General features: G+C 70.9%; 54 protein-coding genes and 2 riboswitches. Of the genes, 36 read left to right on the top strand and 18 right to left on the bottom strand.

Going from position 1 to position 55,941, the window contains the following annotated elements; genetic code table 11:
- The first annotated feature begins 42 nt into the window (after window positions 1-42).
- The 4 genes from QSK36_RS40320 (at window position 43) to QSK36_RS40305 (ending at window position 3,426) form a co-directional block, all read left to right on the top strand.
- The gene (locus QSK36_RS40320; RefSeq protein ID WP_285786043.1) at window positions 43-1,596 is read left to right on the top strand and encodes a CLIPPER-2 domain-containing protein; all 1,554 of its coding nucleotides are present in this window, start codon (window positions 43-45) and stop codon (window positions 1,594-1,596) included.
- Between the two features lie 71 nt (window positions 1,597-1,667).
- Complete coding sequence (locus tag QSK36_RS40315) at window positions 1,668-2,051, top strand: nuclear transport factor 2 family protein (RefSeq protein ID WP_285786042.1); 384 nt, start codon at window positions 1,668-1,670, stop codon at window positions 2,049-2,051.
- Between the two features lie 111 nt (window positions 2,052-2,162).
- Window positions 2,163-2,690: a sigma-70 family RNA polymerase sigma factor gene (locus QSK36_RS40310; protein ID WP_183543273.1), complete on the top strand. Its 528-nt coding sequence runs from the start codon at window positions 2,163-2,165 to the stop codon at window positions 2,688-2,690.
- Window positions 2,691-2,781: 91 nt separating this feature from the next.
- Window positions 2,782-3,426 carry a permease-like cell division protein FtsX gene (locus QSK36_RS40305; RefSeq protein WP_285786041.1) on the top strand — a complete coding sequence of 215 codons (645 nt, stop codon included), beginning with the start codon at window positions 2,782-2,784 and terminating at the stop codon, window positions 3,424-3,426.
- 85 nt (window positions 3,427-3,511) lie between these two features.
- On the opposite strand, the gene QSK36_RS40300 is transcribed toward QSK36_RS40305, so the two are convergent.
- The 3 genes from QSK36_RS40300 to QSK36_RS40290 form a co-directional block, all read right to left on the bottom strand.
- Window positions 3,512-4,594 carry a hypothetical protein gene (locus QSK36_RS40300; RefSeq protein WP_183543277.1) on the bottom strand — a complete coding sequence of 361 codons (1,083 nt, stop codon included), beginning with the start codon at window positions 4,592-4,594 and terminating at the stop codon, window positions 3,512-3,514.
- 256 nt (window positions 4,595-4,850) lie between these two features.
- Window positions 4,851-5,507, bottom strand: coding sequence for a class I SAM-dependent methyltransferase (locus QSK36_RS40295; RefSeq protein WP_285786040.1), 657 nt, complete (start codon window positions 5,505-5,507; stop codon window positions 4,851-4,853).
- A gap of 668 nt (window positions 5,508-6,175) precedes the next feature.
- The gene (locus QSK36_RS40290; protein ID WP_285786039.1) at window positions 6,176-6,592 is read right to left on the bottom strand and encodes a VOC family protein; all 417 of its coding nucleotides are present in this window, start codon (window positions 6,590-6,592) and stop codon (window positions 6,176-6,178) included.
- Between the two features lie 281 nt (window positions 6,593-6,873).
- Between QSK36_RS40290 and QSK36_RS40285 the strand changes: the two genes are divergently transcribed.
- Window positions 6,874-7,596 carry a GNAT family N-acetyltransferase gene (locus tag QSK36_RS40285; protein ID WP_221264454.1) on the top strand — a complete coding sequence of 241 codons (723 nt, stop codon included), beginning with the start codon at window positions 6,874-6,876 and terminating at the stop codon, window positions 7,594-7,596.
- Here QSK36_RS40285 and QSK36_RS40280 read toward each other — a convergent pair.
- From QSK36_RS40280 to QSK36_RS40255, 6 genes are all read right to left on the bottom strand, one after another.
- On the bottom strand, window positions 7,583-8,707 hold the full coding sequence (locus QSK36_RS40280) for an alpha/beta hydrolase family protein (RefSeq protein WP_285786038.1): 1,125 nt from the start codon (window positions 8,705-8,707) through the stop codon (window positions 7,583-7,585). The two genes, QSK36_RS40285 and QSK36_RS40280, sit on opposite strands and share 14 nt — an antisense overlap.
- A 32-nt stretch (window positions 8,708-8,739) precedes the next feature.
- Window positions 8,740-10,110, bottom strand: a complete 1,371-nt coding sequence (locus QSK36_RS40275) for an aldehyde dehydrogenase family protein (RefSeq protein WP_183543281.1) — start codon at window positions 10,108-10,110, stop codon at window positions 8,740-8,742.
- Window positions 10,110-11,204 (bottom strand): phenylacetate--CoA ligase family protein, encoded by a 1,095-nt coding sequence (locus QSK36_RS40270; RefSeq protein WP_285786037.1) that lies wholly within the window; start codon window positions 11,202-11,204, stop codon window positions 10,110-10,112. Before QSK36_RS40270 ends, QSK36_RS40275 begins: the two co-directional genes overlap by 1 nt.
- Window positions 11,205-11,354: 150 nt before the next feature.
- A complete protein-coding gene (locus tag QSK36_RS40265; RefSeq protein ID WP_285786036.1) occupies window positions 11,355-12,533 on the bottom strand; it encodes a CU044_5270 family protein in 1,179 nt (392 codons plus the stop codon).
- A complete protein-coding gene (locus QSK36_RS40260) occupies window positions 12,526-13,101 on the bottom strand; it encodes an RNA polymerase sigma factor (protein WP_183543287.1) in 576 nt (191 codons plus the stop codon). Before QSK36_RS40260 ends, QSK36_RS40265 begins: the two co-directional genes overlap by 8 nt.
- A 478-nt stretch (window positions 13,102-13,579) precedes the next feature.
- Window positions 13,580-14,845: a Fic family protein gene (locus tag QSK36_RS40255; protein ID WP_285786035.1), complete on the bottom strand. Its 1,266-nt coding sequence runs from the start codon at window positions 14,843-14,845 to the stop codon at window positions 13,580-13,582.
- 332 nt (window positions 14,846-15,177) lie between these two features.
- Between QSK36_RS40255 and QSK36_RS40250 the strand changes: the two genes are divergently transcribed.
- The 5 genes from QSK36_RS40250 to QSK36_RS40230 all read left to right on the top strand — a co-directional run bounded on the left by QSK36_RS40250 (window position 15,178) and on the right by QSK36_RS40230 (window position 22,218).
- Window positions 15,178-16,788 carry an ABC-F family ATP-binding cassette domain-containing protein gene (locus QSK36_RS40250; RefSeq protein ID WP_285786034.1) on the top strand — a complete coding sequence of 537 codons (1,611 nt, stop codon included), beginning with the start codon at window positions 15,178-15,180 and terminating at the stop codon, window positions 16,786-16,788.
- 92 nt (window positions 16,789-16,880) lie between these two features.
- On the top strand, window positions 16,881-17,654 hold the full coding sequence (locus QSK36_RS40245; protein ID WP_285786033.1) for a hypothetical protein: 774 nt from the start codon (window positions 16,881-16,883) through the stop codon (window positions 17,652-17,654).
- 47 nt (window positions 17,655-17,701) lie between these two features.
- On the top strand, window positions 17,702-18,799 hold the full coding sequence (locus QSK36_RS40240) for a saccharopine dehydrogenase family protein (protein WP_285786032.1): 1,098 nt from the start codon (window positions 17,702-17,704) through the stop codon (window positions 18,797-18,799).
- 187 nt (window positions 18,800-18,986) lie between these two features.
- Entirely contained in the window at window positions 18,987-20,960 is a 1,974-nt protein-coding gene (locus QSK36_RS40235; RefSeq protein WP_285786031.1) for an RNA polymerase sigma factor, read from the top strand.
- Window positions 20,961-21,063: 103 nt separating this feature from the next.
- Window positions 21,064-22,218, top strand: coding sequence for a C40 family peptidase (locus tag QSK36_RS40230; protein WP_285786030.1), 1,155 nt, complete (start codon window positions 21,064-21,066; stop codon window positions 22,216-22,218).
- An 83-nt stretch (window positions 22,219-22,301) separates the two neighbouring features.
- Here QSK36_RS40230 and QSK36_RS40225 read toward each other — a convergent pair whose 3' ends face one another.
- On the bottom strand, window positions 22,302-22,805 hold the full coding sequence (locus QSK36_RS40225; RefSeq protein ID WP_139580300.1) for an inorganic diphosphatase: 504 nt from the start codon (window positions 22,803-22,805) through the stop codon (window positions 22,302-22,304).
- An 86-nt stretch (window positions 22,806-22,891) separates the two neighbouring features.
- Here QSK36_RS40225 and dacB point away from each other — a divergent pair, with 86 nt between their 5' ends.
- The 11 genes from dacB to QSK36_RS40170 all read left to right on the top strand — a co-directional run bounded on the left by dacB (window position 22,892) and on the right by QSK36_RS40170 (window position 32,676).
- Entirely contained in the window at window positions 22,892-24,277 is a 1,386-nt protein-coding gene (dacB, locus tag QSK36_RS40220) for a D-alanyl-D-alanine carboxypeptidase/D-alanyl-D-alanine endopeptidase (protein ID WP_285786029.1), read from the top strand.
- Window positions 24,278-24,334: 57 nt separating this feature from the next.
- Window positions 24,335-25,384 (top strand): Rv3626c family coenzyme F420 biosynthesis-associated protein, encoded by a 1,050-nt coding sequence (locus tag QSK36_RS40215; protein ID WP_182903588.1) that lies wholly within the window; start codon window positions 24,335-24,337, stop codon window positions 25,382-25,384.
- A gap of 98 nt (window positions 25,385-25,482) precedes the next feature.
- On the top strand, window positions 25,483-26,493 hold the full coding sequence (gene tilS / locus QSK36_RS40210; protein WP_183543297.1) for a tRNA lysidine(34) synthetase TilS: 1,011 nt from the start codon (window positions 25,483-25,485) through the stop codon (window positions 26,491-26,493).
- Window positions 26,494-26,505: 12 nt separating this feature from the next.
- The gene (hpt, locus tag QSK36_RS40205; RefSeq protein ID WP_285786028.1) at window positions 26,506-27,063 is read left to right on the top strand and encodes a hypoxanthine phosphoribosyltransferase; all 558 of its coding nucleotides are present in this window, start codon (window positions 26,506-26,508) and stop codon (window positions 27,061-27,063) included.
- Between the two features lie 267 nt (window positions 27,064-27,330).
- Window positions 27,331-29,337 (top strand): ATP-dependent zinc metalloprotease FtsH, encoded by a 2,007-nt coding sequence (gene ftsH, locus QSK36_RS40200; protein ID WP_183543299.1) that lies wholly within the window; start codon window positions 27,331-27,333, stop codon window positions 29,335-29,337.
- Between the two features lie 2 nt (window positions 29,338-29,339).
- Window positions 29,340-29,936, top strand: coding sequence for a GTP cyclohydrolase I FolE (folE, locus tag QSK36_RS40195; RefSeq protein ID WP_079319614.1), 597 nt, complete (start codon window positions 29,340-29,342; stop codon window positions 29,934-29,936).
- A gap of 74 nt (window positions 29,937-30,010) precedes the next feature.
- A complete protein-coding gene (folP, locus tag QSK36_RS40190) occupies window positions 30,011-30,883 on the top strand; it encodes a dihydropteroate synthase (RefSeq protein WP_183543301.1) in 873 nt (290 codons plus the stop codon).
- 22 nt (window positions 30,884-30,905) lie between these two features.
- Complete coding sequence (locus tag QSK36_RS40185) at window positions 30,906-31,331, top strand: nuclear transport factor 2 family protein (RefSeq protein WP_182903623.1); 426 nt, start codon at window positions 30,906-30,908, stop codon at window positions 31,329-31,331.
- The gene (gene folB / locus QSK36_RS40180) at window positions 31,328-31,711 is read left to right on the top strand and encodes a dihydroneopterin aldolase (protein ID WP_285786027.1); all 384 of its coding nucleotides are present in this window, start codon (window positions 31,328-31,330) and stop codon (window positions 31,709-31,711) included. The genes QSK36_RS40185 and folB overlap by 4 nt, the downstream gene beginning before the upstream one ends.
- Window positions 31,708-32,208: a 2-amino-4-hydroxy-6-hydroxymethyldihydropteridine diphosphokinase gene (folK, locus tag QSK36_RS40175; RefSeq protein ID WP_139580294.1), complete on the top strand. Its 501-nt coding sequence runs from the start codon at window positions 31,708-31,710 to the stop codon at window positions 32,206-32,208. The genes folB and folK overlap by 4 nt, the downstream gene beginning before the upstream one ends.
- An 18-nt stretch (window positions 32,209-32,226) precedes the next feature.
- Window positions 32,227-32,676 (top strand): DUF3180 domain-containing protein, encoded by a 450-nt coding sequence (locus QSK36_RS40170; protein ID WP_139580293.1) that lies wholly within the window; start codon window positions 32,227-32,229, stop codon window positions 32,674-32,676.
- 3 nt (window positions 32,677-32,679) lie between these two features.
- Here QSK36_RS40170 and QSK36_RS40165 read toward each other — a convergent pair whose 3' ends face one another.
- A complete protein-coding gene (locus QSK36_RS40165) occupies window positions 32,680-33,873 on the bottom strand; it encodes an NADH-quinone oxidoreductase subunit D (RefSeq protein WP_502883446.1) in 1,194 nt (397 codons plus the stop codon).
- 139 nt (window positions 33,874-34,012) lie between these two features.
- On the opposite strand from QSK36_RS40165, the gene QSK36_RS40160 reads away from it, so the two are divergent.
- Both QSK36_RS40160 and QSK36_RS40155 read left to right on the top strand, forming a co-directional pair.
- A complete protein-coding gene (locus QSK36_RS40160) occupies window positions 34,013-34,363 on the top strand; it encodes a type II toxin-antitoxin system RelE/ParE family toxin (RefSeq protein ID WP_285786026.1) in 351 nt (116 codons plus the stop codon).
- Between the two features lie 2 nt (window positions 34,364-34,365).
- Window positions 34,366-34,713, top strand: a complete 348-nt coding sequence (locus tag QSK36_RS40155) for a helix-turn-helix domain-containing protein (protein ID WP_139580291.1) — start codon at window positions 34,366-34,368, stop codon at window positions 34,711-34,713.
- Between the two features lie 42 nt (window positions 34,714-34,755).
- On the opposite strand, the gene QSK36_RS40150 is transcribed toward QSK36_RS40155, so the two are convergent.
- Both QSK36_RS40150 and QSK36_RS40145 read right to left on the bottom strand, forming a co-directional pair.
- Complete coding sequence (locus QSK36_RS40150; protein ID WP_502883447.1) at window positions 34,756-36,027, bottom strand: aminotransferase class V-fold PLP-dependent enzyme; 1,272 nt, start codon at window positions 36,025-36,027, stop codon at window positions 34,756-34,758.
- Window positions 36,028-36,077: 50 nt separating this feature from the next.
- Window positions 36,078-36,193: riboswitch (SAM riboswitch) on the bottom strand.
- A 60-nt stretch (window positions 36,194-36,253) separates the two neighbouring features.
- On the bottom strand, window positions 36,254-36,931 hold the full coding sequence (locus tag QSK36_RS40145) for a pentapeptide repeat-containing protein (protein ID WP_183543309.1): 678 nt from the start codon (window positions 36,929-36,931) through the stop codon (window positions 36,254-36,256).
- Between the two features lie 76 nt (window positions 36,932-37,007).
- Here QSK36_RS40145 and QSK36_RS40140 point away from each other — a divergent pair, with 76 nt between their 5' ends.
- Window positions 37,008-38,207, top strand: a complete 1,200-nt coding sequence (locus QSK36_RS40140; RefSeq protein ID WP_285786024.1) for a cytochrome P450 — start codon at window positions 37,008-37,010, stop codon at window positions 38,205-38,207.
- On the opposite strand, the gene QSK36_RS40135 is transcribed toward QSK36_RS40140, so the two are convergent.
- Window positions 38,187-38,537, bottom strand: coding sequence for an antibiotic biosynthesis monooxygenase family protein (locus QSK36_RS40135; protein WP_183543313.1), 351 nt, complete (start codon window positions 38,535-38,537; stop codon window positions 38,187-38,189). The genes QSK36_RS40140 and QSK36_RS40135 overlap by 21 nt on opposite strands.
- Window positions 38,534-39,514 (bottom strand): SAM-dependent methyltransferase, encoded by a 981-nt coding sequence (locus tag QSK36_RS40130; protein ID WP_285786023.1) that lies wholly within the window; start codon window positions 39,512-39,514, stop codon window positions 38,534-38,536. Before QSK36_RS40130 ends, QSK36_RS40135 begins: the two co-directional genes overlap by 4 nt.
- A gap of 161 nt (window positions 39,515-39,675) precedes the next feature.
- Between QSK36_RS40130 and QSK36_RS40125 the strand changes: the two genes are divergently transcribed.
- The gene (locus QSK36_RS40125) at window positions 39,676-40,566 is read left to right on the top strand and encodes a Rossmann-like and DUF2520 domain-containing protein (RefSeq protein ID WP_139580285.1); all 891 of its coding nucleotides are present in this window, start codon (window positions 39,676-39,678) and stop codon (window positions 40,564-40,566) included.
- Window positions 40,557-41,411, top strand: a complete 855-nt coding sequence (gene panC, locus QSK36_RS40120) for a pantoate--beta-alanine ligase (protein WP_285786022.1) — start codon at window positions 40,557-40,559, stop codon at window positions 41,409-41,411. The genes QSK36_RS40125 and panC overlap by 10 nt, the downstream gene beginning before the upstream one ends.
- Window positions 41,412-41,424: 13 nt before the next feature.
- On the opposite strand, the gene QSK36_RS40115 is transcribed toward panC, so the two are convergent.
- On the bottom strand, window positions 41,425-42,069 hold the full coding sequence (locus tag QSK36_RS40115; RefSeq protein WP_285786021.1) for a class I SAM-dependent methyltransferase: 645 nt from the start codon (window positions 42,067-42,069) through the stop codon (window positions 41,425-41,427).
- A gap of 60 nt (window positions 42,070-42,129) precedes the next feature.
- Between QSK36_RS40115 and QSK36_RS40110 the strand changes: the two genes are divergently transcribed.
- From QSK36_RS40110 to lysS, 4 genes are read left to right on the top strand one after another with little or no spacing between them, the layout of a single operon-like run.
- Entirely contained in the window at window positions 42,130-42,780 is a 651-nt protein-coding gene (locus tag QSK36_RS40110; RefSeq protein WP_285786020.1) for a TetR/AcrR family transcriptional regulator, read from the top strand.
- A gap of 45 nt (window positions 42,781-42,825) precedes the next feature.
- A complete protein-coding gene (locus QSK36_RS40105; RefSeq protein WP_285786019.1) occupies window positions 42,826-45,363 on the top strand; it encodes an L-aspartate oxidase in 2,538 nt (845 codons plus the stop codon).
- A 7-nt stretch (window positions 45,364-45,370) separates the two neighbouring features.
- Window positions 45,371-46,153: a type III pantothenate kinase gene (locus QSK36_RS40100; RefSeq protein WP_079319601.1), complete on the top strand. Its 783-nt coding sequence runs from the start codon at window positions 45,371-45,373 to the stop codon at window positions 46,151-46,153.
- Between the two features lie 59 nt (window positions 46,154-46,212).
- Complete coding sequence (gene lysS, locus QSK36_RS40095) at window positions 46,213-47,898, top strand: lysine--tRNA ligase (protein WP_285786018.1); 1,686 nt, start codon at window positions 46,213-46,215, stop codon at window positions 47,896-47,898.
- 108 nt (window positions 47,899-48,006) lie between these two features.
- Here the strand turns inward: lysS and QSK36_RS40090 are convergent, their stop codons facing one another.
- Window positions 48,007-48,930, bottom strand: a complete 924-nt coding sequence (locus tag QSK36_RS40090; protein ID WP_285786017.1) for an NADP-dependent oxidoreductase — start codon at window positions 48,928-48,930, stop codon at window positions 48,007-48,009.
- Window positions 48,931-49,027: 97 nt separating this feature from the next.
- Here QSK36_RS40090 and QSK36_RS40085 point away from each other — a divergent pair, with 97 nt between their 5' ends.
- Window positions 49,028-49,438, top strand: a complete 411-nt coding sequence (locus tag QSK36_RS40085) for a winged helix-turn-helix transcriptional regulator (protein WP_139580278.1) — start codon at window positions 49,028-49,030, stop codon at window positions 49,436-49,438.
- 73 nt (window positions 49,439-49,511) lie between these two features.
- The gene (locus QSK36_RS40080) at window positions 49,512-49,760 is read left to right on the top strand and encodes a helix-turn-helix domain-containing protein (RefSeq protein WP_139580277.1); all 249 of its coding nucleotides are present in this window, start codon (window positions 49,512-49,514) and stop codon (window positions 49,758-49,760) included.
- A gap of 51 nt (window positions 49,761-49,811) precedes the next feature.
- Here the strand turns inward: QSK36_RS40080 and QSK36_RS40075 are convergent, their stop codons facing one another.
- A complete protein-coding gene (locus QSK36_RS40075; protein WP_259405803.1) occupies window positions 49,812-50,861 on the bottom strand; it encodes a C40 family peptidase in 1,050 nt (349 codons plus the stop codon).
- 60 nt (window positions 50,862-50,921) lie between these two features.
- A riboswitch (cyclic di-AMP (ydaO/yuaA leader) is annotated at window positions 50,922-51,075 on the bottom strand.
- 406 nt (window positions 51,076-51,481) lie between these two features.
- Here QSK36_RS40075 and QSK36_RS40070 point away from each other — a divergent pair.
- From QSK36_RS40070 to QSK36_RS40055, 4 genes are all read left to right on the top strand, one after another.
- Complete coding sequence (locus QSK36_RS40070) at window positions 51,482-52,033, top strand: amino-acid N-acetyltransferase (protein ID WP_139580276.1); 552 nt, start codon at window positions 51,482-51,484, stop codon at window positions 52,031-52,033.
- A 147-nt stretch (window positions 52,034-52,180) separates the two neighbouring features.
- Complete coding sequence (locus QSK36_RS40065; protein WP_285786016.1) at window positions 52,181-53,584, top strand: RDD family protein; 1,404 nt, start codon at window positions 52,181-52,183, stop codon at window positions 53,582-53,584.
- A 1,297-nt stretch (window positions 53,585-54,881) separates the two neighbouring features.
- Window positions 54,882-55,229, top strand: coding sequence for a histone-like nucleoid-structuring protein Lsr2 (locus tag QSK36_RS40060; RefSeq protein ID WP_139580912.1), 348 nt, complete (start codon window positions 54,882-54,884; stop codon window positions 55,227-55,229).
- A 477-nt stretch (window positions 55,230-55,706) separates the two neighbouring features.
- Window positions 55,707-55,941: Clp protease N-terminal domain-containing protein (locus QSK36_RS40055; RefSeq protein WP_285781838.1), on the top strand; the 235-nt coding region annotated here is incomplete at its 3' end.

The following is a 55,941-nucleotide window of genomic DNA, read 5'->3' as shown; positions in this document are numbered from 1 at the left end:
CGCTCGTACGGCCTGGTGAATCGCCACGACGAGAGGACGTTCATGATGAGGCACATCCGCAGGATGTGTTACCCCGTCGCCGCCCTGGTGGCGGCGGCTGTCCCCCTGACGCTGTGCGGAGCGGTCCCTGCCGACGCCGCGCCCGCCCGTGTCGAGGCCGCGGCCACGGCGGCGCAGCGGGCCGCGGCGCCGGACCCCACGTCGTGTCCTGAGCAGGTGGCGCTGGTCAACGGCGGTTTCGAGAAGCCCGTCGTCGCCGGGACGTGGGCTTCGCTCCCCGACGCCTCGCAGAACAACCCGAACGCGGTGCCGGGCTGGCGGACGACCGCCACCGATCACATGATCGAGGTCTGGAGCCCCCGGATGAACGTTCCGGCGGTCGAGGGCGCGCAGTTCGCGGAGCTGAACGCCAACCAGGTCTCGACCCTCTATCAGGACCGTCCGACCACTCCGGGCCAGAAGCTGTACTGGCGGCTTTCCCACCGCGGGCGTCTCGGCACCGACCAGATGGCGCTGGACATCGGCGCTCCCTCGGGCCCCGCCCAGCAGGGGACCATGTCAGACGGCACCGGTAAGTGGGGCACCTACCACGGCGCCTACACCGTGCCCGCCGGGCAGACGACCACCAGGTTCGCCTTCCGTTCCATCTCCGCCGCCGGAGGCAACGCGTCGGTCGGCAACTTCCTCGACGACGTCTTCTTCGGCACCCCGCCGTGCGTCGTCGTCACCAAGTCCGCGAGCCCGCAGGGGCCGGTGAACGTCGGCGACGAGATCACCTACCGGCTGACCGCCGTCAACAAGGGTGGCGACGTCGCGCAGAACGTCCGGCTCACCGACAAGGTCCCGGCCGGGACCACCTACGTGCCCGGCTCGCTCCGCGTCGTGGGCGGCCCGGGCAGCGGCGCCATGACCGACGAGGCCGGCGACGACCAGGCCGAGTTCGACGCCGCCACCGGTGCTGTCTCCTTCAGGCTGGGAGACGGCGCCACGGGTACGACGGGGGGCCGGCTGGCCAACGACACCACCCTGCCGGACGGTACCACCGTGGAGTTCCGGGTCAAGGTCGGCAGGTCGGTCGCGGGCAAGCAGGTCGTCAACAGCGGCGCGGTCGCCTACGAGAACCGGCTCGGCCCCGAGCCCGAGCCGCTTACCTCCACCAGCGGTGACGCCGTCACCGAGGTCAACTCGGCCGTCGACCTGAGCGTGGTCAAGTCCGCGGACAAGACCGAGGTCACCGTGGGGGAGACCGTCACCTACCGCGTCACGGTCGCCAACGCCGGGCCCAACGACGCCACGGGCGTCGCCGTCAAGGACGTCCTGCCGGCCAACCTCGCCTTCCTGTCGTCCACGCGCTCGACCGGTACGTACGCCGGTGGAACGTGGACCGTGGGAACGCTGGCCAATGGCGCGACGGCCACGCTGGTCGTCCGCGCGAAGGCCACCGCGGTCGGGGAGACGGTCAACACCGCCACCGTCGGCGGCAAGGAGCTCGACCTCGATCCGGCCAACGACAGCGACACGGTCAAGGTCTGCGTCCAGCGCGAGCCGTTCTGCCCGTACTGCACGCCCGGGAGCAAGCAGGACACCGGGAAGTGACCTGCTGAAACCGGAAGCCGCCGGGACTACCGTTGTGTCGCCGAAGACGCGTCACGACGGAGAGGACCGACATGGCAGGCACGCTTCTGGACGAGCTGTACGAGGCCGAGCGGCGACTGCAGAAGGCGCAGCTCGGCGGTGACGTGGAGGAGCTCGACCGGCTGCTCGACGAGCGGCTCGTCTTCACGGGACCGCCGGACGGCCGGCTGCACACGGAGGCCAAGCAACTCGATCTCCACAACCATCGCTCGCGTACGCAGGTGATGACGAAGGTGGCCGAGGAGGACCTCACCGTCGTCGTCTCGGGGACGACCGGAGTCACGTGCTTCCTCGGCACGCTCGAAGGCACCTTCGACGGCGAGCCGTTCGCCGGCCGGCTGCGCTACACGCGCACATGGGTGCACACCGGCGAGTACGGCTGGCGCGTCCTGGCGGCCCACGCCAGTGAGACGTGACGCGAGGTTCCGAAGTCGCGAGGCCCTTCCGGACCATCCGGAGGGGCCTTCGCACGTACCGGGCCGGAAACACGCGAGCAGCGGATCGGCGGGGCTGCGCGTTCACACTGCATGGATCGTGAATCCCTGCGGCTGACGGCGCTCGCGCCGCCCGCGCCGCCCCCCGAGTCCGATCTGGCGGGGCTGTACCGCGAGCACCGGGTCGGCCTGGTGCGGCTCGCGGTGCTGCTCGTCGGCGACCTGGAATCGGCGGAGGACGTGGTGCAGGACGTCTTCGCCCGGCTGCACGGCCGGCGGCGGCCCCCGGATCTGACGCTCGCCTATCTGCGGACCTGTGTGCTCAACGGGTCGCGGTCGGTGCTGCGCCGCCGCGCGGTCATGCTGCGCCGCACGCAGCGGGTCACCGACCTCGCCGACTCGGCGGAGACCGCCGTCCTCATCGGCGAGTCCCGCAGGCAGGTGCTGCAGGCACTGGCCCGGCTGCCCCGGCGCCAGCGGGAGGCGCTGGTGCTGCGTTACTACCTCGACCTGGCGGACTCCGAGATCGCCCTGGTCATGGGGGTGGGGCAGAGCACCGTCAGATCCACGACCGCACGAGCCCTGGCCAAACTCCTGCGCGAACTGGGAGAGGACGAATGAGCGAGCGAATCAGGGAACACGGCGCCTGGCGAGGTGCTGAGTCGCGCGCCTCCGGCACGACCCGACTCCGAGCCGAAGGCGAGGAGGCGGCATGAGCACCATCGAGGATCGGCTCCGTGACGCCATGGAGGCCCGCGCGCGTACGGTGCCGGACGACGGCCTCGACCACGCGCTGCCCGCGCCACGCCGCACCCGGCCGCGCGGCCTCACGATCGCCGCCGCGGCCCTCGCGGTGGCCGGCACGATCGTGGGCGTGGCACGGCTCGCGGAGCCGTCTCAGAACCCCCGGGAGGTCGGCGTCGCCGCGACGTCGCCGAGCGGCGGCGCAACCTCGTCCGACGGGGTGGACATCTCGGTCTACCTCTGTACGGATCACTCCCCCTTTGAGGGCTGCAGGGGCGGCGCGGTCACCGCCTGGGAGCGGGAGAACATCAGCCGAGCTCTCCGGGCCCGCCGCGACGTGAAGATCGTGACGTTCGAGGACCGGCGGACGGCGTTCGAGAACTTCCGCAGATCCGAGACGAATGCGAGGCTGCTGAAGGTGACCAGGGCCGAGGACATGCCGGAGTCCTTCCGCCTGAAACTCGCCCCCGGCGCCGACCACCTGGCCGTGGCCAGGGCGGCGAGCGACCTGCTCGGGGTGTCCAATGTCGTCGACGAAGGGTGCCTGAGGGACAACCTGACCCGGCCGGCGGAAGAGGATAGACAATGCAGCTTCCGGGGCGGGGAACGCTGAGCCGCCTGGACACGTGGAAGGGGCACGGGCGGGAACGCCCGTGCCCCTCATGGCCCTACTGGATGTCAGGACCTCGCTTCCCGGCTCACGGGTCGCAGTCCTCGGCGGAGGAGCGCATCATGGGCCGGCTGTAGCTGGTGACCTGCCGTGACTCGGTGACGTACCGCGTCTCGGTGACCGGACGCCGGTAGGTCATCATGCGCGTGTAGCTGACCGGACGGCTCTCGCTGACGAAGTGCGTGGACTGCACCTCGCGAGTCTCCGGCACCATCCGGGTGTAGCTGACCGGACGGCTTTCCGTGACGAAGCGCGTCTCGGTGACCGGGCGCCGGAAGGTGACCTGGTGGGTGACCGGACGGCTCTCGGTGACGTACCGCGTCTCGGTGATGGGCCGCTGGTAGGTGACCTGGTGGGTGACCGGACGGCTCTCGGTGACGTAGCTCACCACGGGACGCTGGTAGGTGACGTATCGCGTCACCGGACGCGACTCGGTGACGTACCGCGTCTGGGTGACCGGGCGCTGGTAGGTCACCTGGCGGGTGACCGGCCGGCTTTCCATGACCATGCGTGTGTAGGTCACGGGGCGCTGATAGGACACCTGGCGCGTTTCGGTGACCGGACGCATCCGGGTGACCATCCGCGTCTCGGTGACCGGGCGCCGGAAGGTGACCTGCCGGGTGAACGTGACCGGACGGCTCTCGGTCACCATGCGCGTCTGCGTGACCGGGCGCCGGTAGGTGATCGTCCGCGTGTAGCTGATCGGACGGCTGTACGACGACTGCTCGCGGAGCGCCGGACTGCTACTCCGCAGCAATGACGAGCGCAGCGACGACTGGCGCAGTGACGACTCGCGCAGCGAGGCCCGCGAGCGGTGGTAGGCGATGTTGCTCTGGGACTGGCTGCCGCTCGACTCCTCGCTCGATGAACCTTCCTGGGCGCTCTCCCGCCCGTACCCGCTCTCCTCCTCGTACGCGCGTCCGCTCTGCTGGGCCGCCTCCTCCGACTGTTCGCCGAGGCTGGTGCCCGGCTCCTCGGCCCGCGGCGCGCTGAGCGCGGCGGCGAGGCCGGAGGGGTGGGCGGCGGTGGAGGCCGATGCGATGGCCGGCCAGAGCGTAACCGCGGACAGGACTGCCGGACCCAGCAGTAATGAGAATCGAGTGCCGTGCATAGAGATACTCCTCTCCGATCAGCGATCGGGTCGTATCTCAATCGTTGGCACACGCCGCCGGAGCCCGTCCAGGCGAGTTGACCCCTCCCGGGCCGTTCGCTGTGGCATTCCATGTGTGCCAATGGGAGTGGCTGTCGACGACGACGTCGTTGACCGGCCTCCGCTTTGCCTCCGTATTTCGCCGACAATGCGCTTCGACTAATTGCCGAGACGTTTACGGATTCGGCATTGCGTGTTTTCCGGAAAAAGCGCAGGCTCAGCGGTGGGCGATGACGGCGTACCGTTCGTCGTGGATGGGCTTGCCCCACAGCACGGGGTCGGTCAGCGGCTCCACCCCCACGCTCGCGGCGTACGGCCGCAGCACCTCGACCAGGGGTTCGGCGCTCACCCCGCCGAGCCAGGGCAGGGAGCCGGCGCCCGGCACGTACGGCGGGCCGTCCCCGGAGGCCTGCCAGTTGCCCTCGATGAGGATCAGCCGGCCGTGCGGGCGCAGCAGACTCATCCAGGTGCGCAACGCGCGCTCCGGTGCGGGCAGGGTCCACAGCAGATGCCGGGCCAGGACGACGTCGAAGGAGGTTCCGGCGGCGGCCGGCGGGTCGCTCGCGTCGCCGGTGAGGACGGGCGCGGTGAAGCCCGCCGCGGCGAGCTTGCCCCGGGCCGCCTCGGCCATCCTGGGGGACAGGTCCACGCCCACCGGCCGGTGTCCCTGCTCGGCCAGCAGCAGCGTCAGCGACCCGGTGCCGCAGCCCAGGTCGAGGACGTCGGTGGGAGGCCGCGGCATCCAGGACCGCAGCCGTCCCGCCCAGGCCGCGCGGACCCGGAGGTCGCGAAGCCCGTGGTCGGCTTCGTCGTCGAAGGTGTCTGCCTCCGCGTCCCAGTAGGAGGCGATCGACTGGGGATCCAGATCCGGCACGGACGCATCTTGTCACCCGCAGCCGACAAAAGTGGATGCAAAGGGTAAGACGGGTGATATCCGCAGGGGTCAGACGGTCTGTGGGGGTGAACGGTTCACCTCCCAAGAGGCTCCGGAGACGCCAGGACCCCGGCAGGAGGATCTCCTGCCGGGGTCCTGCACGTGTGGTGCCGGTGCCGGGTCGCCTCTCGGCGAAAGGCACAACGCGGCTCCAGCCGAACGGTAGTCCGCGAAGGCAAATTAGGTGAGGCCCGGGGACACCTGCACACCGGCCACGCTTCATCCAACCACGTGTCCGCACTCGTTGTTCCCGGGCCACGCCATCTTTTTCCAAGCCGATCTCCGGCGCCCGCTACGCAAGTCCCGCTCAATCCCGGAGGAAGACGGTCTTTCCGGACGTGCCGGGGAAGACGAGGACCAGGTGCTCCTCGACGGGCCGTCGGACTCGTACGTCATGGCCTCCTCCTGTTTCCGCACGTAGACGCGGACGCGACAGCGGCCGGGCCGGCGGAGGCGAGGTTCGGCAGAGGGCGCTTTCCTCGGTTCACCTCCGAGGCCAAGTGGCTCCGCCACGCCCGCGCTCACCTGCGGCATCTGCTGACCACCGCCATCTGGCACAACGGCCAGAGCGGACAGCCCGTCCTGCGCTCACTGACCGCCTACGACCACTAACCCTCCGGACCGATCACGTACCTGGACGGTGCCAGGGTGCGCAGGACATCGAACTCGTTGCCCTCGGGGTCGGCCATGACCACCCAGCTCCGGCCGGAGCCCTGCCCCACGTCCACCTTGGCGGCGCCGAGGCCGAGCAGCCTGGCCACCTCGTCGTCGGTACTGCCGTCGATCGGGCTGACGTCGAGGTGGAGCCGGTTCTTCACGGTCTTGCCCTCGGGCACCCGGATGAACACCAGAGTGGGCGGCATCTGGCGGGCCCGGACCTCCTCGACGGTCGGCTCCCAGGAGCCGATCTCGACCTTGCCCTCGCTCCGGTCGATCACCTTGAAGTCCAGGACCGCGCACCAGAAGGCCGCGAGCCGCTCCGGATCGTGGCAGTCGACAACCAACTCGGTGAACCTACTGGTCATGACTCCCCCAGACAGTGCGGACGGGGGGCTTAGCCTATGGGCCGCGCCACCCGTCCGGCACAACGGCTCCCACTCCCTCCAGCACCCGGAGCCGGCCGTAGTCAGGTCGTACGCGACGAGCGCCGGGTGCACGAGCGCCAGGAGCAGCCCGTGGCAGGCGACGACGCGACCCGTCACCCGGCTCGGAAAAGGGCCGCGGCCGCCGTTTCCTCCGGTTGATTCTGTGCTCGCGGGGCGAAAAGGTGTTGCCCGCCCTTGCGGGCTGCGGAAGCCTCCCTCCTGTGGAACGAGTGATTCTGGCCGGGGCGGACGGCGTCCCGGCCTTCAGTTATGTCGAGGACGAGCGGTACGGGCTGCCGTGCGCCGACCTGGTCGAGGTCATGGGCCCGGGGGCGGTCGACGCGATCATGGCGAAGCTGCCGGGCTGGGCGGTGGCGGGGCCGGTCGATCTGGGCGAGGCGCTGGTCGCACGCGGCGCGCGCGTGATGCGGCACGCCCACGAGATGACCTGTGAGCTGCGTACGGCGCCACCCGCCGAGACCGGGGCGCCCGAGGGCTTCCGGTTCGTGCCCTGCGACCGGTCTCCAGAGGAGGTGTTCGCGGCGTGGCGGGCGGCCTATCCGCCGGGTCACCCCGACCACCGGAACGTGGACGACGCCGCCGCGCTGCGCGACATCCTCACCCCGTTGCTGGAGGGGAAGGTGACCGGCGAGATCCTGCCCTGCAGCGTGCTCGCCGTGGACCGGGACGACGTGGTGGCCGGCGGCGCGGTGGTCACCCTCTTCCACGACCGGCCCTGGGTGGTCGAGGTCTTCCGCCACCCCGCCCGCACACCCTCCGGCCTCGGCGCGCGCATGCTGGCCGCCGCACGGGACAGGGCGGCGGCAGGCGGATGGGAGCGGCTGGGCCTGGTCGTGTCCGAGGGCAACCCGGCCAGACGCGTCTACGAACGGCTCGGCTTCACCCTGGTCGGCACCTCGATGACCGTCGTCATCCCGAGCTGATCGACGCGACGAACTCCTTCACCTCCCGCTCGTAGCGTGCGGGGTCGGCGTTCCAGGAGCCCGTGTGCCCGCCTCCGCTCGTCCGCACGAGCCTGACGATGTCGGGGCGGGCCTCGGCGAACCGCAGCGCCGGGCCGATCGGCACGGTCGCGTCGTCGTCGTCCACGAAGACCAGGGCGGGGATCCTGAACTCGCGGGCGTGCCGCAGGTGGTCGATGTCGTCGAAGGACACGCCGGTGCGCCGCTCGATGACCCATTCGCCCACCGACACGAGGAAGCCGGGCACGCCCATCTGCTCGGCCCCGAGGGCGATCGGCGCCCGCCAGTCGATGACCGGGCTGTCGAGGATCATGGCCTTGATCGGCTCGCCGGGCAGGTTGCGTACGGCCATCGGCACGATGCCCCCGCCCATCGACCAGCCGTACAGGACGATCCCGGTCGCGCCCTGGCTCTTGGCGTACGTGATGGCCGCCGCCACGTCCTGCCACTCGGTGGCGCCGAGGTGGAACTTGCCGTCGGAGCTCGCCGGGGCGTCCTCGTCGTTGCGGTAGGTGATGCCCAGCACCGGCATCCCCAGGCTGTGGAAAACCGGCAGCACGCGCAGGGCCTCCGCCGGGCCGCCGTTGCGGCCGTGTACGGCGATCACCCAGGTCGTCGAGGTGCCCTCGGTCCGCCAGCCGGGGAAGTCGCCGAGCGGCGAGGGGATCCTCACGTCCGTGTACGGCACGCCGGCGGCGGCCGGGGTCGCGTGGCCCCACAGCCAGCGGTCGAGGTAGGCGTGCACTCCGGGCCGCAGCTCGCCGTGGACGACCTCGGTGACCTTCCTGGTCACCGTGCCGGCCCCGGTCGTGATCACCTGTCCCACCAGCGCGTTGCCGTCCGCCCAGGTCAGGCCGTACGTGCCGGGGGCGGCCGTGTCGGCGCCGCCCTTGATCGTGACCTGGTCGCCGCTGACGGCCGTCACCTCCAGGGGATATCCGGAGGTGTGGACGGGATCGATGACCAGGCCGGAGTAGTACCAGCCCGCGCCGCCGACGGCGGCCACCGCGAGCACCACGACGACGGCGAGCGTCCACAGCAGGCGGCGCCGCCATCGTGTCGTCCTGCGCATGGCCCAGAATCTACTGGGCCTTTATCCGTTGGTTAAGTGCGGATGACGCCTTTCGTACGCATGAGGAACTCACCGAGGTAGGCGTCGTGCGGAACCCACGGCGGCATCAGATACGTGGGGGTGTCCCCCAGGTAGACGTTCCTGATCGACGGGTCCTCCACCAGGTGGTCGACCAGCCCGGCGTCCTCCGTGATCGCGGTCAGCACGAGCGTGTTCCGCAGCGGCTCGATGCCGTCCGCCCGGCTCCAGGGCGCGAACCACACACAGGGGAACGACAGCTCGATGCCCGTCTGGGGCGCGTCCGGCCGGTCCACCCGGAAGACGGCCGGCCGCAGGACCCCGCTGCCGTCGCCCAGGTCGTCCACCACGCCGTCGCCGCCGAGCACCGGCGTCGCGCCGTTCACGTGGTCGAGCAGGTACTTCTCGATCGCGTGCGCGTCCGCGACCGGCTGGACGGGCAGCACCGCGCCGTCGTCCTCCGGCGGCAGGCTCGGGATCGTCGAGAGCCGTTCCGCGACGGCCTCGGCCACCGGTGCGGGATCGCCCTCCACGAAGACGGCGGTGGTGTTCACGCAGGCCGTCCCGCCGAAGGCGCTGACCGACTCCACGATCGTGCCCAGGTGGGACTCCCAGTCGTGCCCGGTGAGCAGGATCTTGGACCGTCCCGGGCCCTGCGGCAGCACCCTGACGTCGTTGCCGTACTTGTTCACGACCTCCTCGCCGCCGTACACCATGGCGAGGTCGGCGTCGCGGATGATGTCGTCGGCCACCGTGTAGTCGGTCGGCAGGAGCACCACCTGGTCGTCGCCGAACCCCGACTCCCGCAGCGCCGTGATCAGGCGGTGCGGCGTGAACGGCTCGCGCCGCGAGGGGCGCACCGCGACCCGGTAGCCGAGCGCCAGGGCCTCCAGCCACAACGTGTGCACGCCCGGGTGGTTGCCCGCGGCGTGTACGGCGAAGACGTCGCCGCGCCGTGTCCAGACCGCCTGGCCGTTGCGGGTGAGCGGGTCGCGCCAGTCGTCCACCGCGCCCTCGGGACGGGCGTACCGGGTGGTGCGGTACGCCTCTCCGGCGCGCCGTCCGATGCCCGAGGTCGCCGAGCGGACCACGGTGATCGGCATCCCCGAGACGCGGCTGACGATGTGCTGGTACTCCTCCGCCGGAACGCCGTCCACCACGCCGGTCGCGAAGAGCCGTCCCGCCCGGGCGAGGGCCGCCGCCCGCTCGTGGGCCGGCAGGGTCCGCGCCTCGCGCAGGGCCGCCATCGTCCGCTGGACGAACAGCCGCGGCACCAGGCTCAGCTCGGCGACCGGCGTCCCGGTCAGCTCCGTGATCGTCAGCCGGCTGCGGCTGTGGTAGGGCCCGCCCGCGCCCAGCGCGTCGAGCCGGATCAGCTCGTCCATCAGTACACCCCCTCGATGACCGTCTCGTTCTCGAAGGTGGGAAGCGGGCCGACGTCGGCGACGGAGTCGCCCATCTGCCCCGGCGGCGGCGCCACGCGGGTGGCCAGGTCGCGTTCGAGGTTGTTGGGCAGCAGGAAGCTCTTGCTGACGTGGTGCATCACCACCTGGCCGCGGTCGCCGTACCGGACGGCCTCCCCGGTCTCCTGGTCCACCACCGAGAACGTGATGTAGGGCGAGAACGTGTCGAAGACGACCAGGTCCTCCTCCGGCGGCGCGACGCGCTCGGCCAGCCCGCCGAGGATCATCGTGCTGCCGTACGTGCCGTACAGCTTGACGTTCGGGAAGACCTCGGTGCGGAGCAGGTAGCGGGTGTCGGGGTCCATGTGCGCGCCGCCCCAGCTGATGGCGCCGACCTTCGTGTTGATCAGGTCGACGAGCGCCCTCCTGCGGGCCAGCCGGGTCAGCAGCGGCGGAGTGGTCACCAGGACCCGCACGTCCTGGGTCTCCAGGATGTAGACGCTCTGGTCGATCAGGTGCTCGGCGTAGCGCTCGGCCTCGTCGGCGCGGCCCTCGGCGATGCACCTCTTCACCCACCGGGGGTCCATGTCGACCGTGAACCGGATGCCGCCCCGCCGCGCGGCCTGCCAGCGGACCAGCTCGCCGAAGACGTGCGGCCCGGTCGGCCCGAGCGACAGCCAGTGGCCGCTCTCGGGGTAGCCCCTCGCCCGCAGGTCCTGCTCGGTCCGGTGCATCAGCCGTTCCACCCAGTCCCGCAGCAGCACGACGCGCTTGGGCGGCCCGGTGGTGCCGCCGCTCTCGTATACGCCGATCACGTCCGCGTCCGCGCCGTACCCCCGGGGGATCAGGTCCTCCACCCGGACGTCGCGCAGCTCGTTGGCCACGTTGGGGAAGCGGCGCAGGTCCTCGAAGGTGCGCACGTCCTCACGCGGGTCGAAGCCGAGCGTCTTCGCCCGGTCCAGCCAGTATGGCGAGCCGGTCTCGGGGCTGAAGTGCCACCGCATGGCGGCCTCGATGAACTCCGGGCCCTCCGGGATCTGGTCGAGCGGGCAGTCGAGGATCGGATCTGTTGACATATCCGGCCCCTTTGACTCGGAAATCCCCTGAAAAGCCAGGCTATTTCTGGGCGATTCGCCACCAGGTCAAGAGATTCCGGGACTGTGGAAAAGATCGGACACCAGATCCCAGGGCCGGATCCTGGTTCCCGTACGCGGCGGGGCGAACCGTCAGCAGGGCACCTTGACGTGGGAGGGGTGGGGTGCGAGGGAGGGCAGGTCCTGCGCCACGTCCACCCCGACGACGGCCCTGGAGCCGATCACCGCTCCCTTCGGCGTACGCATCGTCACCTTCCTCGGCTTCCTGTCCCGTTCGAGCTCACGGCGCAGCGTCTCGGCGTTCATGCCTTTGGACACCCCGTCGCGGACGATGCGGTCGACGTCCGCGTCGCTCAGGGGCCGGCTCGTGAACGATGTCGTCCTGTCGCGGGTCGCCACCGTACGCTCGCCCAGGTAGCGGTAGGTGCTCTTGTCGAAGATGAGCTCGGTCCGGGTGTGGTCCTCCTCCATCGTGACCCCGATGCCGTGCCGGCCCGCCGCGTCCACGGCGTCCGGCACCATCGTGATCCCGTCGACTCCGGCGGCGATCCGGAACAGCGCCGCCGTGAGAGCGGGACGAAAGGCGCTCTCGCGGACGAACGTTCCGACAGCCCCCCAGAACCGCAGGTGCTCCGGCACGGCCGTGGCCTTGGCCGCCTCGGTCTCGATCCGCCGCCGCAGCCAGGCCTCGTCGAGGGGCCAGGTGGCCATCCGGGAGGCCGTGACGGTGTCGGCCGACGAGCAGGCGGGAGTCTCGGTCAGCGTGTCCTCGGGCTCCCTCTGGAGCTGCGGCTGCGGGCTGGGCAGTGCGATGCCCGGAGCCGGAGCCGTGCTGATCTGCCGTTCCCTGCTGAGCCAGGGTCCGGTGCCGCCGGCCGGGATCCAGCGCTCCTCGGTGCCGGTGACCTGCATCCCGGCACCCTCCATGGACACGTAGCTCACCGTGCGCATCTCGAGGTGGACGTACTCACCGGGGCGAGGCCGTAGCTCCGGCTCGGCCGCGGCGGTCCGCGCCGCGCGCTCCAGGAGCTCACGCGCGTTCGCCGGAGGCGCGGCCGGCATCCCGGCGACGCCGCGGGAATCAGATCCGTCCGGCCGGATCTCGGCCACGAGCACTCCCGCGGTGAGCGCGGCGGCCACGCCGCCCGCGAGCGCGATCCTCAGTCCTGTCCGGGGGATTCGCAGCATCCAGGCCCGGGATCGCGGCGCGCGGGCCGCGGCCAGCAGCGCGCCGCGCGCGCCGCGCAGGTCCTCGTCCGACCCTTCGGGCACCTCGGTCCACAGTCGTCTGACAGCGGTGATCTCATCCATCGTGGTCCTCCTTGATCGTCAGTGCCTCGCGGATCTTCCTGCGTGCTCTGTTGAGTCGTGAGCGGACGGTGCCGAGGGGGATGCCGAGCGCCCGCGACACCTCCTCGTAGGTCAGGTCGGCCCAGGCGACGAGCAGCAGCACGTGGCGGTCGCCCGGTCTGAGCGCGGCGAGCGCCGCCGCGAGCGGCCGGTTCACCGCCAGCGTCGTCACCTCGTCCTCCACCAGGCCGCCGGACACGTCCGCGGGATGGACGCCGCCGCGGACGTACGCCCGGTAGACGGTGATCTCGCTGCGGCGGCGCTTGCCGATGACGTTGGAGGCGATGCCGTACAGCCAGGGACGTGCGTCGGCGTGCCGGACGTCGTAGCGATGCCGGTTCTGGAACGCGGCGAGGAACGTCTCGGACACCACGTCCTCGGCGTTGTCCGGCCCCAGGCGCCGGGCGGCGTACCGGTGCAGGGAGGGCGCGTGCCGGTCGAAGAGCACGGCGAAGACCTCGGGCTCCCCCAACGACCGCTGGATCAGCGTCGTGTCTGCGGCGTCGACGGCCGTGGCGGATTCCGGCATGAATGGTGGGCCCCTTCATCAGTCGCCTCTCGCGACGGCGGGTATGGTCGCCCGTTATTACCGGCCGCCTCCGGAATGGTTCACGATGCCGATGTTCCGGGGCCGCAGGCCGTCGTGACGGCGGAAAAATGGCGTGCCCGGTGTGGTCAGCGGCAGGTAGCCTCTCCGGGAAATCTGGAAGGGGCGTCACGTGGGGCATGTCGAGGTCGGGCAGCCCGCCTGCAAGCTATGACCCTCTGCAGACCCGAGCCCTGACGCCTACCTGCGCCGGCGCACGCTCACGCGTGTCTGTCAAAGGCGGCCGAGGCCGCGGCGGCGCAGTAGGTCACGCTGTTCGACGAACTGGCCGGGATCGGCGCTGAGAAGAAGGCGCGAGCGCCCCGCCGGCACCGCAAGATCGATGGCGGCACTTCGCGAACAACTGGCGGACGGTTGACCGGCTACTGGCGGCGGCAGGCATCGGGGCGCGCAAGCGCCCTCATGGGCGGTAGGGGACCGGACGCGCGGGTGGTGCCTGGCGAGTGTCACCCAGGGGGCTGGCGAGGGCTCGCTCGAATCCGGTGAGAGCGTTGATGAGCTCGGGTACCTCGAATGCGCGGTTGCGTCTTCCAATAGTGGTCTGTTTGAGCACACCCGCTGCCGCGAGCTGGTTGACGGCGTCGTTGGCGCGCTGTGTGGATCGTCCGATCAGATCGGCGGCGGTGGCGACTGTGAGTACGGGAGCGGAGGGAAGCACTCGCAGGAGGAGATCGACGGACGACCCCGCACGAACTCTCCCCAGCTTCTTCCGCCATTCCGTTTCCATGGCGTCCAGCTCCGCGCCGAATCGGTCTGTGTCGATGACGGCCCGAGTGGTGTCCGCGGTGAATCGATCGATGCAGGCGCCGATTCCCTCTTGAGCCCGGGGTGAGTCGGCGGCTCCTTCGTAGCGGTACGCCGTGAGCGCGGAGACGTAGGCGTCGGCGTGCGACGCCAGAACCAGACTGATCGGCGGGACGAAACGGGGTGCCAGCCCCCGCCTCTTGAGGATCAGGTGGATGAGTGCCCGCCCCGTGCGGCCGTTGCCGTCGACGAACGGATGGATCGTCTCGAACTGAGCGTGAGCGATGGCGGCTTGAACCAGAGCGGGATGTTCGTCTCCTGATATGTACGCGCACAAGTCCTCGAGCAGATCATGGACCCGGTCGGGTGGGGGAGGAACGAAATCGGCTGTGCACGGTGACATCCCGGTCCCACCGACCCAGTTCTGCTCGGTCCTGATCTGTCCGCCGAAGCGTTCGTCCCGAGTTCCGCCGAGCAACTTCCGGTGGAGGGTCAGTATGTCCTGCACGTGGATCCTCGGCGCGTCCGCGAGATCGAGGGCTGATTCCATCGCCCGGACGTTTCCAAGGACGGCATAGGCCGTGTCGTCACGTGTCTCTATACCGGTACGTGATGCCACATCCGCCTTGGCCAGTCGCCGGACGTTGATCTGCAGACCTTCGATGAAGGAACTCGCCGCGGCTTCGGCTCTCAGGAGAAGCCTGGCCAGGGCTTCCAGACTGACGAGAGCCCGTGATGAAGTCCCCAGCTCGATGAGCCGCTGTTCGGCGTCGTTCACGTCTGCCGCACGTCGCCCTGACAGAATCAAGGGGCGGTCCACCAGGAGGTCCGGCAGGTAGGCCCTGTAGTGGCAAGACTGACGCTCCGCTCGTGTGGCGCCGTTCGGAGTCCCCGCCCACATCATGGCCACATACTCAGCCACAAGTGTTCCTTCCCCTGGCCCATGCGAACACTTATAGGGTAACCGTTCGTATGGCCGCGAGGGGTGGAACGCTTCGAACCGCGGTGATCGATCAAGCTCGGCCTGTGTGAGGACGCCCCTCCCTTCGCCTCATACGAACACTTAGCCGCGAACCGTTCCTACAGTCCGGAGATGGGAACGCTTCGAGGCCGGTCAGCTCAGCCCCTGGGCCCAGCCTCGAAGATCTCCTCTCGACGGGGCCGGCGGCCGACGAAATAACGAGATGCCACTTGCGAAGGGGATGAGTAGCCTGCGCGGGAAGCGCATGAGCATATCCGAGCGGGAGATTCGCGGTGGGACACGTCGAGGTCGGGCATCTGACGCATGTGCTGCCGGACGGCAGGATGCTCCTGAACGACGTCTCGTTCCGGGTGGGGGAGGGCGTCAAGGCGGCCCTGGTCGGCCCGAACGGCGCGGGCAAGACGACCCTGCTCCGGATGATCGCGGGCGATCTCCAGCCGGTCGAGGGCACGGTGGCCCATTCGGGCGGTCTCGGCGTGATGCGGCAGTTCGTCGGCAACATCCGGGACGGCCGTACGGTCCAGGACCTGCTGCTCAGCGTCGCGCCGGAACGGGTGAGGACGGCGGCGGAACGGTTGGACGCCGCCGAGCTCGCGATGATGGAGCGCGACGACGAGAAGACCCAGATGCGGTACGCCCAGGCGATCACCGACTACACCGACGCCGGGGGCTACGACATCGAGGTGCTCTGGGACGCCTGCGCGATGGCCGCCCTCGGCACGCCGTACGACAGGGTGAAGTATCGGGAGGTCGCCACGCTGTCCGGCGGCGAGCAGAAGCGGCTGGTGCTGGAGGCGCTGCTGCGCGGGCCCGACCAGGTGCTGCTGCTCGACGAGCCCGACAACTACCTCGACGTGCCGGGCAAGGTGTGGCTGGAGACGGCGCTGCGCGAGACGCCCAAGACCGTGCTGCTGGTCTCCCACGACCGGCAGCTGCTCGCCAACGCCGCCGACCGGATCGTCACGGTCGAGTCGGGCAACGTCTGGATCCACGGCGGCGGCTTCGGGACGTACGCGCAGGCCCGCAGGGAGCGGGGCGAGCGGCTCGACGAGCTGCGCCGGCGCTGGGACGAGGAGCACGCCAAGCTCAGGCGTCTGGTGGTCATGCTCAAGCAGAAGGCCACCTACAACGACGGCATGGCCTCCGCCTACCACGCGGCGCAGACGCGGCTGCGCCGGTTCGAGGAGGCCGGGCCGCCGGAGCTCGCGCCCAAGGACCAGCTCATCAGCATGCGCCTGCGCGGCGGCCGTACGGGCAAGCGGGCGGTGATCTGCGAGGGCCTGGAGCTGACCGGCCTGATGAAGCCGTTCGACCTGGAGGTCTGGTACGGCGAGCGGGTCGCCGTGCTCGGCTCGAACGGCTCGGGCAAGTCGCACTTCCTGCGGCTGGTGGCGGGGGAGGACGTGCGTCATTCGGGCACGATGCGGCTCGGCGCGCGGGTCGTCCCCGGGCACTTCGCCCAGACCCACGCCCGGCCCGAACTGCTCGGCCGTACGCCCTGCGAGATCGTCATGACCGAGCACGCCCGGCTGAAGAACGAGGCGATGAAGGCCCTGGCCCGCTACGAACTCGCCGGCCGGGTCGCCGAGCAGCGGTTCGAGACGCTGTCGGGGGGCCAGCAGGCCCGCCTGCAGATCCTGCTGCTCGAACTGTCCGGCGCCACGCTGCTGCTGCTCGACGAGCCGACCGACAACCTCGACCTGGCCAGCGCCGAGGCCCTGCAGCAGGGCCTGGACGCCTTCGAGGGCACCGTGCTGGCGGTGACGCACGACCGCTGGTTCGCGGCCGACTTCGACCGCTACCTGGTCTTCGGCTCCGACGGGCGGGTGTACGAGTCGCCCGATCCGGTCTGGGACGAGTCACGCGTGGTCCGCCCGCGATAGACCGCCGGTAAAGATACCGGCGGAAGCGCGCGTGTCCCGGAGGCGGCGTCCCATTCAGCGGTTATGACGGCTAAGTGACGCGACGTTGCCACATGACCGTCGCACTCGCCATCGCCGCGCTGGCGATGGCGTCGTGCGCGAGGGAAGACAAGCAGGAGGGCCCGCAACCGCTGGCCCTCAAGGAGCAGGTGTCCTCGATCGTGCGCTCGGGGGCCGGATACGCGGTGACCTGGGCGGGGGTGCTGAGCAACCCCAACCGCTGGCATTTCGGGGAGAACGCCGTCGCCGTGATCACGGCCGTGGACGCCGCCGGCAAGGAGGTCGTCCACCAGGAGCAGCCGCTGGACGCGGTGCCGCCCGGCCGTCCGCTGGCCTTCAGCGGCCAGGTCACGAGCCACGCCCAGCCGGTGCGCGTGAAGATCGACTACCGTCCCGCCTCATGGCGGTCCATCCCGCGCGTCCCGTCGGCGTTCCTCAAGTTCCCGATCTCGGACGTCCGCACCGACAAGCTGACGAACGGGTCCTACCTCGTCACCGGCTACGTGCTCGACCCGTTCCGCAAGCCCGCCGGCGGGCTCGCCGTCACGGCCCTGTTGCGTGACGCGGCGGGCAAGCTCGTCGGCGGGGCCACGTCGTTCGTGGACGACGTACGGCCGGGGGCCAGGAGCAGGTTCGTCATCACCGTCGAGGGCGTGAGCGGGCCGGTCGGTGCGACCGACGTGCAGGCCACGACCTGGGGCTCGACCGCCAACACGTACGAGGACCTGGCCCAGGCCGGAGCCGTTCCGCTGCACACGGTCGCGCCGACGACTGAGCCGTTCGTCAAGGACCGCGGATATCCGCCGCCCAACGACCGGCGCCAGTGAGCGGCCCACTGCCGATCTTGACAGGACAGGCGGGCTACCGTAGCGGGATGGCCATCCCCAGGATCGTGCTGTTCGGAGCCACCGGCTTCACCGGCAGGCTCACCGCCGAGGCGCTCGCCGCGCGCGGGGCCCGGCCGCTGCTGGCCGGGCGGGACCAGACGAGGCTCACCGCCCTCGCCGACGCCTTGGGCGGCGACCTGCCCACCGCGGTCGCCGACGTCGGCCGCCCCGAGTCCGTACGCAGGATCGTCGCGCCGGGCGACGTGCTGATCTCGACCGTCGGCCCGTTCGTCCGGTGGGGAGAGGCCGCGGTCGCCGCCGCGACCGAGGCGGGCGCGGTCTACTTCGACACCACCGGAGAGCCCACGTTCATCAAGCGGGTCTTCCAGCGGTACGGCCCCGCAGCGGCGGCCCGGGGCGCGGCCCTGATCACCGCCTTCGGGTACGACTACGTGCCCGGCAACCTCGCCGCGGCCCTGGCTCTGAGCAAGGCCGGGCCGGGGGCCGTCCGCGTGGACGTCGGCTACTTCGTGGAGGGCGGCATGGCGCGTCGCGCGAGCGCCGGGACCCGCGCCTCGGCGCTGGGAATGGTCCTCGAGCCGATGTACGGCTTCCGCGAGGGCCGCATCGTCCCCGAGCACGGCCGCACCCGGAAATTCCTCGTGGACGGCCGCGTGCGGCACGGCCTGTCCATCGGCGCCTCCGAGCACTTCACGCTGCCGCCCGCGCATCCCGGCCTGCGCGAGGTGAACGTCTACCTCGGCTGGCTGGGCGGGTTGACCAGGGTCGCGGGCGTGCTGGCCAAGGCGACCCCCGCCATCGCCGCGCTGCCGGGGATCCGGCGGGCGACCGAGGCGCTGGCCGACCGGGTGCTCCGTACGGGCGGGGGCGGCGCGCCGGCCGGGGCGGGCGTGTCGTCGAGCATCGTCGCCGAGGCGTACGACGCGGGAGGCCGCCGGCTGGCCGCCGTCCACCTGACCGGAGGCGACCCGTACGAGTTCACGGCCGGCGTGCTGGCCTGGGCGGCGACGACGGCGCTTGCCGAGGGTGTGCACGGCACCGGTGCCCTGGGACCCGTGGACGCCTTCGGCCTCGACGCGCTCACCCGGGGCTGCGCCGAGGTGGGAATGGCCGTAAGGGAGTGACAGTCGTCCGTACGGCGTCGTGCACGGCGTCCTCTATGCGGGTCGGATTTTTCACGATTAGTCACCTAATAAAGCGGCGAACTCCGGCAAATTAACTGGATGGCAGAGGTAAAAACCGACGATGTAGGAACGTGACTTCACCTGAATGGGTGGAGCGGGGAGTTACTGAGCATTTACTCTCAGTTATATGAATGATGGCGTCCTGGTCGAGGCGTTGCGGGCCCGGGATCCGGGAGCGCTGGCCGCCCTTTATGACACATATGCGGGCAATCTCTACCGGTACTGCCGCACGTTGCTGGCCGGGCCCGACGCCGCCCAGGTCGCGCTGCGCGACACCCTGATCGCCGCGGAGGCCCTCGTCGGCTCGCTGGCCGACCCGGAGAGGTTCCGCCCCTGGCTGTACGCCCTGGCCCGCGGCGAGTGCATGCGCCGCCGCACGCCGGAAGAGGAGGACGGGCCGGAGACCGGGCCGGTCCCCGTCGCGACCGTGCCCTTCCCCGGCGTCACGGCCGAAGGCGCCGAGGCCGACCTGCGCCTCGTCGCGAGCAGCGCCGTTGGAGCGCTGTCGGCCGAGGACCGGGAGGTGCTCGAACTGGCCGCCCGGCACGGGATGACCGGCCAGGACCTGGCCGCGGTGCTCGGCACGGCCGAGCGGTACGCCGAGGCGCTCCTCGACGCGGCCACGGAACGCCTGCGTGAGACGGTGACCGTCGAGATCCTGGCGAGGCGTGCGACCCACGACTGCCCGCGGGCGTCCGCCATCCTCGCGGGGTTCACGGGAGAGCTCACCGCGCAGGCGCGGGCCCAGCTCACCCGTCACCTCGCGCGGTGCGAGACCTGTGCGCGCCAGCGCGTCAGGCAGATCTCCCCGGCCAAGGTGTTCGGTCTGCTCCCTCAGATCGCCCTGCCGGAGACGCTGCGGGTGCGGGTGCTCAGCAGCTTCATCGACCCCGAACTCGTCCCCTATCGGCGGTACGTCGCCAAGCGCGTCGGCGGGCTCAACGCCGCGGGCTTCCCGAGGGCCGGTCGCCGCGAGGGCAGGCTGGCGCAGGCGGTGGCGGGCGCGGTGGCCGCCCTGGCGGCGGTGGCGACGATCGCGCTCGTGTTCGCCCAGTTCGCCGGGGACCTGCGCGAGCGGGCCGCCGACACGATCGCTCCGCTCCGGCTCCCCACGGCGGAGGCTCCGGCCGGCCCGTCCGGCGGCACCGCCTCCCCGGAGGGGTCGTCGGACGAGGCCGACGGGGTCGGCGGGCGCTCGCCCGTGCCTCCGGTCTCCCGGGAACTGGCCGAGCCGGTCGTGCCCGTGGTTTCCGCGAGGCCGGTCGCCCTGCCGCGCCCGGCGCCCCTGCCCGCACCCGTGCCGCCCTCCGCCGGCCGGCCGCACCGTCCCGCGCCGCACGGGAAGCCGTCCGGGCGCCCTACAGGCGCCTCCTCCTCGCAGGGTCCGGGCGCCTCGCCGTCCGGCCCGACGCCCACGCCCACCATCACCCCCGGCACCCCCGGCACGCCCGGCACCGAGCCGGGCGAGGAGCCCACCCCCGGCGGCTCCGGCTCCGGCGGGCCCGGTTCTGGTGGGCCCGGTTCCGGCTGGCCCGGTCCTGGTGAACACGGTCCCGGTGGACACGGTTCTGGCGGCCCCGGCCCGGGCTGGCCGCCCCGGGGCGGGCCGCCTCCAGCGCACTGGCCGGGACACCGTCCGCCCTGGCGTGACCACCAGCACCATCCCCGTCCCCACAGGGAGTGCCCGCCGACTCCCGCGCCCTCCCGCACGCCCTCGGGCGACCACGGCGGGCCCACGGCCCTACCGCCATGGCGCGGCGGACACGGCGCCGGGCACGAGGCACAGGACGCCCGAGGCGGCGGGAGGACGCAGGACGCCTCAGGCTGGAGGGGGCAGGGCGCCGGAGACGGCGGCCCGTCGCGGCACGCCCGTCCCGGCGGCCCCGGCCAGGACGGCTGGCGCCGCGACGGCTCGCGCCGCGACGGTTTGGGTCCCGGCCGCCCCGGCCGCCCCGGCCGCCCCGGCCGGGACGGCTCCCCGCCGGGCGCACCCGGAGGAGCCCGGGACGGCGGCTCCGAACGCGGAACGGAGCGTCGTGGCACTTCCGGCGACCCCTCTAGCGGAAGCTCAGGAGGGCCCCGAGGCGCTTTCCCTGTCTAAACGGGACGACCTACCACATAGGTTGATTACAGGGCGTATCTTAGATGTGTACGGAGAGTAGTCGCCGGGAAGTGAGGGGAGTGGAGCAGGGAAGGGGAAGGAATTGCCACTCCTCAGAGCGTCGGGGCTGGTCGCCGGGCTCGGGTCAAGTCTCGTCCTGACCTTCGGAGCCCCGGCGGGAGCCGATCCGAAACCGTCCGCGAAGGACGTCGCCAAGGCACGCCAGCAAGTGCAGGAACGCGCACGGGAACTGGGCGAAGCCGAGGCCGACCTCGCGGTCGCGCAGGCCCGCCGAGAGGCGCTGAACACCGAGGCCGAGCGGCTCGTGGAGTCGTACAACGGGCAACTCGTCCAGCTTGAGCAGGCGCGTGCCGCGTACGAGCAGTCGGCGCGGCGGGTCCGCCAGGCGTCCGACCAGGTCGTCCGGCTGCGCGGCGAGGTGGCGGCCAGAGTGGCCGAGGGATACGGCGGGGTGCGGCTGTCACCGCCCGCCGCGGCCATGCTCGGCGGTATCGGCGACGTGCACGGCTTCCTGCGAAGAGCCAGCATGCTGACGCAGCTCGGCGACGAACAGACCGCTTCGCTGCAACAGCTGAAAGACGCGCAACAGGTCTTCGAGATCCTCCGAGAACAGGCGGCCCGTGCCTACTCCGACCAGTCGCGCAGCGCCGACGAGGTGCGACAGGCGAAGGACGCGGCACAGCGGGCCGTCGAGGAACAGCTCGAACAGACCAAACGAATCGAGCAGGAGAAAGCGGAGATCTCCAAACGGCTGGAGGCCGCCCGCGACCGCGTCGACGAGCTGAAACAGGCCAGGAGCAAGGCCAGGCAGGCGGCGCTCCCCGCGCGCAGGAGCCTGGCGGTGCCGGCCTGGACCGGGCGGCTCGGGTCGGGACCCGGCGAGATGGCCGCCCAGTGGGCGCTCAAACAGATCGGCAAGCCATATGTGTGGGCCGCCGCAGGCCCGTCGGGGTTCGACTGCTCGGGGCTGACGATGCGGGCCTGGCAGCGGGCCGGGGTGTCACTCGATCACTGGACCGGCACGCAGTGGACGTCGGGACAGCACGTCCCGCTCAAGGAACTGCGCACCGGCGACCTCATCTTCTACGGCCGGTTGAGCCGGAACCCCGGCGACATCCATCACGTGGGCATCTACATCGGGCGCGGCATGATGGTCCACGCCCCCCAGACGGGGGACGTGGTGCGCATCTCGCCCATCTGGCGCCACGATCTGGTCGGCGCCACCCGGCCAGGCTAGGGTCGCGCCCCTTGGATCTTTCGCCTACTGCGGTCGCCCAGGCGCCGCCTCGCTACGGCAAGATCCGCGGGACACTCCCTGACTCAGTGCTCCTCGTCGTGGTGCTCGGTCTCCTGGAAGCGCTCGATGCTCGCGACGATCTCGGCCTCGGCCTCGACACGGCCGACCCAGTTGGCGCCCTCGACCGACTTACCGGGCTCCAGGTCCTTGTAGACCTCGAAGAAGTGCTGGATCTCCAGCCGGTCGAACTCGGCGACGTGGTGGATGTCGCGGATGTGCTCCATCCGCGGATCGGTCGCAGGGACGCACAGGACCTTGTCGTCGCCGCCCTTCTCGTCGGTCATCCGGAACATCCCGACGGCGCGGCAGCGGATCAGGCAACCGGGAAAGGTCGGCTCCTGGAGCAGGACGAGCGCGTCGAGCGGGTCCCCGTCCTCGCCGAGGGTGTTCTCGATGAACCCGTAGTCGGCGGGGTACTGGGTGGACGTGAAGAGCAGGCGATCCAGACGTATGCGGCCGGTCTTGTGGTCAACCTCGTACTTGTTCCGTTGTCCCTTGGGGATCTCAACGACAACGTCGAACTCCACTCGTTCCTCCGCATGAGTCCCCGGTCTCCCGGGCTGGCGTTAATGTCTCGTAGGCGTGGTCAAGGTCGGCGCGAAATGAGGGTGTAGTGGTGCGACGTGAGCGGTGGATGGTGGTGGCCACCCTCGCCCTGCTGCAGATCTTCGTCGTCCTCGCGGGCACTTATCTGATCACCCATGACGCCGACAGGACCCCGGCTCCGGTCGCGTCCCCGAAGCCGACCCCGATCCCCCTGGTGACCGCGGGTCCGGTTCTGGCCGCGGCGGGGGGCGGGGCTCTCCCCGCCAAGGGTACTTTGACCACCCGGCTCACCGCTGCGATGGGTGACCCCGCCCTCGGCGGCAGTGTGGCCGGGATCGTGCTCGACGTCGCGACGGGAACGCCGATTTTCGACGGCCGCTCGGGCACCGCCATCACCCCGGCCTCGACCACCAAGGTCGTCACCGCTCTGACGGTGCTGGCCACGGTGGGGCCGGACGCCCGCCTGGCCACCCGGGTCGTGCGGGGGGCCTCCGCCACGTCGATCGTCCTGGTCGGCGGCGGCGACCCGACCCTGGCAGGCCCGCGGACGAGCGCCGCCGAGCAGGAGGAGATCTACCCGCGGCCCGCGTCGCTCGCCCGGCTCGCCTCGAGCACGGCCAAGGCGCTCAAGGCGGCGAAGCTCACCTCGGTGGACCTGTCGTACGACGCCTCCCTGTTCAACGGGCCGCGGACGGCGCCGGGCTGGAAGCCGACGTACATCCCGGAGGGCAGCGTCGCCCCGGTGTCCGCGCTCATGATGGACGAGGGCCGGGCGGCCAACGGCGCCCGCTACCCGGACCCGGCGCAGGCCACCGCCGACGCGTTCGCCACGCTGCTCAGGAAGAACGGCATCAGGGTGGGCAAGGGGGTCGACTCGGCCAAGGCGGCGCCCACCGCGCAGGAGCTGGCCCGGGTGGAGTCCGGCCCGATCTACGCGCTCGTGGAGCGGATGCTCACCCACAGTGACAACGACCTCGCCGAGGCGCTCGCCCGGCAGTCCGCCATCAAGGAGGGCCTCCCGCACACCTTCCAGGGCGTGCCCACGGCGGTCGGGCGCGTGCTCACCCGCCTCGGCGTGGCCGACGGGGTGGAGGTCCACGACGGCAGCGGGCTGTCCACCAGGAACAGAATCGCGCCGACGGCCCTCGCCCACATCCTTGCCGTGGCGGCGTCCCCCGCCCATCCGGAGCTCCACTCGCTGATCAGTGGCCTGCCGGTCGCGCATTTCACCGGGACTCTGCACAATCGCTACGAGAAGTCCGAATCGAAGGCCGGCGCCGGATTGGTACGCGCGAAGACGGGCACTTTGAACGGGGTGAACACCCTGGCGGGCATCGCGTACACATCCGAGGGCCGGTTGCTGACCTTCGCGTTCATGGCCGACCAGGTGGCCAACCCGCCGGAGGCGATCGCCGCCCTCGACAAGATGGCCACGATCGTCTCCCAGAGCTGACCGTCCCCCTCGCGCCTGCATGCGCGGCGAGAAGTCGGAGAACGTACGGTGGTGGGTATGCAGGTGATCGACTGGGATCTGGCCGTCGCGACCGGGGTGCGCCTTGTGCGGCCCGGCCCTCAGGTGAGCCGCGAGGAGGCCAGGCAGGCGGTCCTCGAACTGCGGCGGCTGTCGCGGGACGCCGAGGGGCACGTGCGGGAGTTCACCCGCATCGACTCGGCGACGCCCGAGGCGGCGACCGTGGTCGACCGTCCCGGGTGGATCCGCGCGAACGTGGACGGCTTCCGCGTGGTGCTCGAGCCGCTGACGCAGAAGATGTCGAACATGCCGGCGGTCGTCGGCGCGGTCGGCTCGCGCATCACCGGGCTCGAGGTCGGCGCGGTGCTGGCCTTCCTCGCCTCCCGGGTGCTCGGGCAGTATGAGCTGTTCCTCCCGCCCGACCCCTCGGGCAACGCCCCGACCGGCCGCCTGACGCTGGTGGCCCCCAACATCGTGCACGCCGAGCGCGAGCTGGGCGTCGATCCCCGCGACTTCCGCCTGTGGGTGTGCCTGCACGAGGAGACTCACCGGGTGCAGTTCACCGGCGTCCCCTGGCTCCGGGAGTACGTCCGCGGCCAGATGACCGAGTTCCTCCTCGCGTCCGAGATGGACCTGGCGACCCTGCTGGAGCGCCTGCGCGCCGCCTCCGACGCCGTGGCCGACGCCTTCAGGGGCGGCGAGGGCAACCTCATCGAGGCCATCCAGACGCCCGAGCAGAAGGCCGTGCTCGACCGCGTGACGGCCGTGATGACGCTGGTGGAGGGGCACGGCGACTACGTCATGGACGCGGTGGGCCCGTCCGTCGTGCCGTCGGTCGCCGAGATCCGCGCCAAGTTCCAGCGCCGGCGCGAGGGCGGCTCGCGCTTCGACCAGCTCGTCCGCCGGCTGCTCGGCATCGAGCTGAAGATGAAGCAGTACGCCGAGGGCTCCCACTTCGTCCGCACCGTCGTGGACGAGGCCGGCATGGAGTCGTTCAACAAGGTCTGGACCTCGCCGGAGACCCTGCCCGACCGCGGGGAGATCGCCGACCCGCACGCCTGGATGTCCCGCGTCCTGGCCTCCGCCTGACGTAAATCCACCCGGCCTCCGCCTGACTTCCACCCACCCGCCCGGGCCCGCCGGACGGGCGTTTTCCCCTGCCCGCCGCGGGCGGCCAGAATGGCCGCATGGGCCCGCATCCCGCCGTCGCCGACGTCCGCCGCGCCGTACGGCTGTCGCTCGCGGACCTCGCCGCCCCTCGGAGGGCGGGGGAGTCGTCCGGCGCGCTCGTCCTCGTCGCCTGCAGCGGCGGCGCCGACTCGCTGGCGCTGGCGGCGGCCACCGGCTTCGCGGCCCCGCGCCTCGGCCTGCGCGCGGGGCTGCTCACCGTCGACCACGGGCTGCAGGAGGGCTCGGCCGACCGGGCCCGCGACGTCGTACGGCTCGCGCCCACGCTCGGTCTCGACCCGGCCGAGGTGCTGACCGTCACGGTCGGCACGGCTGGGGGGCCCGAGGCCGCGGCGCGGGAGGCCCGCTACGCCGCCCTGTCCGCCGCGGCCGGCCGGCTGGGCGCCGCCGCGGTCCTGCTCGGCCACACGCGTGACGACCAGGCGGAGACCGTGCTGCTGCGCCTGGCCCGCGGCAGCGGCACGCGGTCCCTGTCCGGCATGGCGGAGGTCTCGGGGATCTACCGGCGGCCCCTGCTGGGGCTCGGCCGGACGCGGACCAGGCAGGCGTGTGACGCCCTCGGCCTGCGCCCCTGGGACGACCCGCACAACGACGATCCGGCGTACACCAGGGTCAGGGTGCGGCGCGACGCCCTCCCGGCGCTGGAGGCCGCACTGGGGCCGGGGATCGCCGAGGCGCTGGCCCGTACGGCGCGGCTGTGCCGCGACGACGCCGACGCCCTGGACGCGTGGGCGGACGCCGTCCACGCGAAGTCGCGCGGCCCCGGCGGGGAGCTGGACGTGTCCGTGCTCGCGGACGTGCCGGGGGCGGTGCGGCGGCGGGTCATCCAGCGGGCGGCCGTGGAGGCAGGGGCGCACGCCGCCGCGCTCGCGGCGGTGCACATCGAGGCGGTCGAGCGGCTGGTGACCGGCTGGCACGGGCAGAAGGGAGTGGACCTACCCGGGGGGGTGGGGGTGGTCAGGCGCTGTGGCACCCTTGTCTTCGCCGTGGACAATCTCTCGCTCGCGTAAGGAAAACCCCAGGTGGACGCAGCCGACATGGGCAAGGATCTCTCCAGAGTCCTCATCTCCGAGCAGGAGCTACAGGAGAAGATCAGAGAACTGGCGGGCCAGATCGACGCCGACTACGCCGGCAGGGAACTGTTGATCGTCGGCGTGCTCAAGGGAGCGGTCATGGTCATGGCCGACCTCGCCCGCGCGCTGCACGTGCCCGTGCAGATGGACTGGATGGCCGTTTCCTCGTACGGCGCGGGGACCATATCGTCCGGCGTCGTGCGGGTGCTGAAGGATCTGGACACCGACATCGCCGGCCGGCATGTGCTCGTGGTCGAGGACATCATCGATTCCGGGCTGACCCTCTCGTGGTTGATGAACAACCTGAAGTCGCGCAACCCGGCGTCCGTGGAGATCTGCACGCTGCTGCGCAAGCCGGACGCGGTGAAGGTCGAGTTGGCCGTCCGTTACGTCGGTTTTGACATCCCCAACGAGTTCGTCATCGGGTTCGGGCTCGATTACGCGGAGCGGTACCGCAACCTGCCGTTCATCGGGACTCTTGCGCCTCATGTGTACGGAGGGGAGTAAGCCCTTAGCGAAGTGACCCTCGAATCGTGCGTTATTGGGCGCCTGGTCGGGGAACACGGGGTTGGCTGACGTACGTTGGAAAGGCAAAGCCGGAGCCGCTCGGGCAGTTACCCGACGCGGCTGCCGGGTGTACCTTCGGATATCCGCGGGAGGCCGGTCGGCCGCCCCGCGGTAGCCAGAAGGAGCGGCAAGGGATGCCGCGACCCCGGGTTTTCCCGGGGCAGGCCTTGGTCAGGAAGGGACGGGCCCGCCGGGGTTCCGCAACGGATGGATCTCAAGCGATTTACACGTGGCCCACTGCTGTGGATCCTGGGCATCGTATTGCTTCTCCTGCTCGTCACCACGATGTTCGGCGGCGGCGGCAACTACACCACCGCCGACACCTCGATGGTCGTCCAGCAGATCCAGCAGGGCAATGTCAAGAGCGCGACCGTGGTCGACAAGGACCAGCGTGTCGAGCTGACGCTGAACCGGCCCGTCGAGGTCGGGGGCAAGACGACCGACCGCATCCAGGCCCTGTGGGTCGAGGGTCAGGGCGTGCAGCTCACGCAGGCGCTCGAGCAGGCCAAGCCCACCCAGGGCTGGACGGTCGATGTGGCGAAGGAGAACTTCCTCGTCAGCCTGCTGGTCAGCTTCCTGCCGATCATCATCATCGTCCTGATCTTCTTGTTCATCATGAACCAGATGCAGGGCGGCGGCTCCCGGGTCATGAACTTCGGCAAGTCGCGGGCGAAACTGATCACCAAGGACACCCCGAAGACGACCTTCGCCGACGTCGCGGGGGCCGACGAGGCCATCGAGGAGCTCCAGGAGATCAAGGAGTTCCTGCAGGCCCCGGCCAAGTTCCAGGCCATCGGCGCCAAGATCCCCAAGGGCGTGCTGCTGTACGGCCCGCCCGGCACCGGCAAGACCCTGCTCGCCCGCGCCGTCGCGGGTGAGGCGGGCGTGCCGTTCTACTCGATCTCCGGTTCCGACTTCGTCGAGATGTTCGTCGGCGTCGGCGCCTCCCGCGTCCGCGACCTGTTCGAGCAGGCCAAGGCGAACGCCCCGGCGATCATCTTCATCGACGAGATCGACGCCGTCGGCCGGCACCGCGGCGCGGGCCTCGGCGGCGGCCATGACGAGCGCGAGCAGACCCTGAACCAGCTCCTCGTCGAGATGGACGGCTTCGACGTCAAGGGCGGCGTGATCCTCATCGCCGCGACCAACCGCCCCGACATCCTCGACCCCGCGCTGCTGCGCCCCGGCCGCTTCGACCGGCAGGTCGTCATCGACCGGCCCGACCTTGAGGGCCGCAAGGGCATCCTGCGCGTCCACGGTCGCGGCAAGCCGTTCGCGCAGGACGTCGACCTCGACGTGATCGCCCGCAGGACCCCCGGATTCACCGGCGCCGACCTCGCGAACGTGATCAACGAGGCGGCCCTGCTGACCGCCCGGCAGGACCAGAAGCTCATCACGATGGCGACTCTCGAGGAGTCGATCGACCGCGTGATGGCCGGTCCCGAGCGCAAGTCCCGGGTCATGTCGGACCAGGAGAAGAAGATCATCGCCTACCACGAGGGCGGTCACGCCCTGGTGGCCCACGCGCTGCCCAACTCCGACCCGGTCCACAAGATCACGATCCTGTCCCGCGGCCGCGCCCTCGGTTACACGATGACGCTGCCGATGGAGGACAAGTTCCTCGCGACCCGGTCCGAGATGCTGGACCAGCTCGCCATGCTGCTCGGCGGCCGCACCGCGGAGGAGCTCGTCTTCCACGAGCCCACCACCGGCGCGTCCAACGATATCGAGAAGGCGACCTCGATCGCCCGCCGCATGGTCACCGAGTACGGCATGAGCGAGCGGCTCGGCGCCCGCAAGTTCGGCAGCGGCAACGGCGAGGTCTTCCTCGGCCGTGAGATGGGCCACGAGCGCGACTACTCCGAGCAGATCGCCTCGGCGATCGACGAGGAGGTCCGCCGCTACATCGAGAGCGCGCACGACCAGGCGTGGGAGATCCTCGTCCAGTACCGCGACGTGCTCGACAACCTCGTGCTCGAACTGATGGAGAAGGAGACGCTCTCCCGGGAGCAGGTCCTCGAGATCTTCTCGCCCGTCGTGCCCAAGGAGAAGCGTCCCTCCTACGCCGGCTACGGCAAGCGCCTGCCGTCCGACCGTCCTCCGGTCATCACGCCCAAGGAGCGCGCCAACGGCAACGGCTCGGCGCTGCCCGCCGGCGGCACCGGCTCCACCCCGTGGGTCAACGACCAGTCGGCGCAGCGGGACGAGGCCTGACCATGGCCGAACCCATGGTGGGGCCGCCCCCCGGCTTCGACCACGACCGGATCGAGAAGGCGGTCCGGGAGATCCTGTTCGCGATCGGGGAGGACCCCGATCGCGACGGGCTCCGGGACACTCCGGCCCGGGTGGCCCGCGCGTTCGCGGAGCAGTTCGCCGGCCTGGGCCAGCGGCCCGAGGACGCGCTGACCACCATGTTCGACGCGGACCACGACGAGATGGTGCTCGTCAAGGACATCGAGGTGATGTCCACCTGTGAGCACCATCTGCTCCCGTTCCACGGCGTGGCCCACATCGGCTACACCCCGAACGACAAGGGACGCATCACCGGCCTGTCCAAGCTGGCCAGGCTGGTGGACGTCTACGCCCGCAGGCCGCAGGTCCAGGAGCGGATGACCTCCCAGATCGCCGACGGCCTGATGCAGGTGCTGGAGCCGCGCGGCGTGATCGTGGTGATCGAGGCCGAGCACATGTGCATGACCATGCGCGGTGTGCGCAAGCCCGGCGCCAAGACGATCACATCGGCCGTCCGGGGTGACTTCCGTTCCAGCGAGGCGACCAGGGCCGAGGCCATGTCGCTGATCCTGCGCGGCTGAGCGCGGGCGACGGCCGATTGGGACTCCGCTCCTGCCCGACAGGCACCGAGTCTCGGGGCACTAGTCTTGACCCCATGACCGCAGCGAGTGTGCCCGGTATGCCCGAGTCTGGGCGCTGCTTGGTCATGGGCGTGGTCAACGTGACCCCCGACTCCTTCTCCGACGGCGGGCAGTGGTTCGACGTCGACGTCGCGATCAGGCACGGCCTCGATCTGGTGGCCGAGGGCGCCGACATCGTCGACGTGGGCGGCGAGTCCACCCGCCCGGGCGCGGCGCGGGTGTCCCTGGAGGAGGAGCTGCGCCGCGTCGAGCCGGTGATCCGCACGCTCACCGAGGAGGGCGTGACGGTCAGCGTCGACACCATGCGCGCGGAGGTGGCCGAGGCGGCCGTCGCGGCAGGGGCGAAGCTCGTCAACGACGTGAGCGGCGGGCTGGCCGACCCGGCGATGCCTCGGGTGGTGGCCGCGACCGGCGTGCCCTACGTCGTGATGCACTGGCGCGGGCACAGTCGCGACATGGACAGCCGGGCCATCTACGGCGACGTCGTGACCGAGGTGGCGGAGGAGCTGCGCAAGCGGGTCGACTCCGTGCTGGCCGAGGGCGTGCGGGAGGAGCAGATCGTGCTCGACCCCGGCCTCGGATTCTCCAAGAACGCCGAGCACAACTGGGCCCTGCTGGCCGGCATCGGTGAACTCGACCGCCTCGGCCGCCCGTTGCTGATCGGAGCGTCGAGGAAACGCTTCCTCGGCCGCCTGCTGGCGGGGCCGGACGGCGAGCCCCGGCCGTTCGACGGCAGCGACGACGCCACACTCGCCGTCACCGCGCTCGCCGCGCGGGCCGGCGCGTGGTGCGTGCGGGTGCACCGGGTGCGGGCGAACGCCGACGCGGTGCGTGTGGCCGCCGCGTGGAGGGCAGCAGCCGTACGACACGCTGACGAGGGCCGGTGACGACATGCCGACAGGGACGCCGATGAAGGACATCGAGGAGCTCAACCAGGCGTTCTACAACGCCATCGAGAGCGGCGACCTCGACAAGATGTCGGAGATCTGGATAGAGGACGTCCCGGGACGTCCTGCCATGTGCGTCCACCCCGGCTGGCCCATGCTGACCGGCCGGTCGGAGGTGCTGCGCTCCTGGGCGCTCATCATGGCCAACACGCCGTACATCCAGTTCGTGCTGACCGACGTGCAGACGAACGTGATCGGGGACGTCGCCGTGGTCACCTGCGCGGAGAACATCCTCACGGCCGCCGACACCGACGAGCCGGGCTTCGCGGCCGGCCGGGTCGTCGCCTCCAGCACCTACGTGCGGACCGGGACCGACTGGCGGCTGTGGCTCTACCACGGCTCACCGGTCCTGCAGAGCGACGACGACGAGGAGGATCAGGAGCAGTGACGGCGCGGGCGGCGACCGGTCGCGACACCGTTCGATTGACGGGTCTGCGGGCCCGAGGCAGGCACGGCTGCCTGCCCGCCGAGCGTGAGCTGGGCCAGGAGTTCGTGATCGACATGGCCCTGTGGTTCGACACCGCCCCCGCGGCGGCGGCCGACGACCTGACGCTCACCGTGGACTACGGGGCACTGGCGGCGGAGCTCGTCGGCATTGTGGAGGGCGAGCCGGTCAACCTCATCGAGACCCTCGCCGAGCGGCTGGCGGCGGCCTGCCTGGCTCACGAGCTGGTCGAGGAGGCGGAGGTCAGCGTGCACAAACCGGCGGCGCCCATCCCGCTGCCGTTCGGCGACGTGGTGGTGACAATCAGAAGGGGCCGCGCATGAGGGTCGTGATCGCGCTCGGCAGCAACCTCGGCCGCCGCATCGAGAACCTCCAGGGAGCCGTCGACTCGCTGTTCGACGCCCCCGGGCTCACGTTCGTGGCGGTGTCGCCGGTCTACGAGACCGATCCGGTCGGCGGCCCCGAGCAGGGCCCCTACCTCAACGCGGTCGTGATCGCCGAGAGCATGCTCGACCCCCGCACGCTGCTCGACCGCGCGCAGAGCGTCGAGAACGCGTTCGGCCGCGAGCGCAGGGAGCGGTGGGGCCCGCGCACGCTCGACGTCGACCTCATCACGGTCGGGAATCTCATGTCGGACGACCCCGAGCTCACGCTCCCGCATCCCCGGGCGCACGAGCGGGCTTTCGTGCTGGTCCCGTGGGCGCAGGCCGATCCGGCGGCGGTGCTGCCGGGGCGCGGGTCGGTGGCGGCCCTGCTGGCCGACACGGACCAGAGCGGGGTGCGGCTGCGGACCGACCTCGTGCTCGAACCCCCGGCCTGATCGACGAGGAGTCCCCGCGTGAAGCCCAGCAATCCCGGCGTGCTCGTCGGTCTCGTGGTCGTGTTCGCCTTGCTCACCTGGGGGCTGCTGCGGCAGTTCTACTCCGTGGTGCCGACCCTGCCGTGGACCGCGATCCCCACCACGCTGCTGCTGGCCGTCGGCGAGGCGTACACGGGCTGGCTGACCCGGGCGAGGATCCTGCGCCGCCCGCACACCAAGCCCGTCGAGCCGCTGGCCGTCGCCCGCCTGGCGGCGCTGGCCAAGGCCACGGCGTACGTCGGGGCGGCGTTCGGCGGCATCTTCGCCGGGTTCGTGGTGCACGTGCTCGAACTGCTCGACCTGGACAAGCCCCGCCAGGACGCGTTGATCGGCGGCGGATCATTCGTGGCCTGCGTGATCCTGATCTGCGCGGCGCTGTTCCTCGAGCACTGCTGCCGGGTGCCCGGCAAGCCCTCCGGGGAGGCGTGACCCCTACTTGTCGATGTCGCCCACCACGAAGAACATCGAGCCGAGGATCGCGATCATGTCGGCGACCAGGTTGCCCGGCAGCATCTCCCGCAGCACCTGGATGTTGTTGTAGGAGGCGCTGCGCAGCTTGAGCCGCCACGGCGTCTTCTCGCCCCGCGACACGAGGTAGTAGCCGTTCAGGCCGAGCGGATTCTCCGTCCAGGCGTACGTGTGGCCCTCGGGCGCCTTCAGCACCTTCGGCAGCCGCTGGTTGATCGGTCCCGGCGGCAGGTGCCGCAGGCGCTCGACGCAGGCGTCGGCCAGGTCGAGGGAGACCTTGACCTGTTCGAGCAGCACCTGGAACCGGGCCTGGCAGTCCCCGGCCGACCGGGTCACGACCTTTACCGGCAGCTCGCCGTACGCCAGGTAGGGCTCGTCGCGCCGCAGGTCGAAGTCGACGCCCGAGGCCCGCGCGATGGGGCCGCTCACGCCGTACTGCATGATCGTCTCTCGGTCGAGCACGCCGACGCCGCGGGTGCGCGCCAGGAAGATCTCGTTGCCGGCGATCAGTTCCTCGATGTCGGGCAGCCGCCGCCGCACGGCCGCGACGGCGGCCGTGACGCGGTCGAGCCAGCCCAGGGGCAACTCCTCCTTCAGCCCGCCCACCCGGTTGAACATGTAGTGCATGCGGCCGCCGGAGATCTCCTCCATCACGTGCTGCAGGGTCTCCCGCTCGCGGAAGGCGTAGAAGACCGGCGTGATCGCGCCGAGCTCCAGGGGATAGCTGCCGAGGAACATCAGATGGCTGAGCACGCGGTTGAGCTCGGCCAGCAGCGTCCTGGCCCACACCGCCCTGGGCGGGGGCTGCATGCCCAGCATGCGCTCGACCGCGAGCACGACGCCCAGCTCGTTGGCGAACGCCGACAGCCAGTCGTGCCGGTTGGCGAGCACGATGATCTGCCGGTAGTCGCGCACCTCGAACAGCTTCTCCGCGCCGCGGTGCATGTAGCCGACGATCGGCTCGGCGGCCGTGATGCGCTCGCCGTCGAGGACGAGCCGCAGCCGCAGCACGCCGTGGGTGGAGGGGTGCTGCGGGCCGATGTTGAGGATCATGTCCTCGGTGGCCAGCTCCCTCGCCTGCACGGCGTCGGCTCCCGCGCCGATCCCCACGATGCGTTCCCGGCGCCCGCCCTCCTGCTCGGTCGTCATGCCGTCCATGCTTTCACGCTCATCACGTGGGAGCGAAGACGGCGAAGGCATCAGTCAAACTCGACCGTCGTCCCATGCCTACGGCAGTAGCCTGCTGTCCGGCTTAAGGCTAGCCTTGATTTCGGGGAGGGCACTCTTGGCTTGGACGGTGAAGGTCACAGATGAGTACGCCGCCTGGTTCAGGACGCTCCTCAAGGAGGATCTTGACTCGGCGATCCAGGTCGCTCAGGCCGTCGCCGCTCTCCGGGAGGAGGGGCCAACGTTGGGCAGGCCTCTCGTCGACCGGCTCAAGGGAAGCTCCCTGCACCATCTCAAGGAACTACGTCCGGGATCGCGTGGGCGATCGGAGATCAGGATCATCTTCGCCTTCGACCCCGCCCGGGCGGCGCTGCTGCTGCTCGGCGGCGACAAAGCCGGCAACTGGAACCGGTGGTACAAGGAGAACATCCCCCTGGCCATACAGCTGTACCTCGACTACACCAGCGACGAAGAGGAGTGAATATGTCGAAGAGGGTGCCGGGGGACTGGGCTGACCTTGAGCGGGAACTGCACGAGGCCGGCGTCTCTCCTTCCGTAATCGAGCAGGGCGCCAGAAAGCTTCTCGCCGAGGCGCGCGGTCATCAGCTCGCCGAGGCGCGAAAGCAACTTGGGCTCGGCCAGAGGGATGTCGCGGCTGTCATGGGTCTGAGCGTTGCCCGGATCTCACAGATCGAGCATGGAGAGGTCACATCCCTCGAGGTCATCGCTCGCTATGTGGAGGCGCTCGGGGCCCGCTTGGACCTGGTCGTCGACTTCGGCGATCGGACGTTGCGCCTGCCTGTCAGCGAGAAGTCGACGGATGCCGCTTGATTGGGGACCTCTTGGGCGAGATCCCCAACTCACTTTCCGTCTTCAGGCGGTGGCGATCTCGCGTAGGGCCTCGACGAGGCGGTCGACGTGTTCGGTGGTCGTGCCGATGCCGACCGAGGCGCGTACGGCGCTGAACGTGCCGTCCGCGCAGCCGCCGTCCTCACCGCCGCCGAGGAGGTGGCGGACGAACGGGTGGGCGCAGAACTTGCCGTCCCTGACGCCGATGCCCCACTCGGCCGACAGCGCCTCGGCGACCTCGCGGGCCGTACGGCCCTCGACGGTGAACGACACGATGCCGACGCGCGGGTGGTCCTGGCCCCACAGCGACAGCTCGCGTACGCCGGGGATCGCGGCGAGCCCGGCGCGCAGGCGGGCGAGCAGCCGCTCCTCCTCCCGCACCAGCGCGGTCCAGCCGGTCGCGGTCAGCGCGTCGCAGGCGGCGGCGAGCGCGATCGCGCCGAGCACGTTGGGGGTGCCCGCCTCGTGCCGCGTCTCGGGGTCGTCGCTCCACTCGGTGGTCTCGCCCACCGCCTGTACGGCTCCGCCGCCGCGCAGGTACGGATCGGCGTCGGCGAGCCAGTCGGGGCGGCCCACGAGCACCCCGGCGCCGAACGGGGCGTAGAGCTTGTGCCCGGAGAAGGCCACGTAGTCGAGGTCGAGCGCGGCCAGGTTGAGCTCGCGGTGGGGGACGAGCTGGGCGGCGTCCACGGCGATCCGCGCGCCGTGCCGGTGCGCGATGTGGGCCAGCCCGGCGATCGGCCACAGCTCGCCCGTCACGTTGGAGGCGGCGGTCACGACGAGCAGGGCCGGGCCGTCGATCGCGGCCAGCGCCTCGTCGGCCGCCCGGATCGCCTCGCCGGGGAAGGCGGGCGGCGCGAGCCGTACGGCGTTCGGCCAGGGCAGCAGAGATGCGTGGTGCTCGGTCTCGAACACGACGACGGTGGTGCCCTCGGGGAGGCTGCGGGCCAGCAGGTTCATGGCGTCGGTCGTGTTGCGCACGAAGACCAGCGCGTCGCCGGGGCGGGCGCCGACGAAGGCCCGCACGGTGTGCCTGGCCTGCTCATACCTGGCCGTCGTGAGCTGCGAGGCGTAGCCCGCACCCCGGTGGACGCTGGAGTAGGCCGGCAGCGCCGCCGCGACGGCGGCGTTCACCGGCTCGAGACAGGGCGCGCTCGCCGCGTAATCGAGGTTCGCGTACGACACGAGCCTGCCGCCCCTGACCGGCACCTCCAGGTCGGCGCCCACGACAGCCGGTAGGCGCACGGGCTCGGAGATGCGGTTGACGGCCTGCTGGACGAAGGTGAGTGCGGACAACGCCATGCCTCCTCGGGGTCGGGACCCCGGCCATGGCATCGGAAAGGCGGAGCCCGCGCTTGCCCGGCACACCTCGTGCCGGACCCGGTCCTCACCCGGGGCACCCCGCCGCGAGCGCGAGGGTTGCCGGCCAGCAAGCCGGGGCTTGACGCTGGCACTCATGACCTGGACGGCACTATAACCCGACACCGCCCTCCGGCCGCAAGTGCGGACGACCCGAGCGAAGTCAGTCGTTGTCGACCGTGACACCCAGGATGTGGGCGAACATCGGCGCGAGTTCCATCAGCTGGACGCCGCTGATGGTCGCGCCGCGCAGCGCGTCGTAGCCGTCGGAGATGCCGAGGGACACGGCGCCGCGCAGGTCGACGCGGGACATGCGCGCCTTGTCGAACCGCACCCGTTCCAGCGTGGAGCCGGGGAAGGCGACGCCGGTCAGCGTGGCGCCCGCGAAGTCCACGTCGCGCAGCGTGCACTCGACGAACGAGACCTCCCGCAGGTCGGCCGCGCGGAGGTTGACCGAGTCGAGCTTGCATCGGTGGAAGAGCACGTGGTTCATCTCGGCGCCGGGCAGCGCCGTGCCGGCCGGGGCGCTCATGACGATCTCCGCGTCCGCCCAGACGGACTCGGTGAGGTCGCCGCCCACCCAGCGCACGCCGTTCAGCCACACGTCCGAGAACCGGGCGCGCCGGAATCGGCCGCCGGCGAACGTCACCGAGGCGAACGCCGACTCCATGAACCGGGCGTTGGACGCCTCGGCGTCCTCGAACTCCCGCCCGTCGAACAGGACCGTGTCGTAGTCGCCGCCCTGAGTGAGCCGGCCCTCGAACGGTTCGAGGTGATCGGCATAGGGCAACTCGCCGAGTTCGCGGGGTTCCCTGCGATGCTGTTCGCGGCGCTTCGGCATCGCCCCAACCTACGCCATGACGGACCCGCACGCCCGTACTCCCAGGCGAGGCCTTTCATCCGTATTGTTGTCCATTGTGAAGTTTGATCCCTGGAATTCCGAGTTCATCGCGTACCCCTATGACGCCTATCGCGACCTGCGCGACAACGATCCGGTCAGCTTCTTCGAGCCGACAGGGCAGTGGCTGATCGCCCGCCACGCGGATGTGAACGCGCTGCTGCGCGACCGGCGTCTCGGCCGGTCCTACCTGCATGTGGCGACGCACGAGGCGTTCGGCCGCGAGCCCGAGCCGGAGTTCCAGGAACCGTTCTGGCGGGTGATCCGGGCCGGGATGCTCGACGTCGAGCCGCCGGTCCACACGCGGCTGCGCCGCCTGGTGTCCAAGGCGTTCACGCCCCGCATGGTCGAGTCGCTGCGTCCCCGCGTACGGAAGATCGCGACCGAGCTGACCGAGGGACTGGTCGAGCGCGGCGGCGGCGACCTGCTGGCCGAGGTGGCCGAGCCGCTGCCGGTCACCGTGATCGCCGAGATGCTCGGCGTGCCCGAGGCCGACCGCCACCTGCTGCGCCCCTGGTCGGCCGACATCTGCGGGATGTACGAGCTGAGCCCCTCGCTGGAGGTCCAGCACACGGCCGTACGCGCGGCGACGGAGTTCGCCGGCTACCTGCGCGAGCTGGCCAGGGCACGCAGGGAGCGGCCCGGCGACGACATGATCTCGGCGCTGGCCCAGGTGGTCGACGACGGTGACCGGCTGACCGAGGACGAGCTGATCGGCACCTGCGTGCTGCTGCTCAACGCCGGGCACGAGGCCACGGTCAACGCCACCGGCAGCGGGTGGTGGGCGCTTTTCCGCAACCCGGGCGAGCTGGAGCGGCTGCGCGCCGACCCCGGCCTGATGCCGACGGCGGTCGAGGAAGTGCTGCGCTACGACACCCCGGCGCAGATGTTCGAGCGGTGGGTGCTGGAGGACATCGAGGTCGGCGGGGTGACGATCCCCCGGGGTGTGGAGATCGCGCTGCTGTTCGGCTCGGCCAACCGCGACCCCGAGGTATTCGCCGACCCGGACCGTCTCGACATCGGCCGGGCGGACAACCCGCACATCTCGTTCGGCGCCGGCATCCACTTCTGCCTCGGCGCGCCGCTCGCGCGGGTCGAGATGGCGGAGTCGTTCGGCGCCCTGCTGCGGCTGGCGCCCAAGCTGGAACTCGCCGAGGAGCCCGCCTGGAAGCCCAGCTACATCATGCGCGGCCTGGAGTCACTGAAGGTCACCGTCTGACACGACACCCGTGTGGTGGGCGCCCGTGTGGTGAGCGACCGTGTGGTGGGTGACCGTGGTGTCGTAGCCGAGCAGGACGGCCCGGGCCGCGGGCTCGACGACGGCCGTGCCGGGGTCGTCCCCGGCGAAGCGGCGGATCGCGTCCATCGAGTCCCACAGCGTCATGACCTGGATCTCCACCCGCCCGTCGGCGGCGTCCCGCCGCAGCAGGTACGCGCCACGGTGCCCGTCCACGTCGCGCAGGGAGGGCAGGACCGACGCGGTGAAGTGCCGCTCGTAGCCGTCCGCGCCCTCCGGGGTCGCGCTCGCGCGCCAGATTCTCGCGATCAAGATCTCTCCTCTCGATGTCGTGACTGGCTGAGCCAGCCGAAGCCGCCGAGACCGGCCGGGTCGATCAGCTCCGCCTCCTGGGAGGCCCGGCCGAGCGCGCGAACGTACCCGGCGGGATCGGTGGACGCCAGCGCGAGCGGCGGGCGGGCGCCGGTGACTCCCAGGTCCCGCAGCGCCTCCCGCTGCGTGGTGAGTGCGGTCGCCTCCGCCCCCGCCCGCTCGCCGGCCGCCGCGCAGGCGTCCAGCGCGACGTGGGCGGTGATGTCGCACGACCCGTCCGGTGTCGGCGGCACCACCGAGCCGTCGCGATATCCGGCGACCGTGCCGAGCGGGGGCCGCCGCCCGGCCAGATGGGCGTAGTCCACGGCGACCGCCGTGCCGCGTGCCAGCCGCCTGATCATCGAGGCCCACGCCTCGTCGCGGGGGCGGCCGATCTCGGCGCGTTCCCCCGGTGAGCGCAGCGGCCACCAGCGCTCCAGCCAGGCGAGGTCCTCCGGGCCGGGAGCGGGCCCGAGCCGTTCTTCGCCGGTCGAGGTGTCCACGAGCACCAGGCGAGGGCCGTCCGGCGTCATCTCGGCGATGTCGAGCGGCACGTTGTCCAGCCACTCGTTGGCGATCACCAGGCCGCCGGCCCCGTACGGCGCCTCCGGCTCCCAGACGACGCGCGGGTCGAGATCGCCGGGCCGGGGGGACAGGTCGACGGCGGTGACCCGCAGCCGCTTCGAGAGGTCCGGCGGCGCCGCGGCCAGCACCCGGGCGGCCAGCAGGCCGTTGCCGCTGCCCATGTCCACGAGATCGACCGGGTCGGGCCGCCCGAGGGCGGCGTCGACCCGCAGGAGCAGGCGCAGCACGGCCTCGGCGAAGGCCGGCGAGGCATGCACCGACGTGCGGAAATGCCGGTCGGGGCGCTCACGCAGGTAGAAGCCCTCCGCGCCGTAGAGCGCCCGCCGCATGGCCTCCCGCCAGGTGACCTCCACGACGCTTTAGGTTACCGACACGCCGGTGCCGTGACGAAAAGTAGTCACTTTCGTACTTATGGCTCAACATAGGCCCGTGAGAAACGGGACAAAATCCGACCGTTGGGCCACGCCCGGGCCGGCGGGAGCGCCGCCGCTACGCTGAACCGAGGGGAGGCGTCATGGAGACAAGTGACCGCCCGGCGCGGCTCGCCGTGGGAGTGCTCGGCGCGGGACGGGTCGGCTCCGTGCTCGGAGCCGCGCTCATGCTCGCGGGTCATCGGGTGGTGGCGGCCAGCGGCGTGTCCGACGCGTCGGCGCGGCGGGCCGCAGACCGCCTCGGCCTTACGCTCAGCAGGCCGGACGAGGTGATCGCCCGGTCCGAGCTCGTGCTGCTGACCGTGCCGGACGACGTGCTGCCCGGTCTCGTCTCCGGCCTCGCCGCCACCGGCGCCGACCTGCGCGGCAAGCTGCTCGTGCACGCCAGCGGCGCGTACGGCCTGGGCGTGCTCGACCCGGCGGCCGAGGCGGGGGCGCTGCCGCTCGCGCTGCACCCCGTGATGACGTTCACCGGCAGGAGCGACGACCTGACCCGGCTCAACGGCTGCTCGTTCGGCGTCACGGCGCCCGACCTGCTGCGGCCGGTGGCCGAGGCGCTGGTGATCGAGATGGGCGGCGAGCCGGTGTGGATCGCCGACCGGGACCGGCCGCTCTACCACGCCGCCCTGGCCGGCGCCGCGAACCACATGGTGACGCTCGTCGCCGAGTCGCAGGAACTGCTCGCGAAGATCGGCGTGGAGCATCCGGGCCGGATGCTCGGCCCCCTGCTGAGCGCGGCACTCGACAACGTGCTGCGTCTCGGCATCAGCGGGCTCACCGGGCCGGTGGTGCGCGGCGACGCGGGCACCGTGCGCAAGCACGTCGACGCGCTCATCCTGGCCGCCCCCGAGGCCGCGGACGCGTACGTCGCCCTCGCGAGGCTCACCGCCGACCGGGCGCTCGCGGCGGGCCTGCTCAAGCCGGAGGCGGCCGAACGCCTTCTCGACGCCCTGGGAGGGAACATATGGACCTGACCGTCGCCGCCGACCGCGCCGCCCTCGACAAGGCGAGGGACGTGCTCGGCCCCGGGAGGATCGCCCTGGTCCCCACGATGGGGGCGCTCCACGAGGGCCATCGGTCGCTTATGCGGCTGGCGCGCGAGCACGCCGACCACGTGGTGGTGAGCGTGTTCGTCAATCCCCTGCAGTTCGGCCCCAACGAGGACTTCTCCCGCTATCCCCGTACGTTCGACGCCGACCTTCGGGTGTGCGAGGAGGAGGGCGTGGGCGTGGTCTTCGCGCCCTCGGCCGATGACATGTACCTGCCGGACCGCCAGGTGGAGGTCTCGGCCGGCGGCATGGGCGGGGTGGTCGAGGGCGCCTTCCGGCCCGGCCACTTCGACGGCGTGCTGACCGTGGTGCTCAAGCTGTTCAACCTGGTGCGGCCGGACGTCGCGGTCTTCGGGCAGAAGGACGCCCAGCAGCTCGCGCTGATCCGGCGGATGGTGGCCGACCTCGACGTCCCGGTGTCGATCGTCGGCGCCCCGACCGTGCGGGAGCAGGACGGCCTCGCGCTGTCGAGCCGCAACAGGTACCTGTCCGAGGCCGACCGCCGCACCGCGCTCGCGCTGTCGCGGGCGCTCCGGGCCGGCGCGGCGCGGGCCCGGACGGCCGGGCCGGCCGGGATCCTCGACGCCGCCCGGGCCGTGCTGGAGGAGGCCGCCCGCTTCGACCCGCCGCTGCTGCTCGACTACCTGGTCCTGGCCGACCCCGCGACGTTCGCGCCGGTCGGCGACGACCACCGCGGCGAGGCGATCCTGGCCGTGGCCGCCAAGGTGGGCACCACCCGCCTCATCGACAACGTGGTCCTGACCCTGTAGCGGGCGCGGCGCCTCAGGCTTCCCCGGCCCGCAGCGTGAACCAGAAGGTGGGGAACGGGTTCGTCCCAGGTGTGACGTCGACCAGCTCCCAGCCGTCGAACCTGGCACGCAGCTCGTCGGCGGTGACGCCGGAGAATTCGTCGTCGAGCGTTCCGGGGCCATACCCGAACATCAGCAGACGTGCGCCGGGAGCGGCGCGGCGGGTGAGCCCGGCGGCGTAGGCGTCGCGGCGGTGCGGCGGGATGCCGCAGTAGCAGCTCAGGTCGAAGAACAGGTCGTAGGGGCCGGGCGCGTCCAGCTCGTCGAGCCGGGTGGCGTCTCCGTGCAGCAGCCGTGCGGCCACTCCCGCCGCGTCGGCCTTCTCCCGGGCCTGCTCGATCGCGCGGTCGACCAGATCGACGGCCACGACCTCCCAGCCGTGGCGGGCCAGATATATCGCGTTGGTTCCGGTGCCGCAGCCGAGCTCCAGGGCGCGGCCGGGCGGCAGCGCACCGTGCCCTTCCTCGCGCCCCTCCACGCGTCCCTCTACCAGGGCGACCAGCTCGGGCGGCGTCACGCCGGTGTCCCACGGCGGCTTGCCGTCCCGGTAGTACTTCTCCAGCGCTCGGCGCACGGCCTCCTCCTGATCAACGTCCGCGCCCGTGTTCGGCCTGTCCATGGCTCCTCCAGATTCTTAGAGTCAAACTCTAGTGATGGACTCTAGAGATATACTCGCGCCATGGACATCGTCAAGCGGCCGGACAAACGGGCGGAGCGCTCACGCCGCACCCGGGAGAAGGTCATCCAGGCGGCGCGGGAGCTGTTCGTCGCGCAGGGCTACGGGGCGACGAGCCTGCAGGAGGTCGCCGACCGAGCGGGTGTGGCCGTTCAGACGGTCTACTTCGTCTTCGGCAACAAGCGCACGCTGTTCAAGGACGTCGTCGACACGTCCATCGCCGGCGACACCGAGCCGGTGGCCGTCATGGACCGTGAGTGGTTCCGCGCCGCGTGCGCCGAGCCCACCGCGGCCGGTCAGTTGCGGGCGCACGTGCGCGGCACAAGTGAGATCCTCGGCCGGGTCGCCCCGCTCATGCCGATGATCGAGTCCGCCGGGGCCGCCGACCCGCAGATCGCCGCGCAGTGGCCCGACGGCCCCGATCCGCGCTACATCGTGCAGCACGCCGCGGCCGAGGCGCTGGCAGGCAAACCCGGCGCCCGGCCGGACGTCTCCGTCGCGATGGCGGCGGACCTGCTGTTCTGCCTGCTCAGCCCGCAGCTGTACCTGCTCTTCGTCCAGGACCGCGGCTGGTCGCCGGACAGGTGGGAGGAATGGGCCTGCGCCACTCTGACCGCCCAGCTCTGCACCGACCCTGGGCCGTGCCCCTCGTAGGAGGGGCCGGGGCGGCACCATCGCCGGGGGGGCGTTATCGTCATTATGACGAAAGGGGATCCCCTCATGGTGGCGCTCGCACGCAGACTCACCGCCCCCGCACCCGGCTGGACCGTCGAGGCCGACGCGGTCGTTATCGGGTCCGGCATCGCCGGCCTCACCGTGGCGCTGCGCCACGTCGAACTCGACCCCCTGGCGCGGGTGCTCGTGGTCACCAAGGACGTGTTGTCGGCCGGGTCCACCCGATGGGCCCAGGGCGGCATCGCCGCCGTGCTCGACCCCGAGGACACCCCCGACGAGCACCTGAGGGACACGCTCGTCGCCGGAGTCGGCCTGTGCGACGAGGAGGCCGTACGCGTCCTGGTCACCGAGGGCCCCGACGCGCTGAAGCGGCTGATGAGCCACGGCGCCGAGTTCGACCGCGACACCGACGGCGAGCTCCAGCTCACCCGCGAGGGCGGCCACCACCGCAACCGGATCGTCCACGCGGGCGGCGACGCGACCGGCGCCGAGGTGCAGCGGGCCCTGGCCGAGGCGGTGCTGGCCGAGCCCCGCATCGAGGTCATCGAGCACGCCCTCGCCCTCGACCTCCTCCTCGACGCCGAGGGCCACGCCTGCGGGGTCACGCTCCACGTGATGGGGGAGGGCGCCCGCGACGGCGTCGGCGCCGTACGGGCCGGGGCCGTGGTGCTGGCCAGCGGCGGCATGGGCCAGGTCTACGCGGCCACCACCAACCCCGTGGTGTCCACCGGAGACGGCGTGGCGCTGGCTCTGCGGGCCGGCGCGGTGGTCAGGGACATCGAGTTCGTGCAGTTCCACCCCACGGTCCTGTGGCTGGGGGAGGGCTCGACCGGCCAGCAGCCCCTCGTCTCCGAGGCCGTGCGCGGCGAGGGCGCGGTGCTGATCGACTCGAACGGCGAGCGCTTCATGCAGGGCGTGCACGAGCTGGCCGACCTCGCGCCCCGCGACGTGGTCGCCAAGGCGATCATGCGACAGATGGCGCGGACCGGCGCCGACCACGTCTACCTCGACGCCACCCACTTCGGCGAGGAGAAGTGGCGCTCCAGGTTCCCCACGATCCTCGCCGTCTGCCGCGAGCACGGCATCGACCCCGTCACCGCGCCCATCCCCGTCGCCCCCGCCGCCCACTACGCGAGCGGCGGCGTGCGCACCGACCTGCACGGCAGGACCAGCGTGCCCGGCCTGTACGCCTGCGGAGAGGTGGCCTGCACGGGCGTGCACGGCGCCAACCGGCTGGCCTCCAACTCCCTGCTGGAAGGGCTCGTCTACGGCGAGCGCATCGCCGCCGATCTGGCGGCCGGAAACCCGACTCGCGACCTCACGCCGCGCGAGCCCGTCCCGGCCGACGACCGGCCCGAGGGCCTGGTGGACCCGCGTACGCGGCCGAGGGTCCAGAGCCACATGAGCCGGGGCGCCGGAGTGCTGCGCAGCGACAGGAGCCTCGCGCAGGTCACCCGCGCGCTCTCCGACGCCCGCTGGACGCCGGTCGCGGTCGAGCCCTGCACCGAGTCGTGGGAGGCGACCAACCTCCTCACGGTGGCCTCCGCGCTGGTCGCCGCGGCCTCCGTGCGCGAGGAGACCCGCGGCTCGCACTGGCGGGAGGACCACCCCGACCGCGACGACGCCCACTGGCGGGCGCACATCGACATCGCCCTGACGGCGGAGGGACTGACCTTGACGTACACGCCTCACGAGGAACTGCGGACCGAGCTGGAGAAGACCGGCCTCGACCCGGACGCCGTGCTCGGTCTCGTCCGCGCCGCGCTGGAGGAGGACCTGGCCGGGGGGCAGGACGTGACCTCGGTCGCCACCATCCCCGCCGACCAGCGGGCCGTCGCCGACGTGGTGGCCCGCAAGGAGGGCGTGGTCGCCGGCCTGGCCGTGGCCGAGACCGTCTTCCGCCAGGCCGCCGGACCGGTCGAGGTCGAGCGGCACGCCGCCGACGGCGACCGCGTGCGCCCGGGCGACGTGGTGATGACCGTGCGGTGCGCGACCAGGGACCTGCTCACGATGGAGCGCACCGCGCTCAACTTCCTCACCCACCTGTCCGGCATCGCCACCCAGACCCGCCGCTGGGTGGACGCCGTCGAGGGCACCGGCGCCCGCATCCGCGACAGCCGCAAGACGCTGCCGGGGCTGCGCGCCATGGAGAAGTACGCCGTCCGGGCCGGCGGCGGGGTCAACCACCGGATGGGCCTGCACGACGCCGCCCTGATCAAGGACAACCACGTCGTCGCCGCCGGAGGCGTCGCCGAGGCGTTCCGCGCCGTACGGCAGGCCTTCCCCGGCCTGCCTATCGAGGTCGAGGTGGACAGGATCGACCAGATCGAGCCGGTCCTGGCCGAGGGCGCCGACGAGATCCTGCTCGACAACTTCACCGTGGACCAACTCGCCGAGGCCGTACGGCTGGTGGCCGGCCGGGCGCGGCTGGAGTCGAGCGGCGGGCTGACCCTGGACGCCGCCCGCGCCGTTGCCGATACCGGGGTCGACTATCTGGCCGTCGGCGCGCTCACGCACTCGGCCCCGGCACTCGACCTTGGTCTAGATCTTCGTGATGCATAATCAGGGAATGCTGCTCACCATCGACGTCAGCAATACCCACACGGTGCTGGGCCTGTTCGAGGGTGAAGAGGTGATCGAGCACTGGCGGATCGCCACCGACCCCCGCCGTACGGCGGACGAGATCGCGGTGGTGCTCCAGGGTCTGCTCGGGCAGTCGCCGCTGCTCAAGGACGCCGACATCAGCGGCATCGCGATCTGCTCCACGGTCCCGTCGGTGCTCAACGAGATGCGGGAGATGTCCCGGCGCTACTACGGCGACGTCACGGCGGTGGTCGTCGAGCCGGGTGTCCGCACCGGCGTCCCGGTCCGGATGGACAACCCGAAGGAGGTCGGCAGCGACCGCATCGTGAACGCGCTCGCCGCCACCACCCTCTACGGCGGGCCGTGCGTGATCGTGGACTTCGGCACGGCCACCTCGTTCGACGCCGTCTCGGCCCGGGGAGAGTACGTCGGGGCGGTGACCGCGCCCGGCCTGGAGATCTCGGTGGACGCGCTGGCCACGGCCGGGGCCCAGCTTCACAAGGTCGAGCTGGTCCGGCCCCGGTCGGTGATCGCCAAGAACACCGTGGAGGCGCTCCAGTCGGGCATCATCTACGGCTTCGCGGGCCTGGTCGACGGCATCGTGGACCGCATGACGGCCGAGCTGGCCTCCGACCCCGACGACGTCACCGTGGTCGCCACGGGCACCGGTGCGCCGCTCGTCATCGGCGAGGCCCGTACGATCGACGTGCACGAGCCCTGGCTCACGCTGATCGGCCTGCGGCTGGTCTACGCCCGGAACGCGTCCTGACGACTCCCTCGCGTACGGGACCATAGAAGGCAGGATCCCGTTCAGAGAGGACTGACGTGATGGACGCCGACTGGGTGGCGCGTTTCGCCGATGAGGTCATCGCCGAGGCCGAACGGCGCGCACCGGGCAAACCCGTCGTCTGCGCGTCCGGCCTCAGCCCGTCCGGCCCGATCCACCTGGGCAACCTGCGTGAGGTGATGACCCCGCACCTGGTGGCCGACGAGATCAGGCGGCGCGGCTACGAGTGCGTGCACATTATCTCGTGGGACGACTTCGACCGCTTCCGCAAGGTTCCGGTGGGCATCGACCCCGCCTGGAACGAGCACATCGGCAAGCCGCTGACCTCTGTCCCGGCCCCGCCCGGCAGCGAGTACCCGAACTGGGCCGAGCACTTCAAGGCGCCGATGATCGCCGCGCTGGCGGAGCTGGGCGTGGAGTTCCACGGCATCAGCCAGACCCAGATGTACACCTCAGGGGCCTACCGGGAGCAGGTGCTGCTCGCCATGCGCGAGCGGCGGCGGATCGACGCGATCCTCGACCAGTACCGCACCAAGAAGGCCAAGGCCAAGGAGGTCGCGGACGCCGACGAGGCCGCCGCCCTGGAGGGATCGGGGGCCGCGAGCGAGGACGACGGCTCCGGCGCCGGGGGCTACTACCCCTACAAGCCCTACTGCTCGGTCTGCGACCGCGACCTGACCACGGTCACGTCGTACGACGACGAGACCACCGCCATGTCGTACACCTGCGTGTGCGGCCACAGTGAGACCGTCCTGCTGTCCGAGCACACCCGCGGCAAGCTGGTGTGGAAGGTCGACTGGCCGATGCGCTGGGCCTACGAGGGCGTGGTCTTCGAGCCGTCGGGTGTGGACCACAGCTCGCCGGGCTCGTCGTTCGTCGTCGGCGGCCAGATCGTCCGCGAGGTGTTCGGCGCTCCGCAGCCGATCGGGCCGATGTACGCCTTCGTCGGCATCAGCGGCATGGCCAAGATGAGCAGCTCGAAGGGCGGCGTGCCGACCCCGGCCGACGCTTTGTCGATCATGGAGCCCGCGCTGCTGCGCTGGCTGTACGCCCGCCGCCGTCCCAACCAGTCGTTCAAGGTCTCCTTCGACCAGGAGATCCAGCGGATGTACGACGAGTGGGACACGCTGACCAGGAAGGTGCAGGACGGCACGGCGCTGCCGGCCGACCAGTCGGCCTACCGCCGCGCGTCGAGCACGGCCTCCCGGGCCCTGCCGGAGACGCCGCGGCGGCTGCCCTACCGGACGCTCGCCTCGGTCGTGGACATCGCCACCGGGCACGAGGAGCAGACGCTGCGCATCCTGCGCGCGTTCGACCCGGAGATCGGCGGGCTGGACGAGCTGCGGCCGCGGCTCGACCGTGCCCAGCACTGGGTGAACACGTACGTGCCCGCGGAGGAGCGCACGCAGGTGCGCGAGACGCCCGACAAGGAACTGCTCGACACGCTCGGTGAGCAGGACCGCGAGTCGCTGCGCCTGCTGGCGGAGGGCCTCGACGAGCACTGGTCGCTCGACGGGCTGACCACGCTCGTCTACGGCGTGCCGAAGGTGCAGGCGGGGCTCGACATGCACGCGAAGGCGGCCACGCCGGAGCTGAAGGCCGCCCAGCGCGCGTTCTTCGCCCTGCTCTACCGGCTGCTCGTCGGCCACGACACCGGCCCGCGGCTGCCCACGCTGCTGCTGGCCGTGGGCCGCGACCGGGTGCGCGAGCTGCTCGGTCGCGCCTGATCGGTCGTTCCTGATCCCTGCGTCCGATCTCCTGCGAGCGGGCCGGACGGCATGGCCGTCCGGCCCGCGGTCGTGTGCCGGGGCAAGCCAGGACTCCGGGTGGGGAGTTCAGGGCAGCAGGACCAGCCGGCCGCGCAGGCCGCCCTTCCGCAGGCGTTCGTGCGCCTCGGCCGCCCGCTCCAGTGAGTAGGTGCCGGCCACCCGCATGCTCAGCCGTCCCGCCTCGGCCAGCTTCGCGACGTCCCGGAGCTGGGCCGCGTCGGCGCGGACGAACACCGTCGAGACCCGGATGCCGCGCAGCGGGATGGGGCCCAGCCCGGCGCCGACGGCGACGAACGCGCCCCCGTTGCGCACGGCGTCCAGCGCGGGCAGGCCGACGACCGCCGCGTCCACCAGGCCGTGCACGCCGCCGGGAACGGCGGCTCTGACGGCGGCGGCCAGGTCGGCGCCCCTCGGCACGAACCACTCCGCCCCGAAGCCCCGCACCAGCGGCTCGTCGCCGGACGCCGCGACCGCCGCGACCCTGAGCCCCCGCGCCACGGCCAGCTCCACGAGATAGCCGCCGAGGCCGCCGGCCGCTCCCGTGACGAGCAGCGTCTCGCCCTCGGCGAGCCCGGCGAGGTCGAGCGCCTGGACGGCGGTGAGCGCGTTCAGCGGCAGCGTCGACGCCTCGGGCGCGGCCACCCCGGCGGGCGCGGGCGCGACCGCCGTCTCGTCCAGCACCACCAGGTCCGCCTGGGCCTTGAGCGGGTCCGTCAGCCGGTCCGACAGCCCGATGACCTGATCCCCCGGACGTACGCCCGTCACTCCCGGGCCGGTCCGATCGACCACGCCCGCCACGTCCCAGCCGAGTGCGTACGTCTCCTGGTGCGGCATGAGTTTGTTGTCGGCGAGGGCGCCCGCGGCCGTGAGCAGGTCGACGGGGTTCACCGCCGCCGCCTCGACCCTGATCCGCACCTGCCCCGGCCCCGGCTCCGGCTCCGCCACATCGACGACCCGTACGGCTCCGTCTCGCGCCACCAGTGCTCTCATGAGTTCCTCCTTGCGGTATGGCAAGGAGCGTATGAAGAGCTACTCTCTCCCGGTAAGAAGGCACCTGAAAGTGCGTATGGGAGGAGAAGGGAAGACGATGGCCACTCAGACGGCGGCCGAGCGGCGCGAGGACGCGCGTCAGCGCTACAACGCCTACGTCGCGACCTGCCCGTCGCGGAAGCTGCTCGACACGCTCAGCGACAAGTGGGTGAGCCTGGCGCTCACCGCGCTCGCCGGCGGCCCGCTCCGCTACAGCGAGCTGGCGAGGACGATCGCCGGCGTCAGCCAGAAGATGCTCACGCAGACGCTGCGGACGATGGAACGCGACGGCCTGGTCTCCCGCGCGGTCACCCCCTCGGTGCCGGTCCGGGTCGATTACCGGCTCACGCCCCTGGGCGAGGACCTCATGCCGCTGCTGGAGGCGATCAAGCGCTGGGCCGAGATCCACATGGAGGATGTCGAGGCGGCCCGGGAGGCGTACGACCGATGCTCCGACTCCGAACCTTGACGACCTTCCGGGGAGGCGTTTACCTTCCCTGAAGGGTGGGCCGACGAAGCATCGTCGTGGGGGAGGGCGGACGATGGGTATTCCCGAGGTCGTCTACCGAGGTGACAGTCTCGCCTCGGACCTTGATCGTGCCGGTCTCACCGAAGAGGATCTACTTCTTCTCGCGGAGCTGGCCAAGGGCGTGACCGCCGACCGGGTGGGTCGCAGTCTCGACGTCAGCGGACGCACCGTGCGGCGTCGGCTGCGGTGCATCTGCGACCGGATCGGCGTCGCGACCGCGATCGAGGCCGTCGCCTGGGCGGCACGCCGCCGCCTCATCTGACCGCCTTCGCTCTGCGGGGGAAGGGCCCGGCGCCCTCTGCGGAGGAGGGGCTCAGTCGGCGACGCGCACCGCTCCCGCGAACGGCCGTCCGGCGATCTTCGCGATGTGGACGACGTCTCCCGTCTGCGGCGCGTGGATCATGTAGCCATTGCCGATGTAGATGCCCACGTGATGCAGGTCGGGGTAGAAGAACACCAGGTCGCCGGGTCGGAGCTGGTCACGGGGGATGTGCGTGCCGGCCGTCCACTGGTCGCCCGTGTAGTGGGGCAGGCTGATGCCGACGGACTGGTAGGCCGCCATGACCAGGCCGGAGCAGTCGAAGGAGCCGGGCCCCTCGGCGCCCCACACGTACGGCTTGAGCTGCTGCCTGAGGGCCCAGCGCGCCGCCTGGGCGGCCTTGCCGTCACCGATGATGGGGAACGACGTCCTCGTCCGCGTCTCGCGGCCGATCGTCTGGGAGACCTGCCGATAGAGGCTGCTCTCGGTCTTCTTGATCAGCTTTGTGATCTTGTCGCGCCGCGAGTCGAGGCCGCTGAGGAGCTTCTTGACCTCGGCCTGCCGCGCGGAGGCGCTCTCCCTGGCCCGTGCGGCGGCGTCCATGGCCTTGGTGACCTCGGCGACCTCCTGGCTCTGCTGCAGCTCCAGCGCGTACGTCGTGGAGGCCTGGTCCAGGTAGCGCCGGGGGTCGGCGTCGCTGTCGATGAGCACGAGCGCGTTGCCGAGCCCGTTGGTCATGTAGGAGTGCTGCGCGAGAGCGCTCGCCTTCTGCCGGCGGACCTCGAGCTCGGCCTCGCTCTTGGCGAGGTTCTTCTTGGCGAGGTCGGCGGACCGCTCGGCCGCCTTCAGGCGCACGCGCTCGCCGTTGTACTGCTCGCTGAGGGTCTCGATCTCGGTGTAGAGGTTCTCGACCTGCGCCGTGAGTTCCTTGAGGCTCGGCTTGGGGTCGGCGGTGGCGCGGACCACCGGGGCGCCGAACGTGATCGCGCTGATCGCGACGCCGACGAACGCCAGACGGCGGATGGCACCCGGACCGGCCGTGCCGGATCCGGACCGTCGGCCACGGGCGTGCCTGCCCGCCGGCCGTCCTCCACGCGTGCGCAACCGAGCTCCTCTCCCACGTGTGCTCCGCGGCGGGCCCGTCGTCGGGACGGGGCCGTACGGCGGAGCACTTCTGAGCGCCTACCGGGTTAGCTGACGGGTTCGGGCCGGAGTAGCCCTACCTTGGTGGATTCACCCCTTGACGATCTGAGATCGAACCGATCCTGATCCTGCAGTTGGGTCCCCGGCTCCCCTTCGCACTCGGTGCTTCGAAGATTCGGCGCCCGGTCGCCGTGAGCGCTCACGATGACCGGCATCGTCGCTGGACGATAGTGCACGGCGAGTTCTTGCTCAACCAGAACTCCGAAACCCGTCTACGTTTGACAACCAAATGATCACGGTCGGGTCACGAGCTCGGTAGTGATGCGTCCGCGTTCACGTGTGTTTGGAGCGATCCGAGAGTTTCGATGTGCGGCTCGGACGGCTGGAAAAAGTGGGACGAACCTGGATGGTCGCCTCAGGGTGCGGGCGTGCATCCGTCCGTATCCTGGCGGCTACGGACGGTCAAACCTCATGTCAGTTGTGGCGTTTGGGAATGACCGTTATCCGTGGGGGACGCTCCGTGCCGACCGCGTGGGATCGGCCGCGTGGGATCGGCCGCGCTCCGGCTAGGCTGGCCGGTCATGGAGCAGGTCGCCGCGCAGACATCCAGTGAGTCGGGTGCCACGGCCGTGACGGTGCGCCGGGCCAGGACGCCGGACGTCCGGGCGATCCGGCGCCTCGTCGACGCGTACTCGGGTGTCGGTCCCCGCCTGCTCAAGAAGAGCACGGTCACGCTGTACGAGGACGTCCAGGAGTTCTGGGTGGCCGAGACGGACGGGCAGGTCGTCGGCTGCGGCGCGCTGCACGTGCTGTGGGAGGACCTGGCCGAGATCAGAACGGTTGCGGTGGACCCCGCGGCGCGCCGCGGAGGCATCGGCCATCGAATCGTCGGCGCGCTCATCGAGACCGCCAGGGACCTCGGCGTGCGGAGGGTCTTCTGCCTCACGTTCGCGGTGGAGTTCTTCGCCAGGCACGGCTTCAGGCCCATCCAGGGCACCCCGGTCTCCCAGGAGGTGTACGCGGAACTGCTCGCGTCGTACGACGAGGGTGTCGCCGAGTTTCTCGACCTGGAGCACGTCAAGCCGAACACGCTGGGGAACACCCGGATGTTGCTGCACCTCGACCGCCATTGATCACGATTGATGAGCATTGATCGATGATCTTGACGGTGGTTGTCGACTACTGCAAAGGTGACTGTTGATACACCTGTCGCTACTTTTGGCAATATCAGCGTGTGCTACAGACGTTCGGCGCATGCGTCTTCGAAACGAGGTGACACGGTGAGCACCGGACAGCCGCCGTACCCCCAGGACGAGTCGGACGGAACGCCACCGCCGCCATCGAACTCCGGGTACAACACGGACAGACAGCCCCAGGACTACGACCCCGACGTCACGGTCGTCAGCTACCGCCACTCGGGACAGCACACGGGCCCGCAGCAGCCGCCCGGCCACGACCCCGCGCAGGGCGGCTACGGCCAGCAGCAGGGCTACGCCGCCCAGCAGGGGTACGGTCAGCCGGCTCCGCAGCAGCAGGGCTATGGCCAGGAGGCCGCCCAGCAGCAGGGCTACGGGCAGCAGCAGTACGGCCAGCAGAGCTATGGCGCCCAGCAGGGTCAGCAGGGATACGGCCAGACCGGCCCGCAGCAGGGTTACGCCCAGCAGGGTTATGGCCAGACCGGCCCGCAGCAGGGCTACGGCGCCCAGCAGGGCCAGCAGCAGTACGGCCAGCAGGGCTACGGCGCGCAGCAGGGCCAGCAGCAGCAGTATGGCCAGCCGTCCCAGGGCGGCTACGGCCAGCAGACCGGCCCCCAGGACTACGGCCAGCAGCAGGGCTACGGGCAGCAGCAGGGTTACGGCCAGACCGGCCCGCAGCAGGGCTATGGCGCCCAGCAGAGCCAGCAGCAGAGCCAGCCGCAGGGCTACGGCCAGCAGTCCGGTTACGGGCAGCAGCAGTACGGCCAGCAGGGCTACGGCGCCCAGCAGGGCCAGCAGCAGTACGGCCAGGATCAGTACGGCCAGGATCAGTACGGGCAGCAGCAGTACGCCCAGCCGAGCTCCCCGCAGGGGTACGGCCAGCAGCCCGGTTACGGGCAGCAGCAGTACGGCCAGCAGGGCTATGGTCAGCCCGGCTTCGGCCAGCCGTACGGGGCCGCGGGGCCGGTTCCGCCCGGCGCCCCGGCCCCGCTCGCGGAGTGGTGGCAGCGCCTCGTCGCCCGCATCATCGACGGCGTGATCGTCGGCATTCCCTTAGCGATCATCACGTTCGTGATCACGGGGATCGTCGTCACCAACGCGAGCATCGACATCACGAGCGGGGTTTACAACCCCGGAAGCGGTTACTTCCTGGCGTCACTGCTCACGGCGATCCTGGGCGGCCTCGTCATGGTCGTCTATGAATTCCTCATGCTGCGGGCGCAGGGGCAGACGCTCGGCAAGAAAGTCATGGGCATCAAGGTCGTTCAGGTCGGCGGCACTCTCGACGCGGGCGGGCTTCCCCAGGACGCCGCGCTCAAGCGCGCCGGCGTGCTCTACGGTTTCGAGTTCCTGCAGTGGATTCCCGTTATCAGCTACCTCGCGAGCATCGCCTCTCTTCTGAACGTGCTGTGGCTGTTGTGGGACAAGCCGTTGCATCAGGCGCTGCATGACAAGGTCGCCAACACCGTGGTGGTCAAGGTCAAGTAACGACGACGGACGGGGTCGATGGAACGGACCATCGGCCCCGTTTTTCTATGGGTCGCTATGGCCGCGTCCGCACCGTCCGCTCACCCGGCTGTGACGGAAAATCCTTGCGGGGCCTCCCGGGCATGCCATGCTTGGGTTCACCGTCCCGAGAGGTGCCCAATGACCGCGAGACCGCCCCCGGCGCCAATCCTTAAGACTCACCCCCGCCGTCCCCCGGGTCATATCCGTCCACGGGCGGCTTAAGGAACCGTCAGGGGCGCTTATGGGGCCGTATGGAGCAGCACAGGGCCTTATGGCGCTCCCGGAAGCCCACCCGCTCTACCCGGCCGCAGGCGGCGTCCGCGGAATGCGGGGATCGTTTGGCCGTGGGAAACTCTGGCGCCGCGGCCGCCCGGGCCGTCCACGTGATTGTGCCCCCGCTCCTTTTTTCGATCTTCAGACCACCTGCCTGTCGATCTTGATGGAACCGGCCGGTCCTCTCTTTTTACGAGGCTTCCAGGCGGTGGCGATCTGGTTGCGCGTATATCCCACGAGGCGTGCGGGTCGTACGAGAAGGCTGCCGGGCCCCTTGTGAAGATCCGGCCGCCGTGACGCGGGCTCCTCGTTTCAGCCGAGCTCTTCAACGGCCGTACGTCCCCGGTCCGGCCTTTTCCGCAGGACGTGTTTGCCACTTCACACTTGTCCGCCCGTGCCTGTTCGTCCTGGTCGGCAAGCCGCTCACCTGCGGCTACGGCGTGCGCCGGGCAGAACCGGGAGGCGTGCGGCCCCGCCGCCCGCCGTCGCCGGGGAAGCGCGCAAGCGGCTGAAACGGCGGGACGGCCCAGGATCGGTGACCGCCGGGGTCGGCATTCTGGGTACGATTTCGAGTGCATCCGGTAAGGCCGCTGGAGAGACGAGGATTACCCCAGCCCTCCAGGGGCACCCCGGAAGGCGCGCCTGGTCCCTCCCGGCGCTATGGTCGTATCAGGGCGCCCGGCCCGGCAAGAGGCCGGCAGCCTTGCCACGTCCTCGGAATTTCCTCGGGTGCACCTAATGACACCCCCGGCACGAGCGAGGCAGAATGACAGAGGTATTGTCCGCCTTGATACCTTCCGTGGTCGTCGCCGGCGCGGTCGTCTACGGCATCGTAAAGTTGGTACGTTCCGACGCGGCGGGCCTCCGCACGGCACGGGAGCCACGCGAGAAGTCACCGGACTCAGAGGTTCCTGAGAATCCGCAATCATGAATTGTCAGCCAGGGGAAACCGGGTATATGTTTGGCTGACGAATCAAACTATGGGCTGCGAAAGGATTGCCGGATGGCCAAGCACACGCAGGTGATTCTCATCGACGATCTCGATGGCGGCGAGGCCAATGAGACGGTCACCTTCGCGATTGACGGCACGTCATATGAGATTGACCTGAGCGACGGCAACGCGAAGCGGCTTCGCGAGGCCCTGTCGCCTTTCGTCGGCAGCGCGCGGCGCGCGGACAGCGGGCAGGCCCGTGGGCGCCGTCGTGGCGGTGCGGGCGGTGGGGGCCAGCGAGCCATGACCCGCGAGAAGAGCGCGGAGATCCGTGCCTGGGCGAAGGCTCACGGACACCCCGTGAGCGAGCGCGGCCGCATTGCCGCCTCGATCGTCCAGGCGTACGAGGACGCGCACTAGGTCGTGACCCTTAGATCTCCTGCCTGCCGCGGTCGCCCGGGCGGCGCCTCGCCGCGTTGTCGCCCTGCCCGCGAAGATTCCTCGCAGGCTCGGAATCCCCGCGGGGCGCGGAGTCGGCGCCAATAGCTCCGCTATTGGCTCCTCCTCCGCCTCGCGATGCATCCGCCTAGACGATGCTCGCTACGGCAAGATCTGCGGGACACTTCCAAACTCGCACCTTGATCGCGCGGTTATGGCGGTCGTCGGAGGACCTGACGATCGCATAACCGCGCGATTGTGTTTGCGCTCCCTTAAAACCTCGTTCGCTTGCGGCGTATCGGGAACATGTCACCCCCAGCAGGGGGTTGGATAGAGCATGAACGCCCTGCGCTTGGGGAACCCTTCTGCCAAGGAGCGGCTTGCTGGGTCGGGGCTACCATGCGGAACGACGGGCCGGATCTCCCGCGCTCGCCTGACCGCTCTGTGAGGAGCGACGAGATGTTCGAGAGGTTCACCGACCGTGCGCGGCGGGTTGTCGTCCTGGCCCAGGAAGAGGCTCGGATGCTCAACCACAACTACATCGGCACTGAGCACATTCTTCTTGGCTTGATCCATGAGGGTGAGGGTGTGGCGGCCAAGGCTCTGGAGAGCCTTGGGATCAGTCTCGAGGGGGTGCGCCAGCAGGTCGAGGAGATCATCGGCCAGGGGCAGTCGGCGCCGTCGGGACACATCC

This window comes from Microbispora sp. NBRC 16548, from assembly GCF_030268985.1.
Lineage (GTDB): Bacteria > Actinomycetota > Actinomycetes > Streptosporangiales > Streptosporangiaceae > Microbispora > Microbispora catharanthi.
Note: the sequence above shows the minus strand (reverse complement) of the source record. Positions and strands in the feature narration are given on the sequence as shown.

Bases quoted from the DNA above. Each gene is read 5' to 3' on its own strand.
- QSK36_RS40320 (WP_285786043.1), top strand. From the start codon at position 43: ATGATGAGGCACATCCGCAGGATGTGTTACCCCGTCGCCGCCCTGGTG.
- QSK36_RS40315 (WP_285786042.1), top strand. From the start codon at position 1,668: ATGGCAGGCACGCTTCTGGACGAGCTGTACGAGGCCGAGCGGCGACTG.
- QSK36_RS40310 (WP_183543273.1), top strand. From the start codon at position 2,163: ATGGATCGTGAATCCCTGCGGCTGACGGCGCTCGCGCCGCCCGCGCCG.
- QSK36_RS40305 (WP_285786041.1), top strand. From the start codon at position 2,782: ATGAGCACCATCGAGGATCGGCTCCGTGACGCCATGGAGGCCCGCGCG.
- QSK36_RS40300 (WP_183543277.1), bottom strand. From the start codon at position 4,594: ATGCACGGCACTCGATTCTCATTACTGCTGGGTCCGGCAGTCCTGTCC.
- QSK36_RS40290 (WP_285786039.1), bottom strand. From the start codon at position 6,592: ATGACCAGTAGGTTCACCGAGTTGGTTGTCGACTGCCACGATCCGGAG.
- QSK36_RS40280 (WP_285786038.1), bottom strand. From the start codon at position 8,707: ATGCGCAGGACGACACGATGGCGGCGCCGCCTGCTGTGGACGCTCGCC.
- QSK36_RS40275 (WP_183543281.1), bottom strand. From the start codon at position 10,110: ATGGACGAGCTGATCCGGCTCGACGCGCTGGGCGCGGGCGGGCCCTAC.
- QSK36_RS40270 (WP_285786037.1), bottom strand. From the start codon at position 11,204: ATGTCAACAGATCCGATCCTCGACTGCCCGCTCGACCAGATCCCGGAG.
- QSK36_RS40265 (WP_285786036.1), bottom strand. From the start codon at position 12,533: ATGGATGAGATCACCGCTGTCAGACGACTGTGGACCGAGGTGCCCGAA.
- QSK36_RS40260 (WP_183543287.1), bottom strand. From the start codon at position 13,101: ATGCCGGAATCCGCCACGGCCGTCGACGCCGCAGACACGACGCTGATC.
- QSK36_RS40245 (WP_285786033.1), top strand. From the start codon at position 16,881: ATGACCGTCGCACTCGCCATCGCCGCGCTGGCGATGGCGTCGTGCGCG.
- QSK36_RS40240 (WP_285786032.1), top strand. From the start codon at position 17,702: ATGGCCATCCCCAGGATCGTGCTGTTCGGAGCCACCGGCTTCACCGGC.
- QSK36_RS40235 (WP_285786031.1), top strand. From the start codon at position 18,987: ATGAATGATGGCGTCCTGGTCGAGGCGTTGCGGGCCCGGGATCCGGGA.
- QSK36_RS40215 (WP_182903588.1), top strand. From the start codon at position 24,335: ATGCAGGTGATCGACTGGGATCTGGCCGTCGCGACCGGGGTGCGCCTT.
- tilS (WP_183543297.1), top strand. From the start codon at position 25,483: ATGGGCCCGCATCCCGCCGTCGCCGACGTCCGCCGCGCCGTACGGCTG.
- ftsH (WP_183543299.1), top strand. From the start codon at position 27,331: ATGGATCTCAAGCGATTTACACGTGGCCCACTGCTGTGGATCCTGGGC.
- folE (WP_079319614.1), top strand. From the start codon at position 29,340: ATGGCCGAACCCATGGTGGGGCCGCCCCCCGGCTTCGACCACGACCGG.
- folP (WP_183543301.1), top strand. From the start codon at position 30,011: ATGACCGCAGCGAGTGTGCCCGGTATGCCCGAGTCTGGGCGCTGCTTG.
- QSK36_RS40185 (WP_182903623.1), top strand. From the start codon at position 30,906: ATGAAGGACATCGAGGAGCTCAACCAGGCGTTCTACAACGCCATCGAG.
- folK (WP_139580294.1), top strand. From the start codon at position 31,708: ATGAGGGTCGTGATCGCGCTCGGCAGCAACCTCGGCCGCCGCATCGAG.
- QSK36_RS40165 (WP_502883446.1), bottom strand. From the start codon at position 33,873: ATGGACGGCATGACGACCGAGCAGGAGGGCGGGCGCCGGGAACGCATC.
- QSK36_RS40155 (WP_139580291.1), top strand. From the start codon at position 34,366: ATGTCGAAGAGGGTGCCGGGGGACTGGGCTGACCTTGAGCGGGAACTG.
- QSK36_RS40145 (WP_183543309.1), bottom strand. From the start codon at position 36,931: ATGCCGAAGCGCCGCGAACAGCATCGCAGGGAACCCCGCGAACTCGGC.
- QSK36_RS40125 (WP_139580285.1), top strand. From the start codon at position 39,676: ATGGAGACAAGTGACCGCCCGGCGCGGCTCGCCGTGGGAGTGCTCGGC.
- panC (WP_285786022.1), top strand. From the start codon at position 40,557: ATGGACCTGACCGTCGCCGCCGACCGCGCCGCCCTCGACAAGGCGAGG.
- QSK36_RS40115 (WP_285786021.1), bottom strand. From the start codon at position 42,069: ATGGACAGGCCGAACACGGGCGCGGACGTTGATCAGGAGGAGGCCGTG.
- QSK36_RS40110 (WP_285786020.1), top strand. From the start codon at position 42,130: ATGGACATCGTCAAGCGGCCGGACAAACGGGCGGAGCGCTCACGCCGC.
- QSK36_RS40105 (WP_285786019.1), top strand. From the start codon at position 42,826: ATGACGAAAGGGGATCCCCTCATGGTGGCGCTCGCACGCAGACTCACC.
- QSK36_RS40100 (WP_079319601.1), top strand. From the start codon at position 45,371: ATGCTGCTCACCATCGACGTCAGCAATACCCACACGGTGCTGGGCCTG.
- lysS (WP_285786018.1), top strand. From the start codon at position 46,213: ATGGACGCCGACTGGGTGGCGCGTTTCGCCGATGAGGTCATCGCCGAG.
- QSK36_RS40090 (WP_285786017.1), bottom strand. From the start codon at position 48,930: ATGAGAGCACTGGTGGCGCGAGACGGAGCCGTACGGGTCGTCGATGTG.
- QSK36_RS40085 (WP_139580278.1), top strand. From the start codon at position 49,028: ATGGCCACTCAGACGGCGGCCGAGCGGCGCGAGGACGCGCGTCAGCGC.
- QSK36_RS40080 (WP_139580277.1), top strand. From the start codon at position 49,512: ATGGGTATTCCCGAGGTCGTCTACCGAGGTGACAGTCTCGCCTCGGAC.
- QSK36_RS40070 (WP_139580276.1), top strand. From the start codon at position 51,482: ATGGAGCAGGTCGCCGCGCAGACATCCAGTGAGTCGGGTGCCACGGCC.
- QSK36_RS40060 (WP_139580912.1), top strand. From the start codon at position 54,882: ATGGCCAAGCACACGCAGGTGATTCTCATCGACGATCTCGATGGCGGC.